A 57671-nucleotide genomic window follows, 5' to 3' on the forward strand; every position below is an offset into this window, starting at 1 on the left:
CAGGTCGTCGCCGATCTTCATGGTCTTGGTGACGATGTCGATGGCCGGCTCGCTGACACCAATGTAGTTGCCCAGCGACTTGGACATTTTGTGGACGCCATCCAGGCCCTCCAGCAGCGGCATGGTCAGCACTATCTGGGGCTTCTGGCCATGCGCTTCCTGCAGGCCACGGCCCATCAGCAGGTTGAACTTCTGGTCGGTGCCACCGCATTCGACGTCGGCCTGCAGCGCGACGGAGTCATAGCCCTGCACCAGCGGGTAGAGGAACTCGTGGATGGCGATCGACTGCTGGGCGGCATAGCGCTTGGCGAAGTCGTCGCGCTCAAGCATGCGCGCCACGGTCAGCTGGCTGGCCAGGCGGATCATATCGGCGGCATCCATCTTGCCGAACCATTCGGAGTTGAAGCGGACCTCGGTCTTCTCCGGGTCCAGCACCTTGAACACCTGCTCCTTGTAGGTCTCGGCGTTGGCCAGCACGTCTTCGCGGGTCAGCGGCTTGCGGGTGGCGCTCTTGCCGGTGGGATCACCGATCATTCCGGTGAAGTCACCAATGAGGAAGATCACCTGGTGGCCCAGTTGCTGGAACTGGCGCAGCTTGTTGAGCAGCACGGTATGGCCCAGGTGCAGGTCAGGCGCAGTGGGGTCGAAACCCGCCTTGACCCGCAGCGGGACGCCGCTTTCCAGGCGCTGGCGCAGCTCCTCGATCTTGAGGATCTCGTCGGCGCCGCGGCCGATCAGGGCAAGGGTTTCTTCAATGGAGGACACGCTAGAACTCCCGGCAAAGCCGTCAGGATATGTGAACAAGTTAAGAGCAAGTTAACCGCACCGGCTTCACAAAAGCCAATGGGCTCAAGGGTTTGACGCGCTCTTCATAGCTCTCTATGTTACCGGCGTTTGGGCCCGAGCTCAGGGCCGACAGAGACCAGCTGATGCCGAATAACGATTTTGGTCGTGTGCGCAAGCAGCGTTTCCACGAACGCCTCAATGTCCTCCACGATAGCGTCCTGCATCGCAAGCTCAAGCAACACCTCCCGGCTGCGTTCAATGAACGCTGGGACCGCCGCCACTGGATACATGCCAGTCTGTTCCTGACGATCGGCGCACTGGCCGCCACCATCGTCCCTGGTTTCTCCAACTCAATCGACGCGCCGACGGGCCTGGCGCACTCGACGCTGCCGCTGCCGCTGCCGCCCCTGTCCCCCTCGCGCCAGCAGGAAGTTCCGGGTAGCAGCTGGCAGATCCTGCAGGTAAAGCCGGGGCAGACCCTGGGTGCACTGTTCGAACAGGTCAACGTGCCGGCCACGGTGATGCACCGCATCCTTGAACATCCCGGCGTGCGCGAGTCGCTGACCCGCCTGCGCCCGGGGGCAGAGATCGCATTCGACCTGCCGGTCAACGGCCAACTGCGGACCCTGCGTTTCGACCGCAGCCCCAGCCAGCGCGTCGAGCTGGCGCTGCGGGGCGACAGGATCGAGGAGAAGGTACTGGAGCGCGTCACCACCAAGCGCACGGTGGTGGCCAGCGGCGAGATCACAAGCTCGCTCTATGCCTCGGCCAGTCGCGCCGGCCTGTCGCCATCGGCGATCGCCACGCTGACCGACGAGATCTTCAAGTACGACATCGACTTCTCCAAGGACGTGCAGCCAGGCGACCGCTTCAACGTGGTGCTGGATGAAACCTGGCGCGAAGGCGAGCGCATCGATGCCAGCAAGATCCTGGCAGCCACCTTCACCACCGGCGGCAAGACCTATACCGGCTTCCGCTTCGAGCGCGATGGCAAGTTCGAGTACTTCGACATCGACGGCCGGCCGCTGAAGAAGAGCTTCATCCGCAGCCCGATCCAGTTCGCGCGCCTGTCCTCGAACTTCGGTTCGCGCCGCCACCCGATCCTGGGCACGATGCGCATGCACAAGGGCGTGGACTACGCCGCCCGCACCGGTACGCCGATCATGGCCGCCGGTGACGCCAGGGTGCAGTTCGCCGGCACCCAGCGCGGCTACGGCAACGTGGTGATCCTGGACCACGGCCGCGGCCACACCACGCTGTACGGCCACATGTCGCGCTTTGGCAATGTCAAGACCGGCCAGCGCGTGGCCCAGGGCACGGTGATCGGCTACGTCGGCTCGACCGGCATGTCCACCGGTCCGCACCTGCACTACGAATTCCGCGTCAACGGCCAGCATCGCAATCCGCTGTCGGTCACCATGCCGCCGCCGGAGCCGCTCAAGGGCGCCCAGCTGGCCGCCTTCCGCGCACAGACCGCGCCAGCCATGGCCCGCATCCGTGGCATGGAAGAGCTGATTTACGCCGAGGCGGGCAAGCCGGCCAGCGCGGCCAGGGCCGAACGCGGCTGAGGCCGGCCCTGCGGCATTGACGCCCGGATCGGGAAGCACCGAAGCTTCCCGGTCCTTCTGCAGACCCTGCCGCCATGTCCCCTTCGTTCGATCCTGCCGCCCCGCTCTTCCTGGGGCTGATGTCCGGCACCAGTGCCGACGGCATCGATGCGGCGCTCGTGCAGTTCGGCGAAGGCGGCAATCGCTGCCGGCTGGTCGCCGGCCTGACCCATCCATGGGATGCAGCGCTGCGCCAGGAGCTGATCGCGCTGGGCCAGGGCGGCGACATCACCTCGCTTGACGCCCTCGGCCGCCTCGATGCGGAGGTCGCGATCGCCTTCGCCGCGGCCGCCAACCAATTGCTGGAGGAAACTGGCATCGCAGCCCGTCAGGTACGGGCGATCGGCTCGCATGGACAGACCGTGCGCCATCGCCCCCTTTCCTACCCGGCTTTCACCTGGCAACTGGGCGATGGCAACCGCATCGCCGAGCTCACCGGGATCACCACCGTGGCCGACTTCCGCCGCCGCGACGTGGCCGCCGGTGGCCACGGCGCACCGCTGATGCCGGCCTTCCACCTGGCGATGCTGGGGACGGCTGACGAGGATCGCGCCGTGCTCAACCTCGGCGGCATCGCCAACCTGACCCTGATTCCACGGCAGGGAACGGTGCGCGGTTTCGATACCGGTCCGGCCAATGCACTGCTCGATGGCTGGTGCCAGCTGCATCTGGGCCGGCCCTTTGATCGCGGCGGTGCCTTCGCCGCCAGTGGCCAGGTGGATACCGGGTTGCTGCAGCGGCTGCGCGCCGAGCCGTGGTTCGCTTCACCGCCACCCAAGAGCACTGGCCGCGAACAGTTCCACCTGGACTGGCTGCGCGGCCATCTTGGGGGACAGGCCCGGGCCGCTGCCGACGTGCAGGCCACGCTGCTGGAACTGACCGCGCTCACCGTGGCCGATGCCCTGCTCGCCCAGCAGCCGGATACCCGCCGCCTGCTGGTGTGCGGCGGCGGGGTGCACAACCCGGTGCTGCTGCAGCGCCTGGCTGCGCACCTGCCACAGGTCGCAATTGGATCCTTGGCCGGGCTTGGGCTGGATCCGGATTACCTGGAGGCGATGGGCTTTGCCTGGCTGGCGCGCCAGACCCTGGAAGGGCGGCCGGGGAACCTGGAAGCCGTCACCGGTGCTCGCGGTCCGCGCATCCTGGGCGCGATCCACCCGGCCTGAGCCTGCGAACGCCTAGATATCCGAGCCGGCCGGCAGCGCCTTCAGGGCCGCGATCGCCTCGGACAGCGCGTCCACTTCCGGCGTTGCAAAGCCGCTGCTGACTTCATGCTCGCTGACGAACAGCCCCTGTTCGATCAGTACCGTCACGGTGTGCTGCTGGGTCCAGCCCCGGGCCACGGAAACCCGGCGGATACGCTCGAGCAGTAACGGGTCGGCGTCGCGCACTATCAGGTCGGGCATCAGGACATCCCTTGGCTCTTCAAAGGCCGGCCATGATCGGAGCTGGCTCGCCGGCTTTCAAATGGACGCAGTTCACGCTTCTACCCTTGCCAGGGTGGTTGCATCCACCTCGCGGCGCAGCCACCAAGCCATCACCAGGCCTGGGATGCCCACCACCACCGACACCAGGAAGAATGTCTGCCAGCCATAGGCATCGGCCAGCACGCCGGCGAACGGGCCCACGAACACCCGACCCAGGGTGGCGAAGGCGGACAGCAGGGCGTAGTGGGTGGCCGAGAACCGGGCCCCGCACAGGCCACTGAGCAGGGCAACGAAGGCTGCCGTACCCATGCCGCCAGCGAAGTTGTCCAAGCTCAGCGCGAACAGCAGCAGGCCGTCCATCTGCGTGGGCTCGTCCAGATGCACGATCAGCAGGTTGAACGCCGGCAGGGTCAGGTGGCCCCACGCCCCAGCACCCTCGCGCGCGAGCGCGTAGAAACCCAGGTTGGAGAGCAGCTGCAGCACGCCAAAACCCAGCACCGCGTTCGACAGCCGTACCCGCAGCAGGAAGAACCCACCCACGATGGCGCCAACGATGGTCATCAGCAGGCCGATGGTCTTGTTGGCCAGGCCCACCTCGGACTGGGAGAAACCAATGCCCTTGAGCAGGAACGGCGTGGATAGGCTCAGCGCGAACGCGTCGCCAACCTTGTACAGCACCACCAGCGCCAGGAACGCCCCCGCACCACGCATGCCGAAGTAGCTGCGCAGCGATGCATTGAGCGTTTCGAACGGCACCCAGCGGGTGGCGCCCAGGCCCACGGTCATGCCTGCCACGATCTGGGTGACCACGAAACCCAACCGCACCCAGCGGTCGCTGCTGTCCGGGTCCAGCCCGATCAGCACCAGCGCCCAGTGCGCCAGCCAGGCACCCAGCGCGACGCCGGCGATCAGGGCCAGGAAGCCACGCAGCTCGTGGCCGGCCCGGGACACGGGCGCCTTGAACCGCGCCGGAAGCGGCGGCATCAGGGCTAAGGCGAGCACGCCCACGGCCACCGACAGCCCGGCCATCACCCGGTACACCTGCGGCCAGCTCTGCCACTGCTCGGCCCAGATCAGGGTGATGCCGCCGGACAGCACCATCGCCAACCGGTAGCCGAGCACGGTCAGCGAGCCGCCGAGGCCGCGCTCGGCCGGTTCCAGCAGGTCGGTGCGGTAAGCATCGATGACCACGTCCAGGGTGGCCGACAGGCAAGCCACCAGCACCGCCACGGCGGCGAACACACCCAGGCTGCGCGAGGGCGAAAGCGTGCTCATCAGCAGCAACATCGCGCCCAGGGCGAGCAGCAACAGGACGATCCAGCCACGACGCCTGCCCAGCACCGGCAGGTCGAAGCGGTCGATCAGCGGTGCCCACAGGAACTTGAAGGTGTAAGGAATGCCGATCAGCGCCAGGAAGCCCAGCGTCACCAGATCCACGCTATCCACGGTCAGCCAGGCCTGCATCGCCCCGCCGGTCAGCGCCAACGGCAGGCCGGAGGCAAATCCCAGCAGCAGGATCACGAACAGCCGCCGCAGGCGCTGCGGCAGGCCATGCGGCGCCGCCACCATCTTGTCACTCATTCGGCGTAGTCCACGGTGAACGGCGCATGGTCGGAGAAGCGCTCGTCACGGTAGATCGAGCAGGCGCGCAGGCGCTCGCGCAGCGCCGGGGTGACGAACTGGTAATCGATGCGCCAACCAACATTGTTGGCGCGGGCCGCGCCGCGGTTGCTCCACCACGTGTAGTCCTGCCCGGTGGGATGCAGCACGCGGTAGGCATCGCTCCAGCCACGGCCGCTGGCCGGGTCCGGCGCGTCGCCGGCGTCGGCGCACAGCTGGTTGAGCCACTCGCGTTCTTCCGGCAGGCAGCCGGAATTCTTCTGGTTGGACTTCCAGTTGCGGATGTCCAGCGCGGTGCGGACGATGTTCCAGTCACCGCACAGCACGTAGTCGCGGCCGCTGCGCAGCCACTGGTCCAGAACCGGACGCAGCCATTCCATGACCTCGAACTTGAACCCCTGGCGCAGCTCGCCCGAGCTGCCCGACGGAATGTAGAACGAGACCACGCTCAGGTTGCCGTAGCGCGCCTCGATGTAGCGGCCCTCGTCGTCGAACGGCGCCCAGCCCAGCGAGGTCAGCACCTCGTCCGGCTCGCGTTTGCTGTAGATCGCCACGCCGCTGTAGCCCTTCTTGGTGATGGCATCGCGGTAGAAGCAGTGGTGGCCGTCGGGACGGAACATCGGGTCGGACAGCTGCGATTCCTGGGCCTTGGTTTCCTGCAGGCACAGCACGTCGGCATCCTGCTGCCGGAACCAGTCGAGGAAACCCTTGGTGGCGGCCGAGCGGATGCCGTTGGCGTTGAAGCTGATGATGCGCATGGAAAACCGTAAACCCGGGCAAAGACCGGCAAAGCATACCGCTCGGGCCAGCATTCCCGGGGGCCATGCTTTACGCTTTACGCCTTTCCGCACGAGCGACGGCATCCATGAGCGATCACCGCACCCGTTTCCTGCAGCTTGCGCTGGGCGCCGACGCGCTGCGCTTTGGCCAGTTCACCCTCAAGTCCGGCCGCCTGAGCCCGTACTTCTTCAATGCCGGCCGCTTTGACTCGGGCCTGCGCATGGCTGGCCTGGCCGCCTGCTATGCCGATGCCATCGACGAGGCCGGGCTGGAGTTCGAACTGCTGTTCGGGCCGGCCTACAAGGGCATCCCGCTGGCGACCGCTGTAGCCTGTGAATACGCGCGCCGCGGCCGCGACCTGCCGCTGTCCTTCAACCGAAAGGAGGCCAAGGACCATGGCGAGGGTGGCACCCTGATCGGCGCGGACATGGCCGGCAAGCGTGTGCTGATCCTGGATGACGTGATCACCGCCGGCACCGCGATCCGCGAGGCGCTGGCGATCATCCGCGCCGCCGGTGGCCGTCCGGCCGGCATCGTGGTCGCGCTGGACCGCCAGGAAGTGGCTTCCGAGCAGGATCCGCGCTCGGCCGCGCAAGCCGTGGCCGAGGAAACCGGCATCCCGGTGGTGGCCGTGGCCAACCTCGGCGACCTGCTTGCATTCGCTTCCGGAAACCCGGAACTTGTTGGCTTCCGCGAACCGCTGCTGGCCTACCGGGCCCGCTACGGAATCCAGTCTGGCTGACAGCAGGGGGCTGCCATGATGCCGATCCGCAACACTCCACGCGTTCTGGGGCTGGCCGTGCTGGCCGCGATGGCGCTGCCTGCCAACGCCTCCGCCCAGACGGTGAACAAGAAGCTGTATTGCTGGGACCAGGCCGGGCAGCGCATCTGCTCGGACACGCTGCCGCCGGAAGCGGTCAATGCAGCGCGCGACGAGTTCAACGCGCGCAGCGGCCTGCGCAGTGCCGAGGTCGAGCGCGCGCTCACCGCCGAGGAACGCGCGGCCGCGGCGGTGGCCGAGGCCCAGGAGCGTGCCGACCGCGCCGCCGAGGAAACCCGGCGCCGCACCGAACAGGCGATGCTGGTCACCTACCAGAACGAGGACGCCCTGCGCCGCGTGTTCAACGAGCGCATCGGCATCATCGACAACAACATCCAGACCGCACGCTACAACGTGGCCAGCCTGCGCGAGGCGCTGGTGGCGCAGCTGCGCAATGCCGGCGACCGCGAGCTGGCCGGGCAGAAGGTGGCCGACAAGCAGGCCGAGGACATCACCCTGCGGCACCGCGAACTGCTGGCACAGCAGCGCCAGCAGCGCTCGTTCGAGCAGCAGCGCGTGGCGTTGGATGCGGAGATCGAGGAAACCCTGCAGCGCTACCGCCTGCTCAAGGGCATTGCCGCCGCCGATACCCCCTGATTCGGGATCGACGCGCGTGAAACAGGAAGGGCGGCCAGTGGCCGCCCTTCCTCATTCCATCAGAACCCGGCTTCGATGCCGGGCAACAACGACTGCAGCTGGCTGCGGAACAGGTCCTTGATCCGTTCCAGCGCGGCGTTGTCAACGGCCTCGAAGCGCAACACCAGCACCGGAGTGGTGTTGGAAGCACGCAGCAGGCCCCAGCCATCGCTGAAGTCGGCACGCAGGCCGTCGATGGTGGACAGGCGCGCGCCGGCGAACGGCGATTCCTCGGCCTGCGCGGCGGCCATGAACAGGCCCACCAGCGCGTGCGGGGTGTCGGCCTCGACCGGCACCTTGATCTCCGGCGTGGAAACGCTGTCGGGCAGCTCGCCCAGCACTTCGGACGGTTCCTCCTCGCGCTGGGCCAACACCTCGAGCAGGCGCGCGGCCGCATACAGGCCGTCGTCGAAGCCGTACCAGCGCTCCTTGAAGAAGAAGTGGCCGCTCATCTCGCCGGCCAGTTCGGCATCGGTCTCGCGCATCTTGGCCTTGATCAGCGAATGCCCGGTCTTCCACATCAGCGGGCTGCCGCCATGGCGCAGCACGTAGTCGGACAGCTTGCCGCTGCACTTGACGTCGTAGATCACCAGCGCGCCCGGGTTACGCTGCAGCACGTCGGCGGCGAACAGCATCAGCAGGCGGTCGGCGTAGATGACCCGGCCCTCGCGGGTGACCACGCCCAGGCGGTCGCCGTCGCCATCGAAGGCCAGGCCGAGGTCGGCGTCGAAGCGCCGGACCGTCTGCACCAGGTCCTCGAGGTTGCGCGGATCACTCGGGTCCGGATGGTGGTTGGGGAAGGTCCCGTCAACATCGCAGTACAGCGGGATGACCTCGGCGCCGATCGCCTCGAGCAGGCGCGGGCCGATCTCGCCGGCCACGCCGTTGCCGGCATCAACCACCACCTTGAGTGGCCGGTCCAGCTGTACGTCATCGGCGATGCGCTGGATGTAGTCGGCATCGACCTCGCGCTGCTGCACGCTGCCCGGGTGAGCGGCCACGTGCAGGCGGCCCTCGCTGATGCGCTGGTAGATCTCGGTGATCGTCGCCCCGGACAGGGTCTCGCCGCCGATGACGACCTTGAAGCCGTTGTATTCGGGCGGATTGTGGCTGCCGGTGACGGCCACGCAGCTGCCCGCGCGCAGGTGGTAGCTGGCGAAGTACACCACCGGCGTCGGCGCCAGGCCGATGTCGATGACGTCGCAGCCGGCCAGGCGCAGGCCTTCGATCAGCGCCTCGCTCAGTTCCGGGCCGGACAGCCGGCCGTCGCGGCCGACGACGATGTCGCGCAGTCCCTGGCCCTGCATCATGCTGCCGATGGCCTGGCCGATCAGCGTGGCGACCGCCGGAGTCAGCTCGCTGCCGACCACGCCACGGATGTCGTAGGCACGGAAGATGCCCGGCGCCACCTCGATGCCGACGCCGCTGTCGCTGCCCTCGACCCGGGTGCTGGCCGCCACCGGCAGCGGTTCCTGCTCCAGGCTCTCGCGCAGGGTCGGGCCTGTCTCGGTCTCGACCTCGACCTTCTTGCGCCGCACGAACCTGTCCGGCCCGAGCAGCAAAAGCACCGCGACCAGGGCCAGCAGCGCAGCCACGATCGCGCACGGAATCACACCCATGCCCAGCGGCCCCGGCTCGACGTCGGGCATGGCCGCGGCCACGCGCAGGCCGGTGTCGCCGACCGGTCGCGCCAGTGCCTCGGCACCACCGGCACCGATGGCAGAATTGCCCTGTTCGACGACGTTGTGGTTGCCCTGGCGCAGCGCCAGATAGGCACTGCCCGGGGAGTGGATGCCGTCAAACACGCTGGTCAGCCGCTGCAGCGGCAGGCGTACGTAAACCACCGCCGGGGTCTTGCCCAGCTCGGCCGGGGCGGCCACGCCCAGGCGCTGGCTGCCCGCGTCACGGACCACGCGCACGACCGGCTTCTGGTCGCGCAGGGCGGTTTCCAGCAGCGCCAGGCGCGAATAACCAAAGTTGGCGGCATCGGCATAGGCGACATCCAGCGCGCTGGCCATCACCTGCACGTCCTCGGCGCCAGGCCAGTTGCCTCGCACGGTCACGGCCGCGGCATCGGCGTCGCCGCCGGCCAGCGCGGCTTTCACTTCCGCGAGGGCCAGCACCTTGGTCATCTGCGCCGCCTGTTCGGTCATGGCCTGGTGCAGGCCGACGACCGCGGCGTCACGCGCCTCTTCCAGTGCCACCCCGATGGCGTCATTGCGCCACTGGCTGTAGGCGCTCCAGCCAAACCATCCAGCCAGCAACAACAGCATGACGGCCAGCAGCCTGGACGTACGTCCCAGGTCCGCGCCGGCGCGCTTGCCTTGATTCGCATCGCTCATGTTGACATCCCCTGTCAGCGCACCCCGGTATGGCCGAATCCACCCGTTCCCCGTGCGCTGTCGATGAAAGTATCCACTACCTGCAGGCTCACGCGGGCGATCGGCAGCACCACCAGCTGTGCAATGCGGTCGCCGGGCTCGATGGTGAAGCTTTCCCGGCCGCGGTTCCAGATGCTGATCAGCAGCGGGCCTTGGTAATCGGCGTCGATCAGGCCGGTGCCGTTGCCGAGCACGATGCCGTGGCGATGGCCAAGCCCGGAGCGCGGCAGGATCACCGCGCACAGGCCCGGATCGGCGATGTGGATGGCGATGCCCGAAGGCACCAGGGCGGCATCGCCCGGGGCCAGCGTCATCGGCACATCGATCGCCGCGCGCAGGTCCATGCCGGCGCTGGCCTCGGTGGCATAGGCCGGTAGCGGCCAGGCATCACCAAAGCGCGGATCCAGCAGCTTGACCTGCAAGGGCTGCGGTGCGGGATTCGTGCTCATGCGTGCAGCCTCTCTGCGATCAGTTCCAGCAGTTGCGTGGCCAGTTCGGTCTTGGCGGTGGCCGGAAAGGCACGCTCGCCGTCGGCCCAGTAGGCCACGGCCGCGTTCTGGTCGCTCTCGAAGCCGCTGCCGCTGATGCCGACCTGGTTGGCGATGATCAGGTCCAGGCGCTTGTCGGCGAGCTTGCCGCGCGCATAGCGCTCCACATCATGGGTTTCGGCGGCAAACCCGACCACCAGCTTCAGCGCCTGGGTCTGGGTGGCGACTTCGGCCAGGATGTCGGCGGTGCGCACCAGCTCCAGGGTCAGGGTGGTGTTGTCGCTGGTCTTCTTCATCTTCTGCGACAGCACCTTGCGCGGGGTGTAATCGGCCACCGCAGCGGCGCCGATATAGATGTCGGCCGGCAGCGCGGCCAGCACCGCCTCGCGCATCTGCGCGGCCGAGCGCACGTCCACTCGGCGCACGCCGGCCGGGGTGGCCAGCTGCACCGGTCCGCTGACCAGCACCACCTCGGCGCCCTGGCGGGCAGCGGCGGCGGCCAGGGCATAGCCCATCTTGCCGCTGCTGCGGTTGCCCACGTAACGCACCGGATCGATGTCCTCGTAGGTGGGACCGGCACTGATCACGACCTTCAGTCCGGCCAGCGCAGCCGGGGTCGCCGGCGCCGCGCCCTGCCCGCGGATCCCGGCCAGGGCCTGGACGATCGCCACCGGTTCGCTGAGCCGGCCCGGGCCGGACTCGCCTTCGGCCAGCGGGCCGTCTTCCGGGCCGATCACCTGGGCGCCGCGCTCGCGCAACAGGGCGATGTTGGCCTGGGTGGCCGGATGCAGCCACATGCGGTGGTTCATCGCCGGGCACACCGTCAGTGGCGCGGTCGTGGCCAGGCACAGGGTGGTGACCAGGTCATCGGCATGGCCGTGGGCCAGCCGCGCCAGCAGGTCGGCCGTGGCCGGGGCGACCACGATGCGGTCGGCCCAGCGGGCCAGCTCGATGTGGCCCATGGCCTGCTCGGCAGCGCTGTCCCACAGCGTGGTGCGGCTCGGGTGGCCCGACAGGGCCTGGAAGCTCAACGGGGTGACGAACTGCTGGGCCCCTTCGGTCATGGCCACCTGTACCTGCGCGCCGGCATCACGCAGGCGGCGTACCAGGTCCAGGGATTTGTAGGCCGCAATGCCGCCGCCAACGCACAACAGGAGCTTCTGTCCTTCCAGCGGCCGCACGCCGGCCGGGGTACCAGGGGAAGAGGCAGTCACGTGGGGTTATTCCTACCCATACAAGGGCCGTTAGCTTAACTGATGGGTCTGGCGCGGCTGATGCCGATTCCGCGGGCGCAGCGGCACATTCGCCATATGCACATCCGCGACTGGCCCAGCACCGAACGTCCCCGCGAAAAGCTGCTCGCCCAAGGGCCGCGCTCGCTGTCCGACGCCGAGCTGCTGGCGATCTTCCTCGGCTCCGGGCTGCGCGGACGCGACGCGGTGCAGACCTCGCGCGAGCTGCTGCGCGAACACGGTCCGCTGCGGCGCCTGCTGGACCGCGAGCCCGGCGACCTGGCCCGCCTGCCAGGCCTCGGTCCGGCCCGGGCCTGCAAGCTGGCCGCGGCGCTGGAGCTGGGCCAGCGCCACCTCGCCGCCGACCTCGAGCGCGGCGCCACCCTGACCGACCCGATGGCCGCCGGCCGCTACTTCGCCCAGCGCCTGCGGCCCCGCCCGAACGAGGTCTTCGCCGCGCTGTTCCTGGACACCCGGCACCGGGCGCTGGCCTTCGAGGAACTGTTCACCGGCACCATCGACGGCGCCGAGGTGCATCCACGCGAGGTGGTGCGGCGGGCACTGGCGCACAACGCGGCGGCGGTGATCGTTGGCCACAACCACCCTTCCGGTAACCCCGAGCCCTCAGCGGCCGACCGCGCGGTCACCGAGCGCCTGCGCCATGCCCTGGGGCTGCTGGAAGTCCGGCTGCTGGACCATTTCGTGATCGGCGACGGCGCACCAGTATCGCTGGCCGCCCGCGGCTGGCTCTGAAGCCCTTGCGCGGCGGGCCCCGCGGCGGTGGACAGGCAACTGAACCGTTCCCCGGTCCGTACGCGGCCGGGTCGGGTAAAATGCCCAGTTCCGCGCTTCAAGCAGACCTGACGTGAAACCCCTACTCCGAGCCCTGATCGGCCAAGGCATCGAAGCCTTGCGCGCCAACGGCACCCTGCCTGCCGACACCCTGCCGCCGGACTTCGTGGTCGAGCGGCCCAAGACCCGCGAACACGGCGACTTCGCCACCAACGCCGCGATGCTGCTGGCCAAGGCCGCGCGCACCAATCCGCGTGCCGTGGCCCAGGCGCTGGTCGAGGCGCTGCCGCACAGCGACGACGTCAGCCGCGTGGAGATCGCCGGACCGGGTTTCATCAATTTCCACCTGGCCCCGAGCGCCTTCCAGCGCGAAGTGGCCAGCGTGATCCGCGAAGGCACCGACTACGGCCGCAACCTGTCTGGCAACGGCCGCACGGTGGGCGTCGAGTACGTGTCGGCCAACCCGACCGGCCCGCTGCACGTCGGCCACGGCCGCGCCGGCGCGATCGGCGACTGCATCGCCCGCGTGCTGGAAGCCAACGGCTGGAACGCCAGGCGCGAGTTCTACTACAACGACGCCGGCGTGCAGATCGAGAACCTGGCCGTGTCCGTGCAGGCCCGCGCCCGTGGCATCAAGCCCGATGAGGCCGGCTGGCCGGAAGCCGGCTACCGCGGCCATTACATCCAGGACGTGGCCGACGCCTACCTGGCCCGCGCCACCGTGGACCTGGAAGGCCACAAGGTGGTGGGCGAGGGCGACGTCGAGAACCTCGAGGCGATCCGCCGTTTCGCCGTGGCCTACCTGCGCAACGAGCAGAACCTGGACCTGGCCGCGTTCGGCGTGGACTTCGACATCTACTTCCTGGAGAGCTCGCTGTATTCGGACGGCAAGGTCGCCGAGACCGTCGAGCGCCTGGTGCAGTCGGGCCACACCTACGAGGAAGGCGGCGCGCTGTGGCTGCGCTCCACCGACTTCGGTGACGACAAGGACCGCGTGATGCGCAAGTCCGACGGCACCTACACCTACTTCCTGCCGGACGTGGCCTACCACCTGTCCAAGTGGCAGCGCGGCTACGAGCGCGCGATCACCGAGCTGGGTGCCGACCACCACGGCTCGCTGGCGCGTGTGCGCGCCGGCCTGCAGGCGCTGGACGTCGGCATTCCGAAGGGCTGGCCGGAATACGTGCTGCACCAGATGGTCACCGTCATGCGTGGCGGCGAGGAAGTGAAGCTGTCCAAGCGTGCCGGCAGCTACTTCACCCTGCGCGACCTGATCGAGGAAGCCGGACGCGACGCGACCCGGTGGTTCCTGATCGCGCGCAAGCCTGATTCGCAGCTGACCTTCGACATCGACCTGGCCCGCCAGCAGAGCAACGACAACCCGGTGTTCTACGTGCAGTACGCGCATGCGCGCGTCTGCTCGCTGCTGCGCCAGGCGCAGGAGAAGGGCCTGGTGTACTCCCAGCCCGAGGGCCTGGCCGCGCTTTCGCTGCTCGACGACACCGCCTCGCTGGAGTTGATGAACGAGATTTCGCGTTATCCGGAAGTGGTCGAGGCCGCCGGCCTGGCCCTGGAACCGCACCTGGTTGCGCAGTACCTGCGTGAATTGGCCAATGCTTTCCACACGTGGTATCACGGGACGCCGGTGCTGGTGGACGACGCTGCCGCGCGCAACGCCAAGCTCGCCCTTGCCTGTGCCGCGCGACAGGCCCTGGCCAACGGCTTGAATGTCCTGGGCGTCAGCGCCCCGGAAAAGATGTAAGCGAGGAGATGCAGTAAATGGCAGCACGACGTGGCAAGAGCCAGGCGCGACGCAACAGTGGCAGCGACACGCCGGGCTGGGTGTGGCTGGTAGCCGGTGCAGCGATCGCGGCCGTGGTATTCCTCGCTGCGCCCAACGTGTTCAAGAAGGATGGCGACGGCTTCCTTCGGGTCGGCCCGCAGCCGAACCCGGATGCGCAGCCTGCCCCGGTGGCCGACGCCGACATCGATGCCGCGGTGGAAGCACCGCGTTCGGCCAAGGCCAGCGAGCCGGCCAAGCCGGCCACGCAGTACGACTTCTACACGCTGCTGCCCGGCGAGGAAGTGCAGATGTCCGACGCCGAACTGGCCGCCAGCGCCAAGGCCGAGGAGCAGCGCCGCGTCAGTGACGAGGCCCAGCGTGCCCGCGCTGCACTGGAAGGACGTCCGGTACCGGCCCCGCTGCCGCCGGCCGTGCCCGAATCGCCGGCCACGGTGCCGGCACCGCTGCGCGAGCCGGCCCCTGCCACTGTGGCCGCCAGCACCACGCCTGCGACCACCACCACCGCCGCACCGGTACCGGCACCGGCCACTGCCGCACCGGCCGCTGCGGCAGGCAACGATGCCCCAGCCGTGGCAGCGGCATCGGCCCCGGCTGCCGAAGCCAATGTGCGCTACATCCTGCAGGCCGGTGCGTTCGGTGCCTCCGGCGATGCCGAAGCCACCAAGGCCAAGCTGGCGATGATGGGCATCACCGCCCGGGTGGAATCGGCGCAGATCAGCGGCAAGACGGTGTACCGCGTGCGCATGGGGCCGTACGGCACCGCCGGCGAACTGGCCGAAGCCAAGCAGAAGCTGGCCAGCAACGGCATGCAGGCGATGGCGATCAAGGCGCAGTAACGCGCTTCGGCTGTCGGTTCCGTCTCGAGACGCCCATTGCCCGCAACGGGCGTTTTTCGTTCGGCCGCGTATGGACACCGGTGGTTGGCTCCCGCAGCCCTGGAGCATTGGTGAACTGGCAGCGATGGCCAAACGGGAGGAAAATCGATCGATCACCTTCCTGGAGCCTTGCTGATGACCCGTACCGCCCTGATCACCGGTGCCACCTCCGGCTTCGGCGCTGCCGCTGCGCGCCGTCTCGCCAGCGCGGGCTGGCGCGTGATCGCCACCGGTCGCCGCGCCGAGCGCCTGCAGCCGCTGGTGGCCGAGTTCGGCAGCGACGTGATCCATGCCGCCGCGTTCGACGTGCGCGACGAGGCGGCCATGGATGCGGCCATGGCGGCACTGCCCGAGGCCTTCCGCGGCATCGACCTGCTGGTCAACAACGCCGGCCTGGCGCAGGGCACCGCACCGGCACAGTACGCCGACCTGCAGGACTGGCGCACCATGATCGACACCAACGTCACCGCGCTGGTCACCCTGACCCACCGCCTGCTGCCGCAGCTGGTCGAACGCCGCGGCGCGATCATCAACATCAGCTCGGTGGCCGGCGTCTACCCCTACCCCGGCGGCAACACCTACGGCGGTACCAAGGCCTTCGTCAGCCAGTTCTCCTTGGGCCTGCGCAGTGACCTGCATGGCACGGGCGTGCGTGTGACCACGATCGAGCCGGGCATGGCCGAAACCGAATTCACCCTGGTACGCACCCACGGCGACCAGGCCGCCTCGGACCGTCTCTACACCGGCGCAGAGCCGATGACTGCCGAGGACATCGCCGAGCAGATCTTCTGGGTGGCAACGCTGCCGCCACACCTGAACATCAATCGCCTGGAAATCATGCCCACCACGCAGTCGTTCGCCGGCTTCCAGGTCGCCCGCCAGGGCTGAGTTCCCTTTGCCCTCCCCCATCTCGGGGGAGGGTTGCCGGGCACGCGATGTGCCACGCTGCGCGGCTGACGACGACACGGAGCCAGCCGCATGCGTGCCCGACTTTCCCTGCTGATCCTGCTCGCCCTCGGCGCCGCCAAGGCGCAGGCCCAGGCCACCTGCCCGGCCGGGCAGGACACGCTGTTTGCGTGCACGACCGGCAACGGCAAGCAGGTCCAGGTCTGCGATGCCGGCAAGACGATCAACTACCGTTTCGGCCGCCCGGACAAGCCGCCCGAAATGTCACTGGACGTCCCGCGCCAGCGCGCTTCGACCTGGCAATGGCCCGGCGTCGGCCGCACCACCACCTATTCGGTCACCCTCCCCAACGGAGATACGAGCTACACCGTGTATTCCAGCTTCGACCGCCTGGCCGACGAGCTGGAGTTCGAGTACGGCATCCACGTCGAGGTGCGTGGTCGCCAGGTCGCCAACCTGCGTTGCCGCGAGGGCGATGTGATCGACACCTGGAAGGCGTGGACTGCCCTCCGCCGACTGAAATCCGCCCCCCCGGCGCTGCGGCCACGGGCATCGCGCAAAGTAGAAGAGAAAAAGGCCGCGACGATGTTGTGGCCTTTTTCATTCGTGCCTACGAAAAACTCCATCAGCCCTCCATTTGCTCTCCGGCTCGACCAAGCGACACGCCTTGTCGCATGCCTGGCGAAAAATCCTCCCACCGCGAAGTGCGAGACCAAGGAGACCGGCATGTTCAAGATCGTAGGTGGGGTAGTCGTGTATGGATTGGCGCTGCTGGGATTGGCGACTTACGTTGAAAAGCTCCACAAGGGAGCGTCCCGATGAGCAGCGTGGACCAGAAAGACATGCTCACGCCCCGGACGCTCGTATGTGGATTCTGCGGGTGGAAAACCACTTACCGACTCAAGCCCCCGCACATGGGTCGCCATGCCCATGACTTGCAGGCACTCCACCGTTGCGTTTGCGACGGAGCCGTGTTCAAAGAGCGCCCGGCGACCCGTCTGGAAGCACTCAAACTCTGGCTGACGGGCGATATCACGCCTTGATGCACGCCGGCGCTAAAGAAAGGGCGAACCTAGCCGTTATCCACGATACCCGGCAGTATCTGATCCCCGCCGCAACGGGGATCCCCCCATCAAGGACAACTGGATTTGACCATGGATGTGTTGAATGCACCCCAGCCAGAGCGAAACTGCAAGACGGCGCGGCAGCCGGTTGGAAGCCGCTGCGCACTTCCTCAACTGCCCTGCGGCCATACCCCGGGGCTCCAACATTGAGCCCGGTCGCTGAAAACAAGAGGTCTGACAAGAGCGATGCATTACTGCGGACGCTCGTCCTGCTGCGTCTGATTCCACGATATCCAAGCAGCATTTCCACGGTGCAGCTGCACTCTGCACTGGGCGGCGAGGGCTTTAAAATCAGCCTACGTTCCCTGCAGCGAGATCTGGACGGGAAGCTCAGCCAGCAATTCGACCTGATGTGCAGCAAGGACGATCCGGATCCAGAGATAGCCAGGCAGCGGCCTTTCCGCTGGAGCTACCAACCCCATGCACGCCCTGGCCTGCCGGTGATGAGTTCAGCCGAGGCCATGGCCTTCCAGTTGTGCGAAGGCCACCTGCGCCACCTGCTGCCGCCCGGCGTACTGAGCCAACTGGAGCCGCATTTTGCCGAAGCCCGGCAGACCCTGAGCCGACGCGAGGGCAGCAAGCATGCGCGCTGGCTGGACCGCGTACGCAGCCTGCCTAACGGCAAGGCCCTGCTGCCGGCCGTGGTCGCCCCGGAAGTCTGGGAAAACGTCGCCACCGCCGTGCTCGAACAGCGCCAACTGCAGGTGGATTACTTCAGCCGGGTCAAGGGTGAAGTCAAAACCATGACCCTGCACCCCAAGGGCCTGGTGTCACGCGGCCCCGCCACCTACCTGATTGCCAGCGTCGGTGATTACACAGACATCCGGCATTTCGCATTGCATCGCATCCAGCGGGTGCTGGTGCTGCAAAAAAGTGCTCACGATGGCGACTTCGACATGGGGGCTTATCTGCCAACCGCGGCCTTTACCCCGAGGCAGGGAAAAGGAATGGTGGAGCTGATAGCCGACGTACATCCGGATACTGCGAAAATTTTGCAGGAAACCCCACTCAGTGAAGACCAGACTTTGGATTCACTACCTAGAAATGATTGGCTGCGACTAACCGCCCATGTGCCAAATGACCAAGAAACACTTTTGTGGCTATTTGGCCTCGGAGAACACTTAATCATCCATGAGCCAATGTATTTAAAATCTACAGTTATCGGAAAAGCCAAAAGGATTCAATCCGCCTACACCAAAGAAAGAATCTTAAATATTAACAATTGAATTAATAAACTCAGCTGCACAACCCACCAAAAAGCCAAAAAAGACCGATTAAAATGGACTACAACATCCTTAAAGATTTACCAGCCGAACAGCTCAATGATATTTTGAGCAAAATCCGCAGGACAAAAGTCAATGTACTTCTTGTTGGCGGCACCGGTGTCGGCAAAAGCTCAACCATCAAGGCCATTTTCGAAAGCGATGGGAAAAACAATGGAAATCCAGAGGTGGGTGACGGAGCACGTCCAGAAACCATGGAAATCAACAAGTACGAACTCAACGAAAACCTCATCATCTGGGATTCCCCGGGCCTGGGCGATAGTCCAGAAAAAGACGACGAACACAGCAAGAAAATCATTGAGGCCCTTCGCAAGCTGGATGACAAGGGTAAGCCACTGATCGACCTTGTATTCCTGATATTGGATGCAGGCAGTCGCGACTTCGGCTCGGCTTACAAACTCATAAAGGACGTCATCAAACCGAACTTGAATTCATTTGATCATGACCGCCTCTTGATTGGCCTGAACCAAGCCGATCAGGCAATGAAAGGACACTATTGGAACAAGTTTGAAAACCGACCAGAAGAGAAACTTCTGGAACATCTTGACAACGTGGTCGAAGTAGTCCGTTCACGCGTCAAAGAGGGAGCCGATCTGGATGTAGAACCCATTTACTACTCGGCCGGATGCGTTATTAATGGCGAGCGTCTTTCCGAGCCCTACAACCTGACAAAACTACTCAGCTTCATACTTGAGCATCTGCCAAAAAAGAAACGCGCCGTCATTGCCGATCACATCAACCAAGACGAAGCAAACTTTCGGCACAATGACAACAAGGAAAACTATCAGCAAAAGGTAGAAAAATCGATCCTCTCTTCCTTCATGGATTGGGCAGGCGAAGTCGCCAAAGATATTGGCGACTGGGCCAAAAAAGAGGCAACAAAGCCTGAGAACCTGACAATGGCCGCCCGCTTTATCTGGTCACTATTCAAGAAAAAATAAAGGACAGTAGACCATCATGGCATACCGCTACGACCCCGATCTCGAATTCCTTGCCGAAATGACAAGCGAGGATCTCCATGACCTTGTCGAAACATTAACCAAAGACAAGGATGGAGAAAATCTCTGGACCGAAGAGCTTACAGGCAACCCTTCCTACAAAGCATATTATCCAAACCACGCCAAGTACTGGCAGCTGATTGCTGCCGAACTTCAGTGTTTTGGCGCAAACAGCCTGATGACAGTCCTGCGCGGTGGAAAAGGCGTCCTCTACCATGAAATTCTTTGTGACGTGGCAGAAAAAGCGAGCATTAAGGATGTAAAAAAGAGCGACAGCGCACTGGAAGTCGAAGACAAAATCCTGCAAAGGCTTCTTGGGGACGCCATTGAAAAGATGACTGAATCCGAGCGTTCTGAATTCGCAAAAATCATTGGCGTCACAAACCTTAAAAACCTCACCCCTGTCGCATTGACAGGGGCAGCACAACTTATTTTCAAAGCCGGCGGATTCAAGTCATTCCAACTGACCCTTATTATCGCCAACGCAGTAAGCAAAGCTATTTTAGGAAAAGGCCTTGCACTGGCAGGGAATGCTGCGTTAATGAGGACAGCTGCAGTTCTAACCGGACCTGTAGGCTGGGCACTGACAAGCGCTTGGACAGCAATTGACATTGCAGGACCGGCATTCCGGGTCACATTGCCCGCTGCAATCCAGGTTGCTCTTCTCCGGAAGAAATATGAGACCGAACGCAACGGCCTTATGGAAGAAATAAATTCCCAACTCTGAGATCAATGCCAAGCAGGGGCTGTCCAATACAGCCCCTGATTTTTATCACACCAACGGCTCATCACTCAGGTAGGTATAGCCGGTCAACCCCGCTTCCAGTGCCGCATCCAGCTCGGTGGCCCGCTCGGACGACAGATCCGCTGCCGCCACCCGCGCCTTGTAGGCGGCACGCAGGTCATCGAGCTTGTAGCCGACGTAATCAAGCATCACGTCGGTGGTGTCGCCGCGGCGCTGCTGGGTGATCACGCAGCCATCGGCGTCGGCGATGACTTCCACCGCGTCGGTGTCGCCGAACAGGTTGTGGATGTCGCCAAGGATCTCCTGGTAGGCACCGACCAGGAAGAAGCCGAACAGGTAGCTCTCGCCGTGGCCGAGGCTGTGCACCGGCAACGAGGTGTCCAGCGACTCGTTCTCGACGTAGGTCTTGACCACGCCATCGGAGTCGCAGGTCATGTCGGCGATGATGCCGCGGCGGTCCGGGCGCTCGTCCAGGCGCTGGATCGGCAGGATCGGGAACACCTGGTCGATCGCCCAGACGTCGGGGATCGATTCGAACACGGAGAAGTTGACGAAATACTTGTCGACCAGGCGGTCGTTGAGCTCGTCCAGGATCGGACGGTGGCTCTTTTCCTCGTGGCTCAGGCGCGCGCGCACGCCGTGGGCAATCGCATAGAACAGGTCGTCGATGCGGGCACGGGCGACCAGGTCGATCTGGCCCAGCGCGTAGGCGCTCAGGCCTTCGGCGTGGAAGTGCTGCGCTTCCTGGAACAGCTCCACCGCCGGGCGCACGTCAAGCTCGGAATGGATCTCGCGCAGGTGGCGGATCGGTGCCGGCTCGTCGTCGAAGGCCTCCGGCACGCGGCCTTCCGGCGCCTGCTCGACCTCGGCCACGTTGGCGATCAGCACCGCGTGGTGCGCGGTCATGGCGCGGCCGCATTCGGTGACCACGCGCGGCTGCGGCAGGCCGTGCTGCTCGCAGGCCTCGGCCAGCGGCTGCACGATGTTGCTGGCATAGGCGTGCAGGCCGTAGTTGATCGAGCAGTAGCTGCGCGAACGGGTGCCTTCGTAGTCGATGCCCAGGCCGCCGCCGACATCGACGTGGCTGATCTTCGCGCCCAGGCGCGAGAGCTCGACGAAGTAGCGGGTCGCCTCGCGCATGCCGTTGGCGATGTCGCGCACGTTGGAGATCTGGCTGCCCATGTGGAAGTGCAGCAGGTTCAGGCAGTCGGCGTACTCGCTGTCACGCAGCGTCTTCCACAGGTCCAGCACCTGGCGCGGGGACAGGCCGAACTTGGCCTTGTCGCCGCCGCTGTTCTGCCACTTGCCGGCGCCGAGGCTGGCCAGGCGCATGCGCACGCCCAGGCCGGGCTTCACGTCCAGCGCGCGCGATTCCTCCAGCACCAGTTTCAGCTCGGAGGGCTTTTCGATGACGATGAAGGTCTGCAGCCCCAGCTTGCGGCCGATCAGCGCCAGGCGGATGTACTCGCGGTCCTTGTAGCCGTTGCAGACAATCAGCCCGCCCGGGCGCGACAGCGCCAGCACCGCCATCAGTTCCGGCTTGGAACCGGCTTCCAGGCCGAAGCCTTCGCCGGCGTGCGAGGCCAGCGTGCCGGCCACGCCCTGGTGCTGATTCACCTTGATCGGATAGACCGCGGTGTAGCCGCCGGCGTAGTCCCAGTCAGCCTGGGCCTGGGCGAAGGCGGACTGCAGCTTGCCCAGGCGCTGGCCGAGGATTTCCGGGAACCGCACCAGCAGCGGCAGCTTGGCGCCACCGGCGCGTGCGGCCTCGACCACCTGCGGCAGCGACACCACCGGGCCGTCGGCACCGGTCGGCCTGACCACGACATGACCGGCCTGGTCGACGTCGAAATACCCGTCCGCCCAGTGCGGGATCGAGTAGGTCTTGCGGGCCTGGTCGAGGGACCAATCGGTCATTACGGTGCTCGGCTGAACGAAAAGGACGCGCATTCTAACGTCTGGCCGGGCAAGGGTCCGTTACAATCCGCGCCGCGCCGCAGGCTGCATCCCATCGCCGTGGCGCCGGGAGCGTCCCCGCCGGAAGTCCAACCGGCCGGCGCGATCCATCGCCCAGGGCGCGCAACGCCGTCCCACCGTCCACGTCGAACGCGCCCCGAGCGGCCGTCGCCGGTAATCCAAGGAATCCCATGAGCAGCAACGACAACTGGTACATCGAACATTTCCAGCCGACCGGTTCGGCCATTGGTTTCCGCATCACCGGCAAGCTGGACGAGGTGCAGTCGCCGTTCCAGAAGATCGAGATCTATGACTCGACCGACTGGGGCAAGCTGATGGTCATCGACGGCGCGATGATGCTGACCACCAAGGACAACTTCTTCTACCACGAGATGATCAGCCACCCGGTGCTGTTCACCCACCCGAACCCGAAGCGCGTGGTGATCATCGGCGGTGGCGACTGCGGCACGCTGCGCGAGGTGCTCAAGCACCCGGGCGTGGAGTCGGCCACCCAGTGCGACATCGACGAGCAGGTCACCCGCATGGCCGAGAAGTACTTCCCGGAGCTGTGCGAATCCAACAACGATGCGCGCGCCGAGCTGCTGTTCGACGACGGCGTGGCCTACATGGCCAACTGCGAGCCGGGCAGTGTGGACGTGGTGATCGTCGATTCGACCGACCCGGTCGGCCCGGCCGAAGGCCTGTTCAACAAGGCGTTCTTCGAAAGCTGCTTCCGTGCGCTGAAGGATGACGGCCTGCTGGTGCAGCAGAGCGAATCGCCATTGGCGCTGCTGGACCTGATCCGCGACATGCGCGCGGAAATGGGCAAGGCCGGCTTCCAGTCGTTCAAGACCCTGCCGTTCCCGCAGCCGTGCTACCCGACCGGCTGGTGGTCGGTGACTGTGGCCAGCAAGCAGGCCGGCTTTGGTTTCGGCTTCCGCCAGGAAGACTCGGCCAACAAGCCGTTCGAGACCCTGTACTACACCGCGCCGCTGCACACTGGCGTGTTGGTCAGCCCGCCGTTCGTGGCCAAGGCCCTGGGCGAGTGACTCACCCAATCAGCTGTTTGCGAAGCCCCGCCTGGCCCCTGCCAGGCGGGGCTTTCGTTTTTCCGGAGCCGTGGTAGCCAGGACCGCTGGGACGAAGCGTTCCTTTTGACATTTTTTTTACATTCAGAATTGTTGTACTGGCCGGTACTAGAATTTCCCGCCCGGAATCGTGATCCGCAGCGCACCTGCGGCTCGTTCCGTCGCGCATCGACGACCCGCAATGAACTGCACAGCTGCTTCCTTCCCCTTCCCCGCTTCCTCGCGCGAGGTCCATATCCTCAAGCGCGGCGAACGGCTGCTCGAGCCGGACGTGTATCGCACCGTCGTGGACGGCACGCCCGCGGTGGTCAAGGACTACCGTCGCTACCGTGGCACGCCGCTGTCGCTGGTCGCGCGCCTGCTGGTGCGCCGCGAAGCCCGGGTGCTGGAGCAACTGAAAGGGTGGAAGCATGCACCGGCGCTGCTGGACACCATGGGCGGGCTGGCCCTGGGCATGGAGTTCATCCCCGGTAGCACGCTCAGCGCGGGGGTGCAGGTCGGCCAGGAGGTCTTCGACCAGCTGCAGGGCGCGCTGCTGCGCCTGCATGCAGCTGGCATCACCCACAACGACCTGAATGGCACCAACGTGGTGGTCAGTGCCGGCGTGCCGGTGCTGCTGGACTTCACCTCGGCCTGGCGTTCGCCGCGCTGGCTGCGCAATGGGCCGATCGCCCGGCAGCTGCGCCGCAGCGACATGAAGAACCTGGTGAAGATGCGCGCGCGCCTGACCGGCCAGCCGCCGAGCCCGGAACTGGCGCAGATGCTGGCTGAACCCGGCTGGGTGCGGACCATCCGCAGCGCATGGAAACAGCTCTACCGCCGGATCAAGCGCGACGCCTGATCCGGCCCGCGATCAGAGCGCGTCGGCGTCCAGTTCGCCGGTGCGGATGCGCACCACGCTGCCCAGGTCGTACACGAACACCTTGCCGTCGCCGATCTTGCCGGTGGCTGCCGCCTTGACGATGGCTTCGACCACGTCCTCGGCCTGGTCATCGGTAACGGCGACCTCGATCTTCACCTTCGGCAGGAAATCGACCACGTATTCGGCGCCGCGATAGAGCTCGGTGTGGCCCTTCTGCCGCCCGAAGCCCTTGACCTCGGTCACCGTGATCCCGGTGACGCTGCGCTCGGCCAGCGCCTCGCGTACGTCGTCGAGTTTGAACGGCTTGACGATGGCCATGATCATCTTCATCTGCGGCTTCCCTGGACGTGTCTGCGCAAAAGGATAGCGCGCCGCCGGCGATGTGGCCGCGGGCGTATCGGATTATCCTTACCTCCCCACGTTCCACTCCCCGATGGCCGCAGGTGCGCAGCCGCCATAGGCTCCATTCCTCCTGCGGAGACCGCCCATGATCGACCTCAACCACATCGACGACCTCGCCCGCCGCCTCAGCGACCTGGTGCCGCCGGGCCTGCGCGATTCGCGCGAGGAGCTCCAGGCCACCTTCAAGAGTGCGTTGCAGGCCGGCCTGGCCAAGCTGGACCTGGTCACCCGCGAGGAGTTCGAGGTGCAGCGCGCGGTGCTGCTGCGTACGCGCGAGAAGCTCGAGGCGCTGGAACACGTGGTGACGACGCTGGAACTGCGTCAGTCCCAGACCAAGCCGAACGACTGACCCACCATGAGCCTGGCGCTGGTGCACAGCCGTGCCCGCGCAGGCGTCCACGCGCCGCCGGTGCGCGTCGAGGTCCACCTTTCCGGCGGGCTTCCTTCCACCCAGATCGTTGGCCTGCCCGAAGCGGCAGTGCGTGAATCGCGTGACCGCGTGCGTGCGGCCATCCTCTGCGCGCAGTTCGAATTCCCGGCCCGGCGCATCACCATCAACCTCGCCCCGGCCGACCTGCCCAAGGACGGTGCCCGCTTCGACCTGCCGATCGCCCTGGGCATCCTCGCCGCCAGCGGCCAGATCGATCGCGAGGCCCTGGCTGGCCATGAGTTCATCGGCGAACTGGCGCTGACCGGCGAACTGCGTGGCGTTGACGGCGCCCTGCCCGCCGCGCTGGCGGCCGCAGCCGAAGGCCGCACGCTGGTCGTACCGCACTGCAGTGGCGGTGAGGCCGCCTTGGCGCAACAGGCCACGGTGCTGGGCGCGCGCACGCTGCTGGAAGTCTGTGGCGCGCTCAACGGCACCCGGCCACTGCCGGCCGCCGAGGCGCCGCCCACGACCATCGCCCGGCTGCCGGACCTGGCCGACGTACGTGGCCAGGCGCAGGCGCGGCGCGCTCTGGAGATCGCCGCCGCGGGCAGCCATCACCTCCTGCTGCTCGGCTCGCCTGGCTGCGGCAAGACCCTGCTGGCCTCGCGCCTGCCCGGCATCCTGCCCGAGGCCAGCGAGGCCGAAGCACTGGAGACCGCCGCCATTGCCTCGGTCAGCGGGCGTGGTGTGGATCCGACGCGCTGGCGGCAGCGGCCCTATCGCGCGCCGCACCACACCGCCAGCGCCGTGGCCCTGGTGGGCGGCGGCTCGCATCCGCGGCCGGGCGAGATCTCGCTGGCGCACAACGGCGTGCTGTTCCTCGACGAACTCCCGGAATGGAACCGACATGCGCTGGAAGTGCTGCGCGAACCGCTGGAATCGGGCGTGGTCACCGTCTCGCGGGCGGCCCGCAGTTCCGAGTTTCCCGCGCGCTTCCAGCTCGTGGCCGCGATGAACCCGTGCCCGTGTGGATGGGCCGGGGATGCGAGCGGGCGCTGCCGCTGTTCGAGCGACAGCATCCGCCGCTACCGGGCGCGCATTTCCGGACCATTGCTGGACCGCATCGACCTGCACGTGGCAGTACCGCGCCTGGCCCCCTCCGAGTTGCGTGAAAGCGGGCCGGGGGGCGAGGACAGCGCGACGGTGCGGGCACGGGTGCAGGCGGCACGCGAGCGCCAGCAGCATCGCGCCGGCCGCGCCAACGCGCACCTGGACGCCGCCCAGACCCTGCAGCACTGCCGGCTGTCGCTGAACGACCAGCGCCTGCTGGAACAGGCGATCGAACGCCTGCAGCTGTCGGCACGCTCGATGCACCGCATCCTGCGCGTGGCCCGCAGCATCGCCGACCTCGCCGACGCTGCGGACATCCAGACCTCGCACCTGGCCGAGGCGATCGGCTACCGGCAACTGGATCGCGCAGCGGGTGCCGAGCGGGCCGAAGCGTCGGCCGCCTTCGGCTAGCTGCAGGCCAGCGACTGGGGCAGGCCCACTGTCACGGTCGATCGCGGGATGGAAGGCTCAGCGTTGATGCACGCCCGTGGATGAGTTCGCCTGTCGGTGCGGGAACGTGCTCGCGAAGGGATTCCCCCAAGCGCGCACGCCCGGTACCCACGCGGCTGGGCGAGGCACTCGAAACGGCTGGGGAAAAGATGGCGCGCCCGGAGGGATTCGAACCCCCGACCAATGGCTTCGGAAGCCACTACTCTATCCGGCTGAGCTACGGGCGCGTTTTGGAACAACCCACCGCAGGCCGTCGCGGCGGTTGCGGGGAACACCTGCCGTTGCGGCGGGTGGAGGCGCATTCTAGCGGCAAAAGCGTCGCAGGTCTGCATCCGTCTCCGGCACGCGCATTCCTGCCCGCACAGGCATGCCTTGAAGCAACGTCAGCCTTCGGCACCTGGCTCGCTGGAAGCAGGCTCGCTGGCAGCCGTGTCCGAGGGCGCGTCCGACGGCAACGGCTTTGGTTTGGCGGCACGGCGGACGCGTGGCTTGGCCGGCTTCTTTGGCGCAGCGCCCGGGGCCGGCACTGGCGACAGGCGGACCTGCTGCAGTTGCTCCACCCATGACAGTGCTTCGGCGTAGGCAACGAAGTGCTGCAGGTATTCGGGCGAGGTGGCCTGCATCAGGGTCAGCGCGCGGTGCACCAAGACGCTGGAGTTCAGCGGGCCGGCATCTTCCTGGGCCGGGACCAGTGATTGCCGTAGCTGGCTGGCGGTACGCACGCCATCCCAGATCTCACGCACTTCCTGCAGCAGCGGCATTTCCTCGGACGGGATGGCCGTCACCGGCGCAGGTTGCGGTGCCGGTGCCGGTTCCGCCTCTGCCGCGGGGCCCGCCAATGCGCCTTGCTCCCTGGTGCGTGTGCTGGCGAACTCATCGAGCAGACGGCCGAGCGCGCCACGTCCTTGCGCGGTCTCCCGCGCCCGCGCAGAAGCGCTGCCATCTTTTGGCCTGCCTTCCACCTCGCGGGCGTACTCCTCCAGCAACCCGGCCAGCCGCTGTTCCAGCAGCTCGCGTGCCGCATCCTGCAGCCGCGGCAGGCGCGCGGCCAATGCCTCCAGATAGGCAAAGCGCAGCGGCTGGCAGGCATCCACGCCCTGCTCTCGCCAGCGCTGCAGCTGTGCTGCGATGGTGGACGCGTCAGCGTGCACTGGCCGCCTGCTGCTTCGGCCGCGGGATCGGCGCGATCTCGACGCGGCGGTTGCGCGAACGCCCTTCCTCGTCGCTGTTGCTGGCAACCGGCTGCTCGGAACCGAAGGCGGCGGCAAACACCGATGAGGCCGGCACGCCCTCGGCGACCAGGGTGCGGGTGACGGTGAGTGCGCGCTGCGCCGACAGTTCCCAGTTGTCGGCGAACTGGCGGTTGCTGCCGCGCACCTGGCGGTCGTCGGTGAAGCCGCTGACCATCAGGATCTCGTCGCGCGCGGACAGGTAGGCGGTCAGCGGCGCGGCCAGGCTTTCCAGCACCTTGCGGCCCTCGGGCTGCAGCTGGTCGGAGTTGAGTGCGAACAGCACGTTGCCGCGGATGCCGATGCGGCCATCGACCAGGGTCACCCGGCCGGCGGCCAGCGGCCCGGCCAGCGCCTGTTCCAGCGCCTGGCGCTGCTGCGCTTCCTGTTCGCGGCGGCGCACTTCCTCGTCCAGTTTCTGTGACAGCTGCGCCTGCACCGCGATCACGCCGACCAGCACCAGCACGAAGGCGCCCAGAAGCACCGCCATCAGGTCACCGAAGCTGGCCCAGATCGGGGCCGAGGCCTCGCCGTCGTCGAACTCCACGCTCATGCCGCGTTACCGCCCGCGCCGCGCCCGCCGATCTGCTGCAGGTCGGCGATGATCTGGCGCTGGGTCAGCAGGCTCAGGTCGATGACCTCGCGCGCCTGCGCCACGTAGTACTCCAGTTGCTCGTCGCTGCGCGCCAGCGACTTCTCCAGCGCGCCCTCGACCACGGCCAGGCGGGCGGCCAGTTCCTCGCTGCTGCGGCCGAAACCTTCCACCGCGCTGGCGAAGGCCTCGCCCAGGCTGGCGACTTCGCTGGCGCCGACCGCGACCTGCGCGGCGGCGGTTTCCAGACGCGAGGCCTCGGCCTGCATCTGTTCGCCGAAGCGGTTGCCGACGCGCTCGAGCAGGTCGGCCGAGGTCGCCACCAGGGCATCGATCGCACTGCGCTGCTCGGTGGAGGCGTGGTTGACCGCCTCCAGCAACGTGCCAAGGGTGCCGATCAGCTGGGTGCGTTCCTCCAGCATCGTGGTATCGCGCGCCATGCTGTCGGACAGCTTCTGGCGCAGTTCGGCGATGACCTCGGCGGCGGCCTTGGGCGCCTCGGCCGCGGCATCGACCAGGCGCGAGATCTCGGCGATGGTGCGCTCGGCATGCGCCTGCGCCAGCGCGGTGACGTCGTTGGCGCTGCGTGCCAGCGCATCGCAGATCGCCTGCTGGCGTTCGGCCACGCCGGCGCCGGCCTGCTGCCAGTCCTCGCGCAGGTTGGCACTGGTCTCGGCCAGGGTCTGCGCCCAGGCCTGCAGGCGCGCCTCGTCCTGCTCGCGCAGGGCCTGCTGCAGCCGGGCATGACCTTGGTCCATGGTGGCCAGCAGCGCGCTGGCCCGCTGTTCGAACACGCTGCCGGCGTTGCCCAGCGCCTGTTCGTTGCGGGCGGCCATCGCCTCGTTGGCGGCCTGCTGGTTTTCCAGGGCTCGCGCCCATGCCTCGCCCAGGCCAGCAGCCTGTGCCTCCAGGCGCTGCGACAGGCTATCGGCCAGGTTGCCGGCACGCTGCTCGAACCGTTCGGCGTGCTGCTCCAGGCTGCCCTGCAGCGCGCCGACCAGTTCCTCGTTGCCACGGCGCTGTTCGGCCACGGCATCGGTCCAGCTCTTCGCAGCGGCGTCGCTGACGCTGGCGAATCGTTCGGCCTGCAGCTCCAGGTTGCCCTGCAGCGCGCTGACCAGTGCCTCGTTGCCACGGCGCTGTTGGGCCACGGCATCGGTCCAGCTCTGTGCGGCTGCCCGGCTGGCGGCATCGAAGCCGCTGGACAGGCCGTCGAGCTGGCGCTGTACCGCCTGCTCAACGCGTTCGTGCAGGGCACCGGCCTGGCTGGCCAGACCCGCCAGCGTGGTCTCCACCACCGGCTGCATCGCATCGCCGACCGCGCGTGCGCTGGCGCTGACACTTTCCTGCAGCGCCTGCTGCAGCGACTGGCCCAGCTCGCGGTAGGCCGCCTCGCTACGCTCGTGGAAGGCATGCTGGCTGGCGACCAACTGCTCGCCGTGGCTGGCGGTGCTCTGCTCGATGCCGCCGACCAGTGCCTGCAGGCGCTCGACCAGCACCGGCATCAGCGCGGTCTGCTGCTGCAGCAGGGCAAAGGCCTGCTCGCGCTGGTAGGCCTGCGAATGCGGGTGCAGCGAGGTCGCGATCTCGGCGTCGAGCTGCTGGACCACCTGCAGGCGTTCGCGCCGGCACAGCGCCGACAGCAGGCCGAGCATGGCCGAGGTCGCCACGCCGGCGATCGAGGTGCCGAAGGCAAAACCCAGGCCCTTGACCGGCGCGGCCAGCGAGCCGCGGATGGCCTGCAGGTCGGCCGCGTTTTCCAGCGCCAGGCCGGTGCCACGCAGCGTGGCCATCATGCCCAACAGCGTGCCGAGCATGCCCAGCAGCACCAGCAGGCCCACCAGGTACGGGGTCAGCGCCGGGGCCGGCAGCGGTACGCGCGCGCCCTCGATGCGCAGCCGCACCGGATTGCGCAGGCTCGGATGCAGCCGGCCCAGCCAGTTGCCCAGGCCCGACTGCGCCGACGCCACCTCGGCCAGTGCCGCGGACAGGCTGGCGGTGGCCTGGCGGTAGCGGTGCAGCTCCAGCGCACCGGCCAGGTAGCCGGCGGCGATCAGCAGGCACACCAGCAGGGCCAGCGGGTTGGACAGCACGTAGCCGGCGCCGATCCAGCACACCGCGCACAGGCCAAGGAGGAAGACAGCAGCAAGGAAGAGGTTTCTGGACAACATGGTTTCCCAGTTAGCGGGGGCGCAGCGCCGCAAGCAGCGCGTCGATGGGTTTGAAACGGACATCCAGCTCGGCCATCAGGGCCGCCTGCATGTCCTTCCTGAAGAGCGACAGCCAGCTGCCATCGGCCGCCGGCAGCAACCCGGGCGCCGCGGCATCGGTGGCCGGCTGCAGTTGCTCGAAATGGCGGCCCAGCAGCGCCGGCACGCCGGCCAGCAGTTTCTGCTCGCGCGGGCTCAGGGTCATTTCCATGACCGCATCCACCTCGGCCAGCCGCGCCAGTTCCGGGCCGCGATGGCCCAGCAGGTCGCGCAGCTGCCCGCGCAGCTTGCCGGCGGCCGTGGCCATGGCCCGCTGCAGCGACAGGTAGTGCTGGCCGAACGGGGCGAAGTCGAACCGGCCATCGGCACCGGGCCGCGGGCTCGGAAAGCGCGCCTCGTCGGCAATCGCCGCCACCAGCGTGGCCCGCACCCGCGCGCATTCCTGCGCCTGTCCGTCGACAAGGGCCGGAGCGTCGGCCGGCTCGGGCAGGCGCCCGTCCAGCGCGCGCGCCAGGGTCACCGCGCGGTTCCAGTCGACCCACTGGCCCAGCCGTTCGGGCAGCGCCGCGGACGGCGCCGGCACCTGGACCGCGGCCAGCCGCGCGAGCAGGCGAATGAACGCCGGGCCCTGTATCGCGACCCGTGGAGGTGCTTTCGCCATGGTGCTGATCAAAAGATCGCCATTTTACACGGGGCAGGCACCGCGGCGGCGGGGATCAGGCCGGGCGCGGAAGCTGAATCGGCCTCAGCGCCCTGGCAGCTGGGCGAAGGCGCGCTGCATGCAGTCCTCGCGCGGACAGACCCGGCAGCCCGGACCGATAGACACCGAATTGCCCGGGCGGTGGATATCCAGACCGCGCGAGTACACCAGCCGCTCGGCGTGCTGCAGGTCGCAGCCCAGCGCCACGGCAAAGGTCTTGCGCGGCTGGCCATGGCCGACCGGGCCGCTGCTGACCTGCCGGGCGATCCAGAAATGGCGGCGGCCGTCGGGCATGCGCGCGGTCTGGGTGAGGATCCGCCCGGGCTGATTGAAGGCCTCGTAGACGATCCACAGCGGGCACGAGCCGCCGACCTGGGAGAAGTGGAAGTCCGTGGCCGAATGGCGCTTGGAAATGTTGCCGGCGCGGTCCACGCGGATGAAAAAAAACGGCAGGCCGGGGGCGCTGCGCCGGGCCAGGGTGCTGAGCCGGTGGCAGACCGCCTCGAAACCGACGCCGAACTGGTGGGCCAGCAGTTCGATGTCGTAGCCGCTGCTTTCCGCGGCCTGCAGGAAGTGCCCGTACGGCATCACCAGCGCGCCGGCGAAGTAGTTGGACAGGCCGATCCGGGCCTGGGCGATACGCGCCTCGTCCTGGAAACCGGTGCGGGCGATCACCGCATCGATCTGCGCCGCGTAGCCGTGCAGGGCCAGTTCCACGGCCATCTGGAAGGCCTGCTGCCCCGGCTCCAGGTAGTCCGGAAGCCACAGCGTGCGGCTGGCTGCATCGAACAGGCGCTTCTCGCGCCCGGCCTGCAGCGGTGCCACTTCCACCAGCACGCCGTGGCGGTCGGCCAGCAACTGGCGCAGCCGCGGCGCGACGTGGCCTGGCGCCAGCCCCCATTCGGCGAACAGTGCCTCGGCCAGGTCGTCCAGCTCGGGGATGTGGTTGTGCATGCGGTTGAAGAAGTCGCGCACCGAATCGCCGGCCGGCAGGCTCTGCCCGGCGCTGGGTTCGCCCAGCTGGAACTCCAGCGCCGCGGCGTGCTCGCGCAGGGCCAGATGGCGGCGGTGCAGGTCCAGCAGCGCCTGGCTGACCTGCGGCAGGTTGCCGGCCATGGTCCGCAGCTCGGCGGTGCTGACCTCCGGCAGGCCGAGGTCGCGCAGGGTCTCGCCCAGGGCCTCCTGCAGCGCGGCCGGCTCGTCGGCGTCGAACAGTCCGGACACATCGCCCAGCACCTGGCGCAGGCGCTGCTGCACCGCCGGGGTCAGGGGCCGGCGGTTGCGCTCGATCTGGTTCAGGTAGCTGGGCGAAACCCCCAGCTCGCGGGCCAGCGCGGCCTGGCTGTAGCCGTGCTGCTGGCGCAGGCGCAGCACGCGCAGGCCGATGTGGCGCAGGGCAGGATCGTTCACAGGATTAACAAAAATCTGCGGCCGGGTTCGCCAGATTAAGCGTGTTCGGCCGGGAAATCGAGATTTTCGCTGTGAATAATGCCAATCACCTTTCCCGAACCGCCGGAAACGCCATGACTGTTGAAGCCCCCCGTGTCTGCCTGCTGATTGACGGCCAGTTCGTCGAGTCCACCACCAGCCACTGGCAGGACGTGGTCAACCCGGCCACCCAGGACGTGCTGGCGAGGGTGCCGTTCGCCACCACCGGCGAGGTCGATGCCGCCGTTGCCGCCGCCAGGGAAGCGTTCAAGACCTGGCGCAAGACCCCGATCGGCACCCGCGCGCGCATCTTCCTGAAGTACCAGCAGCTGATCCGCCAGAACATGAGCGAGCTGGCGCACATCCTCACCGCCGAACAGGGCAAGACCCTGCCCGACGCCGAAGGCGATGTGTTCCGCGGCCTGGAAGTGGTCGAGCACGCGGCCGCGATCGGCAACCTGCAGCTGGGCGAACTGGCCAACAACGTGGCCAACGGCGTGGATACCTACACCCTGATGCAGCCGCTGGGCGTGTGCGCCGGCATCACCCCGTTCAACTTCCCGGCGATGATCCCGCTGTGGATGTTCCCGATGGCCATCGCCACCGGCAACACCTTCGTGCTCAAGCCCTCCGAGCAGGATCCGATGGTGACCATGCGCCTGGTCGAACTGGCGCTGGAAGCGGGCATCCCGCCGGGCGTACTCAACGTCGTCCACGGCGGCGAGGAAGTGGTCAACGCGATCTGCGACCACCCGGACATCAAGGCCGTGTCCTTCGTTGGTTCCACCCGCGTCGGCACCCACGTCTACAACCGCGCCTCGCTGGCCGGCAAGCGCGCGCAGTGCATGATGGGCGCCAAGAACCACGCCGTGGTGCTACCGGACGCCAACAAGGAACAGACCATCAACGCCATGGTCGGCGCCGCGTTCGGTGCGGCCGGCCAGCGCTGCATGGCCGCCTCGACCCTGGTGCTGGTCGGCGAGGCGCGCAGCTGGATCCCGGACCTGGTCGCCAAGGCCAGGGCGCTGAAGGTCAGCGCCGGCAGCATCGCCGGCACCGATGTCGGCCCGGTGATCTCCTGCGCCGCGCGCAGCCGCATCGAAGGCCTGATCGCCTCGGGCGTGGAACAGGGCGCAAAACTCGAGCTGGACGGGCGCAACCCGAAGGTCGACGGCTTCGAGAAGGGCAACTTCGTCGGCCCGACCATCTTCTCCGGCGTCACCACCGACATGCGCATCTACCAGGAGGAAATCTTCGGGCCGGTGCTGGTGATCCTGGAAGCCGAGACCCTCGAAGACGCGATCGAGCTGGTCAACGCCAACCCCAACGGCAACGGCACCGCCGTGTTCACCCAGTCCGGCGCGGCCGCACGCAGGTTCCAGGAAGACATCGACGTCGGCCAGGTCGGCATCAACGTGCCGATCCCGGTGCCGGTGCCGCTGTTCTCCTTCAGCGGCTCGCGTGCCTCCAAGCTTGGCGACCTCGGCCCGTACGGCAAGCAGGTGGTGCTGTTCTACACCCAGACCAAGACCGTCACCGCACGCTGGTTCGATGACTCGACCCTGGGCCACGGCGTCAACACCACCATCAGCCTGAAGTGACCGCCATGGACGCCATCAACATGCACGCCGCGTCCGGCTTCACCGAGGAGCAGGAAGCATTCCGCCAGGCCGCGCGCGATTTCGCCCGTGCCGAGCTGGCCCCGCACGCCGCGCACTGGGATGCCGAAGGCATCTTCCCGCGCGAGGTGATCGGCAAGGCCGGCGAACTGGGCTTCTGCGGCATCTATACCGCCGAGGACGCCGGCGGTATCGGCCTGACCCGGCTGGACGCGGCGCTGATCTTCGAGGAACTGGCCGCGGCCGATCCCTCCACCGCCGCCTACATCACCATCCACAACATGGCCACGTGGATGCTGTCGCGCTGGGGCGGCGAGCGCCTGCGCGGCGAGTGGGCCGCGGCAATGGCCAGCGGCGACAAGCTGGGCTCGTACTGCCTGACCGAGCCGGGCTCCGGCTCGGATGCGGCCTCGCTGAAGACCCGCGCGGTGCGCGATAGCGATCATTACGTCATCGATGGCAGCAAGGCCTTCATCTCCGGCGCCGGGGCCACCGACATGCTGATCGTGATGGCGCGCACCGGTGGCGAAGGCGCGCGCGGCATCAGCGCCATCGCGGTGCCGGCCAACCTGCCCGGCATCGAGTACGGCAAGAAGGAAGAGAAGATGGGCTGGAACAGCCAGCCCACCCGCACCATCAGCTTCAGCGGCGTGCGCGTGCCGGTGGACCACCTGCTCGGCAACGAGGGTGAGGGCTTCAAGATCGCGATGAAGGGCCTGGATGGCGGCCGCATCAACATTGCCGCCTGCTCGCTGGGCGCGGCCCAGGGCGCACTGGACGCGGCGCGCGGCTACATGCGCGAGCGCAAGCAGTTCGACAAGGCGCTGAGCGAGTTCCAGGCACTGCAGTTCAAGCTCGCCGACATGGCCACCCAGCTGGTGGCCGCGCGGCAGATGGTGCACACCGCCGCGCGCAAGCTCGATGCCGGCGCCGCCGATGCCACCGTGTGGTGCGCGATGGCCAAGCGCTTTGCCACCGACGCCGGCTTTGCCGTATGCAACGACGCACTGCAGCTGCACGGCGGTTACGGCTACATCCGCGAATACCCGGTCGAGCGCCTGCTGCGCGACAGCCGCGTGCACCAGATCCTGGAGGGCACCAACGAGATCATGCGGGTGATCGTGGCCCGCCACCTGCTCAACACCGAAGAGGAACTTCGATGAACGACTACCGCTCGCGCGACTGGACCGGCCTCAGGCTCGAGGTCGATGGCCACACCGCCGTGGTCACCCTCGACAACCCGCCGGCCCACACCTGGACCGTGCACAGCCTGGCCGCGCTGCGCGACCTGGTGCGTGCGCTGGACGCCGACCGCAACATCTACGCGCTGGTGATCACCGGGGATGGCGAGAAGTTCTTCTCCGCCGGGGCCGACCTCAACCAGTTCGCGTCCGGCGACAAGGCCGCCGCCCGTGAGGCCGCGCGCCGCTTCGGCGAGGCGTTCGAGGCGCTGAGCGTATTCCGCGGCGTGTCCATCGCCGCGATCAACGGCTATGCGATGGGCGGCGGCCTGGAATGCGCGCTGGCCTGTGACCTGCGCATCATCGAGGAACACGCCCAGGTCGCCCTGCCCGAGGCCACCGTCGGCCTGCTGCCGTGCGCCGGCGGCACCCAGAACCTGCCGCGACTGGTCGGTGAGGGCTGGGCCAAGCGCATGATCCTGCTCGGCGAGCGCATTGATGCCGACACCGCGCTGCGCATCGGCCTGGCCGAGGAAAAGACCGGCAAGGGACAGGCCCGTGCGCTGGCGATGGAATGGGCGGCCAGGGCGGCCAGGCAGAGCCCGACGAGCGTGGCCGCGTGCAAGACCCTGGTGCAGGCCACCCGCACGGGCAGCCACGCCTCGGCGCTGGTGGCCGAGCGCGAGGCCTTCGTCGACCTGTTCGACAGCGCCGACCAGGTCGAGGGCGTGGCCGCCTTCCTGGAAAAGCGCGCACCTCAATGGAAGAACGCATGAGCGCCGGACTGACTGCCGACGAGGCACCGGTGCTGTTCGAGGAGCGCAGCGCCGGCAACGGCATGCGCGTCGGCATCGCTACGCTCAACGCGGCGCGCACGCTCAACGGTTTCTCGCTGCCGATGGCGCACCTGCTGCACGAGCGCCTGCTGGCCTGGGCAGCGGATGCCGGCATTGCCCTGGTGGTGCTGCAGGGCGCCGGTGAAAAGGCTTTCTGCGCCGGTGGCGACCTGCACAGCCTGTACCAGAGCATGCGCCGCTTCTGCGAGGACGGGCGCAGCGACATCCGTGACAACACCTATGCCGCCGAGTTCTTCGACGTCGAATACCGCGTGGACTACCTGATCCACAGCTTCCCCAAGCCGGTGCTGTGCTGGGCCCACGGCATCGTCATGGGCGGCGGCATCGGCCTGATGTCCGGGGCCAGCCACCGCGTGGTCAGCGAGCGCTCCAAGCTGGCGTTCCCGGAAATCACCGTCGGCCTGTTCCCGGACGTGGGCGGCAGCTGGCTGCTGCAGCGCGTGCCCGGCCGTGCCGGCCTGTTCCTGGCGCTGACCGGTGCACTGCTCAATCCAGGCGATGCGATCTACGCCGGGCTGGCCGACCTGCACGTGGCCGAAGCGCGCCGCGGCGAGGTGTTCGATGCGCTGCTCGACGTGGCCTGGAGCAGAGAACCCGACGACAACCACACGCGCCTCACCGCCCTGCTGCAGTCCTTCGCCAGCGATGCGCCGACCGGCCCGCTGCTGGCCAACGCCGCGCTGATCGATGAGCTGTGCGATGGCGATGCACTGGAGCCCATCGTCGAGCGCATCGGCGCCCTGCAGACCGACGATGCGTGGCTGCAGGCCGCGCAGAAGACCCTGGCCGCCGGGGCACCCGGTTCGGCCCGGCTCGGCTTCGAACTGCAGCGCCGTTGCGCCGGCATGGACCTGGCCGCGGTGTTCCGCACCGAGTACACCGTCGCCCTGCACTGCGCCGCGCACGGCGATTTCGCCGAGGGCATCCGCGCCCTGCTGATCGACAAGGACCGCAACCCGGCCTGGCAGCCGGCGACGCTGGCCCAGGCCAGCAGCGACTGGGCCGAAGCGTTCTTCATTTCCCCCTGGCCGGCCGACCAGCATCCGCTGGCCGACCTGGGCCTTCCCGCACTTGAAAGGAGCCTGGCATGAGCCGTGTAGCATTCATTGGGTTGGGCAACATGGGCGGTCCGATGGCCGCCAACCTGGCCAAGGCCGGCCACGCCGTGCGCGTGTTCGACCTGGTGCCGGCCGCGATCCAGGCCGCCGCCGATGCCGGCGCCACCCCGGCCGGTTCGGCGCGTGACACGCTGGCCGACGCCGAGGTGGTGATCTCGATGCTGCCGGCCAGCCGCCACGTCGAAGGCCTGTACCTGGGCGAAGGTGGCATCCTCGACGCCATCCCCGCCGGTGCGCTGGTCATCGACTGCAGCACGATCGCCCCGGCCAGCGCGCGCAAGGTCGCCGAAGCGGCGGCCAAGCGCGGCCTGCAGATGATCGACGCGCCGGTCTCCGGTGGCACCGCCGGTGCCCAGGCCGGCACCCTGACCTTCATCGTCGGCGGCGACGAGCAGGCACTGGAACGCGCGCGCCCGGTGCTGCAGGACATGGGCCGGAACATCTTCCACGTCGGCGGCAACGGTGCCGGCCAGGTCGCCAAGCTGTGCAACAACATGGCGCTGGGCGTGATCATGGCCGCCACCGGCGAGGCCATCGCGCTCGGCGTGGCCCACGGGCTGGACCCGAAGGTGCTGTCGCAGATGATGGCCGTCAGCACCGGCCGCAGCTGGGCCACCGAGGTCTGCAATCCGTGGCCAGGCGTGCTGGAAAATGCGCCGGCCTCGCGCGGCTACACCGGCGGCTTCGGCAACGACCTGATGCTCAAGGACCTGGGCCTGGCCGCCGAAGCGGCGATGGGCGTGGGCGCCTCGATCCCGCTGGGCGAGCTGGCCCGCAACCTGTACGCGATGAACAGCCAGGCCGGCAACGGCGCGCTGGACTTCTCCAGCGTGGTCAAGCTGGTGCAGCGCGGCTGATGCAGCACGAGGTGGCGCGGACAGACCGCGCCACCTTGCTCAGGCCAGCCGCGTCTCCGTCCCGTAGGGCGGCGAATCCGGATAGTCGCCACGGCGGAATCGCTCCTGCAGGTCCCGCCACCACGCCGGATCGAACAGATGGCCATGGGCTTCGGTCACCGCCGCCAGCTGCGCGGCTGGCAGCCCCATGAACAGCGGGAAGCGCTCGGGGAACACGTCATTGGGCGCGACATGGAACCACGGCTCCGAGGCCATCGCCTCTTCCTCGCTGCGCGGTTTGGGCCACTGACGGAAATTGCAGTCGGTGACCAGGCACAGCTCGTCGTAGTCGTAGAACACCGCGCGGCCATGGCGTGACACGCCGAAGTTCTTCAGCAGCATGTCGCCGGGGAAGATGTTGTTGCGGGCCATGTCGCTGATCGCCTGCGCGTAGTCCAGCGCGGCGGCACGCGCGGCCTGCGGTTCCTGCTCGCGCAGGTACAGGTTGAGCGGGCGGAAGCGGCGTTGGGTGTAGCACAGGGTGATCACCACGTCGTCGCCATCGAGCATCACGCTGCGGCTGCAGCTTTCCAGCAGGTCCTTGAGCAGTGCCGGCGCGAAGCGTGAGGCGGGGAAACGCAGGTGCCGGTACGGCTGCGCGTCGAGCAGGCGGCCGATGCGGTCCAGGTTGAACACCAGCGCGTACTTGTCCTCCACGTCCTGCCGGCTCATGGTCTTGGGCCAGCCGAAACGGTCGCGGATCAGCTTGAACACCAGCGGGTAGCTGGGCAGGGTGAACACCACCATGACCATGCCCGGCGTGCCTTCGGCATGCACCAGCAGCTCGTTCTCGTGCTGCTGGAAGTGGCGGAAGAAGGTGCGGAAGCGCTCGGTCTTGCCCTGCTTGGCGCGGCCAAGCACGGTGTAGATCTCGTCGATCGGCTTGCGCGGCAGCAGGCTGCGCAGGAACACCACCGCATCGCCGACCGTGGCCAGGTCGGCCTGGAAGTAGCTGCGCGAGACGCCGAACAGGTGGGCGACGTCGCGGCGCCGGCTCAGCACCGCATCGACCTTGAGCTGGCCGCCATCGTTGACCAGCGCGATCACGCACGGCGAGAAGCGGTGTTCGCCGAACACGCGGCCGACCAGGTAGGCGCGGCGCTCGCGGTAGAACACCGTGTCCAGCAGCTCGATGCCGCGCACCGGATGCTCGCCCCAGTGGGCCAGGTCGTCCTGCAGGCGCACGGCAATCGCCGCCGCGCAGCGCAGCTGGTGCGCGTACGGCACGTCGAAGCGGTAGTCGCCGAGCACCCGCATGAAGGCCTCGGCCGGGCGCGTTTCGGACACCGCGTAGCTGTGCCGCGCCACCGGATGGGTGATCGCGTCCGAGGGCTCCACGTCCATCGCCACGAACTCGATGTCCGGGTCCACCCCGCGCGCGGCGAACAGACGCCGGGCCAGCGTGTTGTAGAAGGTCTTGTACAGCTCGCCGTCGATCTGGCCTTCGATCTGCGCGGCGAACAGCCGGCGCACGTCGCGCCACAGCGCACGGTCATGCAGCTGCACGCCGGCCTCGGCCGACAGCCGCGCCATGCACTCGGCGATGCATTCGTCGTACAGCTCGATGCGCTCGACCGCGTCGGCGCGGGCGCCAGCCCAGTCGCGCTGCTCGAAGCGCACGCGGGCGCGGCGGGTGATCTGCGCAAAACGCGCGTGGTAATCCTCGAAACCCTGGCGGATCACGGTCGCCAGCCGTTCGGCCGGGGCGCTCATGGCGACCGCACGCAGGCAGCGGGGGCAGGCAGGTAGCTCAAGTCGGGCTCGATCGCTTGGGGGAGCCCAGACGATACGACACGCCCCGCGCTGCCCGCACCTCTGCTGGCCATCGCCCGGACCCGCCAACGAAAAAGCCCGCGCTGGGCGCGGGCTTTTCCTTGCAGCGTTGCGGGACGATCAGCGCAGCGTGGCCAGCGCGTTGTTGAAGGTCGCACTCGGACGCATCGCCGCACTGGCCTTGGCCAGGTCCGGACGGTAGTAGCCGCCAATGTCCACGGCCTTGCCCTGCACCGCGATCAGTTCCTCGACGATCTTCTGCTCGTTGTCGGCCAGTGCCTGCGCCAGCGGGGAGAAGCGTGCCTTCAGGTCGGCGTCCTGGTCCTGCGCGGCCAGCGCCTGCGCCCAGTACAGGGCGATATAGAAGTGGCTGCCGCGGTTGTCGATCGTGCCCAGCTTTCGGCCCGGCGAACGGTCGTTGTCCAGGAACTTGCCGTTGGCCTCGTCCAGCGCCTTGGCCAGTACCGCCGCCTTGGCGTTGTCGTAGCGCTGGCCCAGGTGTTCCAGCGACGCGGCCAGGGCCAGGAATTCGCCCAGCGAATCCCAGCGCAGGTAGTCCTCTTCCACGAACTGCTGCACGTGCTTGGGCGCCGAACCACCGGCACCGGTCTCGAACAGGCCGCCACCGGCCATCAGCGGCACGATCGACAGCATCTTGGCGCTGGTGCCCAGCTCCATGATCGGGAACAGGTCGGTCAGGTAGTCACGCAGCACGTTGCCGGTCACCGAGATCGTGTCCTGGCCCTTGCGGATGCGCTCCAGCGAGAACTTCGTCGCTTCCACCGGCGCCAGGATGCGGATGTCCAGGCCGTTGGTGTCGTGATCGCCCAGGTACTTCTCGACCTTGGCGATGACCTGGGCATCGTGGGCGCGGCCCGCGTCCAGCCAGAACACCGCCGGGGTATCGCTCAGGCGGGCGCGGCTGACGGCCAGCTTGACCCAGTCCTGGATCGGCGCGTCCTTGGTCTGGCACATGCGCCAGATGTCGCCGGCCTGCACCGCGTGCTCGAACACCACGTTGCCGCCGTCGTCGGTCACGCGCACGGTGCCGTCAGCCGGGATCTGGAAGGTCTTGTCGTGGCTGCCGTATTCCTCGGCCTTCTGCGCCATCAGGCCGACATTGGGCACCGAGCCCATGGTCGCCGGGTCGAAGGCGCCATTGGCCTTGCAGTCCTCGATCACCGCCTGGTACACGCCGGCATAGCAGCGGTCCGGAATCACCGCCTTGGCGTCCTGCAGCTTGCCTTCGGCATTCCACATGCCGCCGCTGTCGCGGATCATCGCCGGCATCGAGGCATCAACAATCACATCGCTCGGCACGTGAAGGTTGGTGATGCCCTTGTCCGAGTTGACCATCGCCAGCGCCGGACGCTGCGCGTACAGCGCCTCGATGTCGGCCTTGATCGCGGCCTGGGTGGCTTCGGGCAGCTGCGGCAGGCGCGCGTACAGGTCGCCGATGCCGTTGTTGGCATCAAAGCCGGCCTGCCGGAGCACGTCGGCGTGCTTTGCGAGCACGTCCTTGTAGAACTCCTCGACCACCACGCCGAACATGATCGGGTCGGAGACCTTCATCATCGTGGCCTTCAGGTGCAGCGAGAACAGCACGCCCTGGGCCTTGGCATCGGCGATCTGCGCCTGCACGAATGCCGCCAGTGCATTGCGGCTCATCACCGAAGCATCGACGATCTCGCCGACGGTGACCGCGGTCTTTTCCTTCAGCACCTGCACGCTGCCATCGGCCTTGACCAGCTCGATCTTCAGGTGGCCGGCGCTGGACAGGGTGGCCGACTTCTCGCTGCCGTAGAAATCACCGGCCTCCATGTGCGCGACATGCGACTTCGACCCGCTGGACCACTTGCCCATGCGGTGCGGGTGCTTGCGTGCGTAGTTCTTGACCGATAGCGGCGCGCGGCGGTCGGAATTGCCCTCGCGCAGCACCGGGTTCACCGCCGAACCCTTGACCTTGTCATAGCGCGCCTTGATGTCGCGCGACACGTCGTCGGTGGGCACGTCCGGGTAGTTCGGCAAGGCAAAGCCCTGGTCCTGCAGTTCCTTGATCGCGGCCTTCAGCTGCGGAACCGACGCGCTGATGTTGGGCAGCTTGATGATGTTGGCATCCGGCGTGGTCGCCAGCTGACCCAGCTCGGCCAGGTCATCGCTGTGTTTCTGCCCGTCCTCCAGGTAATCCGGGAACACTGCCAGGATGCGGCCGGCCAGCGAGATGTCGCGGGTCTCCACGGCGATGCCGGCGGTCGCGGTATAGGCCTCGACGATCGGCAGCAGCGACTGGGTCGCCAGGAAGGGGGCTTCATCCGTGAGCGTGTAGAGGATCTTCGGCGTATTGGACATAGGGGGCGTTGGCTCTCTTGCGGACTCGGTGCGGAACAGGACGGAACGGCGGGCCGCGCAATGCGCGCCAGCCTTCGGCCGGATGGCGTATCCGCGCTCGCAACCGCATGGCGACGGGAACGGAAACCCCGTCATTGTCGCTGTTCCCGCCACCCTCCGCAAAAGAAAAGCGCCATACGCCGACGTACCGCGACACACGCCCACGTATGGGCAAAAAAAGGCGCAGCCGGTGGCTGCGCCTGGGGCCTCGACTGCCGGGAGAGAGTCGGCAGGCGAAAAGCTGTGAGCAGTTGTTACTTGATCTCGAATTCCTGGGCGGTGCCCTGCGGCTGGCCATTGACCATGACTTCGGCACGGTACTTGCCGGCCGGCCAGCCATTGGCATTGGTGAACTCGATGTTGGTGGTCTCCGGACCAGTGGTGTTGAGGGTGGCGCTTTCCTCGCCAGCCACCTGGCCGTCCTGATAGGTCAGGCGGGCACTGACGTTGGTGTTGACCGCCGAGCCATCGGTGCGGACCGAGACGATGATCTTGTCCCTGGCGCCGATCTGGGCGACCGGCTGCACGCTGCGGTCGGCAGCGGCGTTGTTGCCCACGGTCACCGCGCTGACGGTGACATCACCGGCACCGGCCATCGAGTTCATCGGGTTGGTGGCCGGAGTGGTGGTGTCGGTGGCGGCCGGGGTGGTGGTATCGGTCGCCGCCGGCGTGGTGTCCATGGCCGGGTTGTTGGCCATGGTGTCGTCGGTGTTGTCGCGCTTGCAGCCAGCCAGCGCCACGGTGGTGGTAAGGGCAATCAGGAGTGCACTGCTCAGAGTGGACTTGCTCATGGAGTCTCCTCGCGATTCGTAATGGGATGGGATCGGGATGCGATGACGGCTTACTGCGGAATGCGCAGGGTCTGGCCCGGAAGGATCCTGTCCGGGTCATCGAGCACGTCACGGTTGGCTTCGAAGATGCGCTTCCAGGCGTTGCCATCGCCCAGATGCTGTTGGGCGATCTTTGACAGCGTGTCGCCCTTCTGCACGGTGTACTGCTGCCCGGCAATCTCCGCCGAGCTGTCGACCTTGCTGGTGACGCCCGAGAAGTCGGCCTTCGGCGCGACTTCCGCACTGCTGTCGACCCTGGAGGTCACACCGGAAAAATCAGCTTTCTTGTCGGTACCCATCGTGGCTTTCCGCTCCTGCTGAGTGGTGGCCACGGTTGCACAGCACCTGTTAACGAGCCATCGCGCCAACGTGAAAGCTGGCGCAACGTTTCAGGCGGCTTACTGGCGCTCGTCGCGCATGGCCGGGAACACGCCGGCGACATCGGGTGTTGCCCGCCATGGATTGATGTCCAGCCCACCGCGGCGGGTGTAGCGCGCCTCCACCTGCAGCGAACGCGGGCGGCAGTGCTGCATCAGCTCGCTGAAGATGCGCTCCACACACTGCTCGTGGAACTCGGCGTGGTCGCGGTAGCTGATCAGGTAACGCAGCAGGCCTTCGCGGTCGATGCGCGGGCCTTCGTAGCGGATCCACACGCTGGCCCAGTCCGGCTGGCCGGTGACCGGGCAGTTGGACTTGAGCAGCGAGGACACCAGGGTTTCGCTGGTCTGCACCGCATCATCGGCCAGCAGGTAGCGCGCCTGCGGCGGGCCATAGCAGTCGATGTCCACGTCCAGCAGGTCGATGTTCTCGCCCTCGCCCACCGGATCCACCGGCGGCAGGCCGAACTCCACCAGCACGTCGGCACCGGCGCGCGCCGACAGGTCCAGCGCGATCCGCTCGCGCACCGCTTCGGGGCTGTTGAAACGCTCGGCGTTGAGCGAGTTGAGGTAGAGCTTGAGCGACTTGGACTCGATCAGGTTCGGCGAGTCGCACGGCACGCGGAAGGTGGCCGTGGCGACGTAGGGCTTGCCGCGCGCATCGAGCCAGCTCAGTTCGTAGGCATGCCAGCGGTCATGGCCGATGAAGGGCAGATGCGTCTCATCGATGCCGATCTCGGCACGGGCGGCAGTGCGGGGAATCGGGAAGAGCAGGCCCGGGTCGTAGTGCGAGGGATAGGTGACCTCGCGGCCGAGGCTGGAATCTTGTGGGGTAGTCATGCGCGGAATTGTAGGAGCTGGTGGATGAGCGGTGGCTATCGGACGAACCGGTGCCACGGCCCGTCCACCCGGTACCGGCGCGCTGCGCCCGCCCGGATCCCGGTCGTGCCTTCCACCCGGGTGCCGCGGTGGCGGCACCCCTGTTCCCCCTGTCGTCGTGTCTGCATAGCGCCGGCTGCGTTAAACCGGCGTCCGCAGGGCTCCGGCTACTTCAGTCGGCCCCGCCGTGGAGGTAATCCAGGCTGACCTGCAGCAGCGCGCGCAGGCCCACGTCCAGTGCGCTCTCGTCGAGCAGGAACTTCGGCGAATGGTTGCTCGGCGCAGTGGCCGGGTCGATGCCTTCGGCGGTGGCGCCGACGAAGAAGAACATCGACGGCACCTGCTGGGCATACAGCGAGAAGTCCTCGGCGCCCATCTGCAGCGGCGGCTCGTAGACGTTGTCGGCGCCGACCACCGCCTGCAGGCTGGGCAGCATGCGTTCCGTCAGCGCCGGGTCGTTGACCGTGGCCGGGTTGCCGTCGGCCTCGTCGATCTCGGTGGTGGCACGGGCGCCGTGCGCGGCGGCCACGTGATCGGCGACGTTGCGCAGGTCGGCGAAAATCTGCGTGCGCATGGCCGGGTCGAAGGTGCGGATGGTGCCGACCATCTCCACCGAGTCGGGGATGATGTTGTAGCGGATGCCACCCTTGATCGCGCCGAAGGTCACCACTGCCGGCTGTTTCGACAGGTTGGCGCGGCGGCTGACGATGGTCTGCGCGCTGCCGATCAGGTCGGCGGCGGCAACGATCGGGTCCACTCCGTTCCATGGCGCCGAGCCGTGGGTCTGGCGACCGGTGACGGTGATGCCGAAGCGGTCGGAGGCGGCCATCAGCGGGCCACCGCGCACCGCGATCTGCCCGGCCTGGACGCTGGAGAACACGTGCAGGCCGAACATCGCGTCCGGCTTGAAGTCGGCAAACAGGCCTTCCTTGAGCATCAACGGTGCTCCGCCCTCCTCCGGCGGCGGTGCGCCTTCCTCGGCCGGCTGGAATACCAGCATCACCTCGCCGGGCAGGTCCTCGCGCATGCCCACCAGCGCCTCGGCCACGCCCATCAGCGTGGCGGTGTGGGCGTCATGGCCGCAGGCGTGCATCACCCTGACGGTCTCGCCGCGGTACTCGGCCGTGGCTTTGGACGCAAACGGCAGGCCGGTCTGCTCGGTCACCGGCAGCGCGTCCATGTCCGCGCGCAGGGCGATCTTCGGCCCCGGCTTGCCGCCCTTGATCACCGCGACCACGCCATGGTGGGCGAGGCCGGTGCGCGGCTTCAGGCCCAGCGAACGCAGGTGCTCGGCGACCCTGGCGGCGGTGCGCTGCTCGCGGTTGGACAGCTCAGGATGCTGGTGGAAGTCGCGTCGCCACTGCACCACCTTGGGATTGAGGCGTTGCGCGGCAGCGGCCACCTCGGGTCGCTGCTCGGCCGACCAGGCCAGCGGCGGCATCAGGCACAGCAGGGCGGACAGCATCGCGGCATTGCGGACCATCGTCAGCTCCAGGGCCTGGGAATGGACCGACTTTAGGCCATCGCCGCCAGCGGCGGGAGGCCGGCTCCGGCGCCTCCTGGGTATGGCCCCGGACGGCCCCACCCCTCCCATCGGTCATGGAGGAATGCAGCCGGCGGCCGGGTATCCTTTGCAGCTACGCCGTGATGGCGGGCGTCCCAGCATCCAGGAGTGGTTTGAATGTCGCGTTTCGGGAAGATTGCACTGCTCACCGTTGCGGTGATCGTGGTGGTGGCGGTAGGGGCACGGATGCTGGGCGGCAACAAACCGCAGGCGCCGGGACAGGAACAGGCCGCCGGCGCAGGTCCGGGCAAGGGCAACGGCAAGGGCAAGCCCGATGCCGGGCCGGTGCCGGTGACCGTGGTCGAGGCCAGGCAGCAGGAAGTGGCCGTGCACCGCACTGCGCTGGGTACGGTGTCGGCGATGAACACCGTCACGGTCAGCCCGCAGGTGGGCGGCCAGCTGCTGAGCCTGCACTTCAAGGAAGGCCAGCTGGTGCGCAAGGGCGACCTGCTGGCGCAGATCGATCCGCGCACCGCCCAGGCCGCCTATGACCAGGCCGTGGCCGCCAAGCGCCAGAACGAGGCGCTGCTGGCCACCGCCCGCGCCAACTTCCAGCGTTCCAGCTCGCCGGAGTACCGCCAGTACGTCTCGCAGACCGACCTGGACACCCAGCGCAACCAGGTCGCCCAGTACGAGAGCGCGGTGGCGGCCAACGCCGCCAGCATGCGCGCCGCCCAGGTCGAACTGCAGTACACCCGCGTGACCGCGCCGATCACCGGCGTGGCCGGCATCCGCAACGTCGATGCCGGCAACATCGTGTCCGCCGGCACCCCCCTGGTCACCCTGACCCAGGTACAGCCGATCCACGTGCTGTTCAACCTGCCCGAGCGCGAGCTCGGCGCGGTGCGCCAGGCCCGCAACGCCGGCAAGGTTCCGGTGCAGCTGAGCGCGCGGGGCGGCAACAACGTGCTGGCCAGCGACGGCGAGCTGGACGTGGTCGACAACCAGATCAGCACCGACAGCGGCACCTTCCGCGCCCGTGCGGTGTTCCCCAATGCTGACGGCACGCTGTGGCCGGGCCAGTTCGCCAACGTGCGCCTGCAGCTGGGCACCATCGACAGCGCCGTGGTGATCCCGGCCGAGGCGGTGCAGCGCGGCCCGAATGGCGATTTCGTCTACGTGGTCGACGGCGACGTGGTGCGCCAGCAGGCCGTGACCGTGGGCATCGAGGTGGATGACCGCAACGTCCAGGTCAGCGAAGGCCTCAAGGGCGGCGAGAAGGTCGTCACTGAAGGCCAGTTCCGGCTCAAGCCGGGCACCAAGGTGATCGCGCTGGCCCCGGGCCAGGCCCCGCCCCCGCCGCCGGAAGAAAAGGCCGGCGACAAGGACAAGAAGGGCGGCAAGGCCGGCTGATCCGGCCCCGCTCCCTGCGCCGGCCACCGTGCCGGCGCCGTACTGCATCCCTCTTCGGGCCCGCGCGCCCGGCCCCACCCGCAGGAGTCACCCGTGGGCTTTTCGACGATTTTCATCCGCCGTCCCGTCGCCACTTCGCTGCTGATGGCCGGCCTGCTGCTGCTTGGCCTGATGGGCTACCGCAAGCTGCCGGTCGCCGCCCTGCCGGAGATCGATGCGCCCTCGCTGGTGGTCTCCACCCAGTACCCGGGCGCCAGCGCCGAGACCATGGCCACCCTGGTCACCACGCCGCTGGAGCGGCGCCTGGGCCAGATCGCCGGCCTGGAGTTGATGACCTCCGACTCCTCGGCCGGCCTGTCCACGATCGTGCTGCAGTTCGCGATGAACCGCGACATCGACCTGGCCGCGCAGGACGTGCAGCAGGCGATCCGCCAGGCCACGCTCCCCGGCTCGCTGCCGTACCAGCCGACCTACAACCGGGTGAACCCGGCCGACGCGCCGATCATGACCCTCAAGCTGTCCTCGGCCACCGTGCCGCTGCGCGAGATCAACGGCATCGCCGATTCGATCCTCGCCCAGCGCCTGGCCCAGGTGCAGGGCGTGGGCCTGGTCACCATCGCCGGCAACGTGCGCCCGGCCGTGCGCATCCAGGTCAACCCGGACCAGCTGTCCAACATGGGCATGACCCTGGAGGACCTGCGCGGCGCGCTGACCCGCGCCAACGTCGCCGCCCCCAAGGGCACGCTCAACGGCACCACCCAGAGCTACACCATCGGCACCAACGACCAGCTCACCAGCGCGGCCGCCTACGCCGAGACCGTGATCCGCTACAGCAACGGCCGTCCGGTGCGCCTGCGTGACGTGGCCACCGTGGTCGATGGCGCCGAAAACGACCAGGTCGCTGCCTGGGCCGATGGCCTGCCGGCGGTGCTGCTGGAAGTCCGCCGCCAGCCCGGCGCCAACATCGTCGCCACCGTCGAGCAGGTGACCAAGCTGGTGCCGCAGCTGCAGGGCCTGCTGCCGGCCGACGTGCAGATGGAGGTGTTCTCCGACCGCACCCAGACCATCCGCGCCTCGGTGCACGAGGTCCAGCTCACCCTGTGGCTGACCATCGGCCTGGTGATCGCGGTGATCTTCGTGTTCCTGCGCCGCTTCTGGGCGACGCTGATCCCGGCCCTGGCGATCCCGCTGTCGCTGGCCGGCACCTTCGCGGTGATGGCCGCCACCGGCATGTCGCTGGACAACCTGTCGCTGATGGCGCTGGTCGTGGCCACCGGCTTCGTGGTCGACGACGCGATCGTGATGATCGAGAACATCGTCCGCTACCTGGAGCAGGGCAAGGACGGCAAGGAAGCGGCCGAGACCGGTGCGCGCCAGATCGGTTTCACCGTGCTGTCGCTGACCATCTCGCTGGTGGCGGTGTTCCTGCCGTTGCTGCTGATGCCGGGCATCACCGGCCGGTTGTTCCACCAGTTCGCCTGGGTGCTGAGCATCGCGGTCGTGTTCTCGATGCTGATCTCGCTGACCCTGACCCCGATGATGTGCGCCTACCTGCTCAAGGCCGACGAGCTGCCCGAGGGCGAGGACGCACACGAGCGCGCGCACGCCGCCGGCAAGGTCACCTGGTGGTCGAAGCTGGTCGGCCTGTACGAGCGCAGCCTGGACGTGGTGCTGTCGCACCCGCGCATCACCCTGGGCGTGGCCGGCGGCGCGGTGGCGCTGACCGTGCTGCTGTATGTCGCCATTCCCAAGGGCCTGCTGCCCGACCAGGACACCGGCCTGGTCACCGCGGTGGTGCAGGCCGACCACACCGTGGCCTTCGAGCAGATGCAGCAGCGCACGATTGCCGTGGCCGAAGCCCTGCGCAAGGACCCAGCGGTGACCGGCGTGGCCGCCTTCATCGGCGCCGGCACGCTCAACCCCACGCTCAACCAGGCCCAGCTGTCCATCGTGCTGGCCGACCGTTCCGAGCGCGAGAACGTGGCGAAGATCCTGCCGCGCCTGCAGCAGGCCGTCGCCGATATCCCCGGCGTCACCCTGGCCCTGAAGCCGGTGCAGGACGTGACCCTGGATACCCGCGTGGCCTCCACCGAGTACCAGTTCGTGCTGTCAGACGTCGACGCCAGCCGCGCCGAGGCCGAGGCCGTGCGCCTGATCGCCGCGCTGCAGGCCCGCAAGGAACTGCGTGACGTGGACAGCAACCTCGGCCAGCTCGGCCGGGCGCTGGCGGTCAACGTCGACCGTGACAAGGCGGCGATGCTCGGCGTGCCGATGCAGACCATCGACGACACGCTGTACGACGCCTACGGCCAGCGCCAGATCTCGACCATCTTCACCAACCTCAACCAGTACCGCGTGGTGCTGGAAGTGGCGCCGGAATTCCGCACCCGCACCGCGCTGATGGAACAGCTGGCCGTGGCCTCCAACGGCGCCGGCGCGCTCACCGGCTCCAATGCCACCACCTTCGGCATGGTCACCAGCGCCAATTCCTCCACCGCCACCGGTGTGGGCGAGCGCAACACCGGCCTGGTCGTCGGTGGCGGTGGCGCGATCCCGCTGTCGGCCATCGCCAGCGCCGAGGTCACCACCGCGCCGCTGCTGGTCAGCCACCAGCAGCAGCTGCCGGCGATCTCGATCGGCTTCAACCTGGCCGAGGGCTACTCGCTGTCCGAGGGCGTGGCCGCGATCGAGCAGGAGGTCGAACGCCTGCAACTGGGCGACACCGTGCATGCCACCTTCACCGGCAAGGCCGCCGAGTACGCCTCCAGCCGCTCCAACGTGGTGTGGCTGCTGCTGGCCTCGCTGGTGGTGATCTACATCGTGCTGGGCGTGCTGTACGAAAGCTGGATCCACCCGATCACCATCATCTCCACCCTGCCCCCGGCCGGCGTGGGCGCGCTGCTGGCGTTGATGGTGTTCGGCAAGAGCCTGTCGGTGGACGGCATCGTCGGCATCATCCTGCTGCTGGGCATCGTCAAGAAGAACGGCATCATGATGGTGGACTTCGCCATCGAGGCACGCCGCGCCGGTGCCAGCGCGCATGACGCGATCCGCCGCGCCTGCCTGCTGCGCTTCCGCCCGATCATGATGACCACCGCCTGCGCCCTGCTCGGCGCGCTGCCGCTGGCACTGGGCACCGGCATCGGTTCGGAGCTGCGCCAGCCGCTGGGCATCTCCATCGTCGGCGGCCTGCTGCTGAGCCAGCTGGTGACGCTGTACACCACGCCGGTGATCTACCTGTACATGGAGCGGATGGCGGCGTGGTGGCAGTCGCGCCGCGCCCCGGCCCACGCGCCGCAGGTCGCCTGATGAGCATCTCCGGCCTGTTCATCCGCCGTCCCATCGGCGTGGCCCTGCTGGCGATGGGGCTGTTCGTGCTGGGCGTGATCAGCTACCTGCGGCTGGGCGTCTCGGCGCTGCCTCAACTGCCGATCCCGGTGATCTACGTCATCGCCCCGCAGACCGGTGCCGACGCCACCACCATGGCCTCGACCGTGACCGCGCCGCTGGAACGCCGCCTGGGCCAGGTGCCCGGCATCTCGACCATGCGTTCGGGCAGCAGCGAGGGCAACTCGATCATCTTCATGATCTTCCAGGCCGGGCGCGACATCGACTCGGCCTACCTGGACGTGCAGACCGCGCTCAGTGCATCACAGTCCGACCTGCCGGCCGGGATGATGACGCCGATGGCGTTCAAGGCGAACCCGAACGACGACCCGGTGTTCGCCCTCGCACTGACCTCGACCACGCAGTCCACCGACGAGCTCTACAACCTGGCCGATTCGCTGCTGGCCCAGCGCCTGCGCCGCATCCCCGGCGTGGCCACGGTTGACATCGCCGGCGCCTCCACGCCCGCCGTGCGCGTGGACGTGGACCTGAAGAAGCTCTACGCGCTGGGCCTGACCACCGACCAGCTCGGCAACGCAGTGCGTGCGGCCAACGTCTCGGTGCCCACCGGCTTCCTGTCCGATGGCACCACGCAGATGGCCATCGCCGTCAACGACCAGCTCAAGCGCACCCAGGACTTCGCCCAGCTGGTGATCGCCACCCGCCCCGATGGCCGCGTGGTGCGGCTGCAGGACGTGGCCACCGTCTACGACGGCCAGCAGGACATCTACCAGGCCGCGTGGATCAACGGCCAGCAGTCGGTGCTGATGTTCATCAACACCCGCAGCGACGCGAACATGGTCGCCACCGTCGACCAGATCAAGGCCGACCTGCCCAACCTCAAGACCTACCTGGAACCGGGCACCGAGCTGAAGCCGTTCTTCGACCGCACGCCCACCGTGCGCTCGTCGCTGCACGAGGTACAGATCACCCTGCTGATCGCGCTGGCCCTGGTGATCATGACCATGGCGCTGTTCCTGCGCCGGCTCGCCCCGACCCTGATCGCCGCGGTCACCGTGCCGCTGTCACTGGCCGGCGCGGCGGTGGTGATGTACGTGCTCGGCTACACGCTCAACAACCTGAGCCTGCTGGCGCTGGTGATCGCCATTGGCTTTGTTGTCGATGACGCCATCGTGGTGATCGAGAACATCATGCGGCACCTGGATGCCGGCATGGGCCGGATGCAGGCCGCGCTGCTGGGCGGCAAGGAAATCGCCTTCACCATCGTCTCCATCACGCTGTCGCTGATCGCGGTGTTCATCCCGATCCTGTTCGCGCCGGGAATGATGGGTGCATTCTTCATGGAGTTCACCGTCACCCTGGTCGCCGCCATCGCGGTGTCGATGGTGGTGTCGCTGACCCTGACCCCGGCGCTGTGCAGCCGCTTCCTCTCGGCCCACGACGACGCCCAGCCGACCACCCGCACCGGCCGCGCCATCGAGGCCTTCCACGCCTGGATGCTGCGCGTCTACACCAGGCTGCTGGACTTCTCGCTGCGCCGCGCGTGGCTGCTGGCCCTCACCCCGCTGCTGCTGATGGTGGCCACCGGCATGCTGATGGGTGCGGTCAAGAAGGGCGCGTTCCCCGCGCAGGACACCGGGCTGATCTGGGGCCGCGCCAGTTCCAGCACCACCGTGTCGTTCGAGCAGATGATCGGCCGCCAGCAGCGCGTCACCGACATGCTCAGCGCCGACCCGGATGTGGAGCTGGTCTCGGTGCGGCTGGGCTCCGGCCGCCAGGGCGGCAGCGCGCAGTTCATCATCCAGCTGCGCCCGCGCAAGGAAGGCCGCACCGCCACCACCGCCGAAGTGCTGTCGCGGCTGAGCAAGCAGGCCGCGATGTACCCGGACCTGGAGCTGCGCCTGCGCGCGATCCAGGACCTGCCCAGCCAGGACGGCGGCGGCAGCAGCCGTGGCGCGCAGTACCGCATCGCCCTGCAGGGCAACGACGTCGGCAGCCTGACCAAGTGGCTGCCTGTGCTGGCCGAGGAGCTGAAGAAGAATCCCAAGCTCACCGACGTCGGCAGCGACATCGACGCCGCCGGCCTGCGCCAGAACATCGTGATCGACCGTGACCGTGCCGCCCGCCTGGGCGTGTCGGTCGGCGACATCGACGGCGCCCTGTTTGGCGCATTCGGCCAGCGCGAGATCTCCACCATCCACTCCGGCATCCACGAGTACAAGGTGGTGATCAACGCCCTGCCCGAGCAGACCGCCACGCCCGCCGCGCTGGATGCCATCCACGTGCCCGCGCGCGACGGCCGCATGATCCCGCTCACCGCCTTCTCCTACCAGGAACCGGGCCTGGCCCCGGCGCAGATCAGCCACGACAAGCAGTTCCCGTCGATGGAGCTGAGCTACAACCTGGCCCCGGGCGTGAGTGCCGGCGAAGGCAAGAAGATCATTGCCGACACCCTGGCCGGCCTGCGCCTGCCCGGCGACATCCGCATCGCCGAAAGCGGCGGCTTCGGTTTCGACGGCGACCCGATGGACATGCTGGTCCTGCTGCTGGCGGCGATCATCACCGTCTACGTGGTGCTGGGCATGCTCTACGAGAGCCTGCTGCACCCGGTGACCATCCTGTCCACCCTGCCGGCCGCCGGCGTCGGCGCCCTGCTCGCGCTGACCCTCACCGGGACGGAGCTGAGCGTGATCTCGATGATCGCGCTGGTGCTGCTGATCGGCATCGTCAAGAAGAACGCGATCATGATGATCGACTTCGCCCTGGTGGCCGAACGCGAGCACGGCATGAGCCCGCACGACGCCGCCCGCGAAGCCTCCATCGTCCGCTTCCGCCCGATCATGATGACCACCATGGTCGCCATCCTCGCCGCGGTGCCGCTGGCCATCGGCCTGGGCGAAGGCTCCGAACTACGCCGCCCGCTGGGCATCGCCCTGATCGGCGGCCTGGTGTTCTCGCAGGGGCTGACCCTGCTGAGTACGCCCGCGCTGTACGTGGTGTTCAACTGCCTGAAGGGGCATCTGCAGCGGTTCAAGCAGTGGCGCAAAGCCAGGCGGCAGGCCCGGCGGGAGAAACGGGCGGCCAAGCGGGCCGGAGCCAGGGAACTCGCTGGCTAGGACCAGCGACACAATGGATGGAAGCGACAGGAGCCCGGCATTGTCCGGGCTTCTTTTTTGGGGGCGGGTGCGGAACTTCGCCGTAAAGGACTGATTAGGCCGGCTTCTTGAGTGTGTAACCAGAACGCGCCGACCAGAGGGGTGTAACAATCCCCGCTAGGGCCAATCGAGAGCCCTTCGAACTTTCGCAAGTAATTGAATGGAAGCCAGAAATGCGGCTTCCAATCTCAAGGGGCATAAGGGCATACTCGATTGCAACGCCGCAGATAGGCGGTCTAATAGTAGTTAGGCGGCTAGGGGGCTTGGTCGCAGCCGTTAGCACCAACCGTACAAACAGGGGACAACTTGGTGGAACCACAACTCGACGCTCTTCGCTTTCTTCCTTTTTTGGCTGAGGCCACAGCAATGCTGGGAACGAGCTGGCTGCTCAAGCGCTGGATGCGCCCGCCTCCGAATTTTGGCGGACGCTACTGGCGTTCGTTCCTCGCCTCTATGGCTTCCTTGCCAGTTGCACTGGTTGCAGTTTTTGCGGCTGGACTGGTCGGCAGCCTCGCTTATCAATCTGCAGGTGGTCAGTACGAGAATTTTTCGGGCCAGCATCTAGCAGCATTTATGTTTGGCACTCTTGGGCGGGCATTTATCGTCTGGCCATTTGTCATAGCATGGCTCGTGGTTAAGCCAAGACAGCTTTCTCCTACGGCGCCGACATCTATGACCACGCCCCCTCCAATGCCGCCCCTTTCTTCTCAGGCGGCTCCCAATCCATCTAGATCGGTCAGCCTTCCGAACAAAGCGCCGTTTTTTCGCAACTGGAAGAACGCTTTTGGCCTGCCGGAGGTTGAAGGAATAGATGCACTCTCGGACCAAAGGATCAACGAGATATACACTGAGGTGCGAGAAGCATTTCGCGCCATTGCAGGAGGGAAGAAGGAGTTCCTTCCCGAGAGCACGATCAATGGATTGGTTCGGGACTTCCTTATGGATGAGGTCAACGGTCAGTACCCTGCACAGTTCTCCCAAGCAACCGCGATGTACAGCGAGCAGCCAATTGAGATGCTCTTTTGGAAGGGTCGCGTGTACTGATCGGCGTGTCGGCCCGCCGCATGACAATTCATTCAAGCCGACTCGGCCTCGCAGCGCGGTTTAATTCTGGTGCTCGACCCAGAGTCATGCTCTGCGTTTACCTTATGACCATCCATACCACAGGGGAGGATTCATGGCAGTAAAACTATTAGCTCTAGAGCCATTTCTAGAGTCAGTCGGTACGGCGATGCGTCCGCGGATGAACATGTCTATATACAACGGAACGTTCGATTGCGCCTGTGGTTCCTCGCATGAGTACGGCCCACATATCCATCTCCTGTGCGAGGGCCGCATGCGAGTGGTGATGGCGTGCCCCCACGACAGCAACTACCTCACCAACGTGGCAATCAAGACCTTTATGGTTGTAAAGTTTAAAGGGTTTGAGTCAATTTCGGGTTTCCATGCGAAGACCCCCGTCGATCAAATTACGATCCGATCTGTTGTCAGTGCATTGCGCTAGGAACGCCAGATGATATTTCTCGGCTTACTGGTTCTTGGGTTCGTCGGAATCTTTGTCTTTGCCTTCGTCAAGGCGAAGTCCCGGATGCACTACGCCAACACGCAACACGCTCGACGGAACCTGATCGCGGCTAGCGAAGATCAGACACCAAAGCTACCAACTTGGATCAATAACAAGGACCGCATGGACGAGTTCTTGTATGCGATCGTCAATTTGGCAAGACGCAAATCCGTCTCTCGCTTCTTCGTCGAGGGAGCTATTCGAGACCCAGGTACACTCAGGTTATTACTAACGCATGCCAGCCTCATGGAACGACAAAGGTCAGGATTTGTCGCTCAGCAGGCTGCTACTGCCGAACTGATGATAGACCTGTGGGATCGGCTCGGTCAGGAAAAGCAGCAAAAGTTCCGTGCAATTGACGAGCAGAGGCGCTAGTTTTTGCTTCTCGTGAGCAGGGCGCGCGCCTAACAATGCGTTCAAGCCGAAGCCGCTTCGTTCCACCAAGCACATGGCAGGTACAGCTTGCCATGTGCTTGGCTCCACTACGCAGCTCGGCTTAACTTAGGTGTTAGGCCCCACATGGAAGATCACGAGATGTTGGAACAAAAAACCGCTACGCGCTTCAGCCTCCTTCGCTTTGCAGTGGTTGCGCTCGTCCCCGGGCTTGCCATCGCTTTTTCCGCTAAAGGGCTCGATGCTCCTCGCGCGCTTTTCCTCATAGGCCTCGTGCTAATCGCTTTCTTCGCTGGCGTCTTCAACCCACTCAGCCCCACCTCGCTCAGGTTTAAGCCTGTCGGCACCCTGCAGTGGTTGGGTCTCTGGGCGGCAGTCGCCGGATCAGTGCTCATCCTGTTTAGCCTCGCCTTGCGGCTTGGGTGAGGCCTAACAATTCGTCCAAGCCGACGCCGCTTCGCGGCGCGGCTTAACTCAGGTGTTAGGGGCTCGTGAAGCATCATTGTCGTCATCCATCGATCAAGGGGAACCATGAAAAATCTGCTTACCATCGTCGCAACGATGCTCTTGGCCGCGTCCGCGGCTGCCGCTTCGCCGCTTCAGCTGTCTGGAGAATTTAGGTACCAGCCGTCCTCGCTAGAAGGGGAGCAGATTTGCTTCTACCCAGATCCGGCCGGGCAGCAGTCCATTCTGCGCGCGATCAAGATGTCGGCTGATCAGTACGGCCACGACGTGTGGTTTTGCTTCAACGACACAGAGGAAGCAGCCAAGCTGCTTGGTGTCTCGCTCAAACTCGCTCCCACGGTTTGCGGATTTGAAGGCCGCGCGAGCGTTTCTGTGTCGGGCTATTTGCCGAATCTCGAAGAAGGCGACGCCGTTGATCTCGCATCCCTTGATGCTGTCGGGTCCGTCACCGGTGTCAAGGCAATCGCGGAATGCGAAGAAGACCCGTTCGCCCCCTAACAATTCGTCCAAGCCGACGCCGCTTCGCGGCGCGGCTTAACTCAGGTGTTAGGCCCCAGGAGATTTCTATGTCGAGCTTTGGGAACTGCTGTGGTGACATGAAGGATGCGATGACATCGCCGCCAGAAAAGCTGCTTCGGGTTGAGGACAACGGTGTCCTGTACTTGACGGTTGGATATGCCAATACAGACCAAGGTGTCGGTTGGTTTGATCAAGCTGTTCTGTATTGCCCCTTTTGCGGCACAGCTCTCCAGTCCCGCGCAGAGATACAGCGCCGTACTGGGGCCTAACAATTCATTCAAGCCGACGCCGCTTCGCGGCGCGGCTTAATTCAGCAACTGTCTTGAAGCGCGCCGCTCAAGCCAGCGCCAAGCCTTCCATCCTGAGCTCGTCACGTCGCTTGGCGTTGACGATGCCAAGCAGCTTGCGCATGCACGCCACCAACGCAACCTTGCCCAACTTCCCGCGTGCCCTGAGCTGCTGGTAGTGCGCCTTCATCAGCGGATCCCAACGCACCGCCGAGAGCGTGGCCATGTACAGCGCGACGCGGACCGGAGCGCGCCCACCCCGGATCCGGCGTTTGCCTTGTCCTTGGCCGCTGTCCCGGTTCATCGGCGCCACGCCGGTGAGTTTGGCGATCTGACGACGGTCGAGGTGGCCAAGCTCCGGCAGGAGCGCAAGGACGGTGGCCTGGAACGCCGGCCCGAGTCCT

At 67.0% G+C, this 57671-nt stretch carries 49 protein-coding genes and 1 tRNA gene (2 of these 50 running past the window's edge); 28 read left to right on the top strand and 22 right to left on the bottom strand.

Annotation, left to right across the window (positions count from 1 at the left end; genetic code table 11):
* Window positions 1–765, bottom strand: the 5' portion of a protein-coding gene (tyrS, locus tag LG380_RS10515) for a tyrosine--tRNA ligase (protein WP_225765015.1). It extends 459 nt beyond the left edge of the window; only the first 765 of its 1224 coding nucleotides appear in the window; its start codon is at window positions 763–765; its stop codon lies beyond the left edge, outside the window.
* Window positions 766–929: 164 nt separating this feature from the next.
* Here tyrS and LG380_RS10520 point away from each other — a divergent pair, with 164 nt between their 5' ends.
* Together LG380_RS10520 and LG380_RS10525 are read left to right on the top strand one after the other, a co-directional pair.
* A complete protein-coding gene (locus LG380_RS10520) occupies window positions 930–2354 on the top strand; it encodes a peptidoglycan DD-metalloendopeptidase family protein (RefSeq protein WP_225765016.1) in 1425 nt (474 codons plus the stop codon).
* Between the two features lie 74 nt (window positions 2355–2428).
* On the top strand, window positions 2429–3559 hold the full coding sequence (locus LG380_RS10525; protein ID WP_225765018.1) for an anhydro-N-acetylmuramic acid kinase: 1131 nt from the start codon (window positions 2429–2431) through the stop codon (window positions 3557–3559).
* A gap of 12 nt (window positions 3560–3571) precedes the next feature.
* Here the strand turns inward: LG380_RS10525 and LG380_RS10530 are convergent, their stop codons facing one another.
* From LG380_RS10530 to LG380_RS10540, 3 genes are all read right to left on the bottom strand, one after another.
* The gene (locus LG380_RS10530; RefSeq protein ID WP_225765020.1) at window positions 3572–3799 is read right to left on the bottom strand and encodes a hypothetical protein; all 228 of its coding nucleotides are present in this window, start codon (window positions 3797–3799) and stop codon (window positions 3572–3574) included.
* 72 nt (window positions 3800–3871) lie between these two features.
* A complete protein-coding gene (locus LG380_RS10535; protein WP_225765022.1) occupies window positions 3872–5401 on the bottom strand; it encodes an MFS transporter in 1530 nt (509 codons plus the stop codon).
* On the bottom strand, window positions 5398–6198 hold the full coding sequence (locus LG380_RS10540) for an exodeoxyribonuclease III (RefSeq protein ID WP_225765024.1): 801 nt from the start codon (window positions 6196–6198) through the stop codon (window positions 5398–5400). The genes LG380_RS10535 and LG380_RS10540 overlap by 4 nt, the downstream gene beginning before the upstream one ends.
* A gap of 107 nt (window positions 6199–6305) precedes the next feature.
* Here LG380_RS10540 and pyrE point away from each other — a divergent pair, with 107 nt between their 5' ends.
* Window positions 6306–6962 carry an orotate phosphoribosyltransferase gene (gene pyrE / locus LG380_RS10545; protein ID WP_225765026.1) on the top strand — a complete coding sequence of 219 codons (657 nt, stop codon included), beginning with the start codon at window positions 6306–6308 and terminating at the stop codon, window positions 6960–6962.
* A 69-nt stretch (window positions 6963–7031) separates the two neighbouring features.
* Complete coding sequence (locus LG380_RS10550; RefSeq protein ID WP_225766573.1) at window positions 7032–7637, top strand: hypothetical protein; 606 nt, start codon at window positions 7032–7034, stop codon at window positions 7635–7637.
* Window positions 7638–7696: 59 nt separating this feature from the next.
* On the opposite strand, the gene LG380_RS10555 is transcribed toward LG380_RS10550, so the two are convergent.
* Genes LG380_RS10555 through coaBC form a run of 3 tightly spaced genes read right to left on the bottom strand, consistent with a single transcriptional unit; the run spans window position 7697 to window position 11759 of the window.
* Window positions 7697–10018 carry a phosphomannomutase/phosphoglucomutase gene (locus LG380_RS10555; protein WP_225765028.1) on the bottom strand — a complete coding sequence of 774 codons (2322 nt, stop codon included), beginning with the start codon at window positions 10016–10018 and terminating at the stop codon, window positions 7697–7699.
* A gap of 14 nt (window positions 10019–10032) precedes the next feature.
* The gene (gene dut / locus LG380_RS10560) at window positions 10033–10506 is read right to left on the bottom strand and encodes a dUTP diphosphatase (protein WP_225765030.1); all 474 of its coding nucleotides are present in this window, start codon (window positions 10504–10506) and stop codon (window positions 10033–10035) included.
* On the bottom strand, window positions 10503–11759 hold the full coding sequence (gene coaBC, locus LG380_RS10565; protein WP_225765031.1) for a bifunctional phosphopantothenoylcysteine decarboxylase/phosphopantothenate--cysteine ligase CoaBC: 1257 nt from the start codon (window positions 11757–11759) through the stop codon (window positions 10503–10505). Before coaBC ends, dut begins: the two co-directional genes overlap by 4 nt.
* Before the next feature lie 96 nt (window positions 11760–11855).
* Between coaBC and radC the strand changes: the two genes are divergently transcribed.
* The 8 genes from radC to LG380_RS10605 all read left to right on the top strand — a co-directional run bounded on the left by radC (window position 11856) and on the right by LG380_RS10605 (window position 20286).
* The gene (gene radC, locus LG380_RS10570; protein ID WP_225765032.1) at window positions 11856–12530 is read left to right on the top strand and encodes a DNA repair protein RadC; all 675 of its coding nucleotides are present in this window, start codon (window positions 11856–11858) and stop codon (window positions 12528–12530) included.
* A gap of 112 nt (window positions 12531–12642) precedes the next feature.
* The gene (argS, locus tag LG380_RS10575; protein ID WP_225765033.1) at window positions 12643–14331 is read left to right on the top strand and encodes an arginine--tRNA ligase; all 1689 of its coding nucleotides are present in this window, start codon (window positions 12643–12645) and stop codon (window positions 14329–14331) included.
* A gap of 17 nt (window positions 14332–14348) precedes the next feature.
* Entirely contained in the window at window positions 14349–15209 is an 861-nt protein-coding gene (locus tag LG380_RS10580; RefSeq protein ID WP_225765034.1) for an SPOR domain-containing protein, read from the top strand.
* Between the two features lie 174 nt (window positions 15210–15383).
* Window positions 15384–16136 carry an SDR family NAD(P)-dependent oxidoreductase gene (locus tag LG380_RS10585; RefSeq protein ID WP_225765035.1) on the top strand — a complete coding sequence of 251 codons (753 nt, stop codon included), beginning with the start codon at window positions 15384–15386 and terminating at the stop codon, window positions 16134–16136.
* Window positions 16137–16226: 90 nt separating this feature from the next.
* Window positions 16227–16976, top strand: a complete 750-nt coding sequence (locus LG380_RS10590; protein ID WP_225765036.1) for a hypothetical protein — start codon at window positions 16227–16229, stop codon at window positions 16974–16976.
* Between the two features lie 448 nt (window positions 16977–17424).
* A complete protein-coding gene (locus LG380_RS10595) occupies window positions 17425–18504 on the top strand; it encodes a WYL domain-containing protein (protein WP_225765037.1) in 1080 nt (359 codons plus the stop codon).
* 53 nt (window positions 18505–18557) lie between these two features.
* Window positions 18558–19502 (top strand): GTPase, encoded by a 945-nt coding sequence (locus tag LG380_RS10600; protein WP_225765038.1) that lies wholly within the window; start codon window positions 18558–18560, stop codon window positions 19500–19502.
* 16 nt (window positions 19503–19518) lie between these two features.
* Entirely contained in the window at window positions 19519–20286 is a 768-nt protein-coding gene (locus LG380_RS10605; protein ID WP_225765039.1) for a DUF3944 domain-containing protein, read from the top strand.
* Between the two features lie 45 nt (window positions 20287–20331).
* Here LG380_RS10605 and speA read toward each other — a convergent pair whose 3' ends face one another.
* A complete protein-coding gene (gene speA / locus LG380_RS10610) occupies window positions 20332–22221 on the bottom strand; it encodes an arginine decarboxylase (RefSeq protein ID WP_225765040.1) in 1890 nt (629 codons plus the stop codon).
* A 230-nt stretch (window positions 22222–22451) separates the two neighbouring features.
* On the opposite strand from speA, the gene speE reads away from it, so the two are divergent.
* Together speE and LG380_RS10620 are read left to right on the top strand one after the other, a co-directional pair.
* Window positions 22452–23309, top strand: a complete 858-nt coding sequence (speE, locus tag LG380_RS10615) for a polyamine aminopropyltransferase (RefSeq protein WP_225765041.1) — start codon at window positions 22452–22454, stop codon at window positions 23307–23309.
* Between the two features lie 220 nt (window positions 23310–23529).
* Window positions 23530–24189: an RIO1 family regulatory kinase/ATPase gene (locus LG380_RS10620; protein ID WP_225765042.1), complete on the top strand. Its 660-nt coding sequence runs from the start codon at window positions 23530–23532 to the stop codon at window positions 24187–24189.
* Between the two features lie 12 nt (window positions 24190–24201).
* Here the strand turns inward: LG380_RS10620 and LG380_RS10625 are convergent, their stop codons facing one another.
* A complete protein-coding gene (locus LG380_RS10625; protein ID WP_225765043.1) occupies window positions 24202–24540 on the bottom strand; it encodes a P-II family nitrogen regulator in 339 nt (112 codons plus the stop codon).
* Between the two features lie 157 nt (window positions 24541–24697).
* Here LG380_RS10625 and LG380_RS10630 point away from each other — a divergent pair, with 157 nt between their 5' ends.
* Window positions 24698–24961 (top strand): accessory factor UbiK family protein, encoded by a 264-nt coding sequence (locus LG380_RS10630; RefSeq protein WP_225765044.1) that lies wholly within the window; start codon window positions 24698–24700, stop codon window positions 24959–24961.
* A 6-nt stretch (window positions 24962–24967) separates the two neighbouring features.
* On the top strand, window positions 24968–26503 hold the full coding sequence (locus tag LG380_RS10635) for a YifB family Mg chelatase-like AAA ATPase (protein WP_225765045.1): 1536 nt from the start codon (window positions 24968–24970) through the stop codon (window positions 26501–26503).
* Window positions 26504–26692: 189 nt separating this feature from the next.
* On the opposite strand, the gene LG380_RS10640 is transcribed toward LG380_RS10635, so the two are convergent.
* From LG380_RS10640 to LG380_RS10665, 6 genes are all read right to left on the bottom strand, one after another.
* Window positions 26693–26769, bottom strand: a tRNA-Arg gene (locus LG380_RS10640).
* A gap of 156 nt (window positions 26770–26925) precedes the next feature.
* A complete protein-coding gene (locus LG380_RS10645; protein ID WP_225765046.1) occupies window positions 26926–27693 on the bottom strand; it encodes a DUF2894 domain-containing protein in 768 nt (255 codons plus the stop codon).
* Window positions 27683–28324: an OmpA family protein gene (locus tag LG380_RS10650; RefSeq protein WP_225765047.1), complete on the bottom strand. Its 642-nt coding sequence runs from the start codon at window positions 28322–28324 to the stop codon at window positions 27683–27685. Before LG380_RS10650 ends, LG380_RS10645 begins: the two co-directional genes overlap by 11 nt.
* Window positions 28321–30534, bottom strand: a complete 2214-nt coding sequence (locus LG380_RS10655; RefSeq protein ID WP_225765048.1) for a DUF802 domain-containing protein — start codon at window positions 30532–30534, stop codon at window positions 28321–28323. Before LG380_RS10655 ends, LG380_RS10650 begins: the two co-directional genes overlap by 4 nt.
* A gap of 10 nt (window positions 30535–30544) precedes the next feature.
* Entirely contained in the window at window positions 30545–31234 is a 690-nt protein-coding gene (locus LG380_RS10660) for a DUF3348 domain-containing protein (RefSeq protein ID WP_225765050.1), read from the bottom strand.
* Window positions 31235–31318: 84 nt separating this feature from the next.
* Complete coding sequence (locus tag LG380_RS10665) at window positions 31319–32683, bottom strand: short-chain fatty acyl-CoA regulator family protein (RefSeq protein WP_225765051.1); 1365 nt, start codon at window positions 32681–32683, stop codon at window positions 31319–31321.
* Between the two features lie 113 nt (window positions 32684–32796).
* Here LG380_RS10665 and LG380_RS10670 point away from each other — a divergent pair, with 113 nt between their 5' ends.
* From LG380_RS10670 to mmsB, 5 genes are read left to right on the top strand one after another with little or no spacing between them, the layout of a single operon-like run.
* Window positions 32797–34302: a CoA-acylating methylmalonate-semialdehyde dehydrogenase gene (locus LG380_RS10670; protein WP_225765052.1), complete on the top strand. Its 1506-nt coding sequence runs from the start codon at window positions 32797–32799 to the stop codon at window positions 34300–34302.
* Between the two features lie 5 nt (window positions 34303–34307).
* Window positions 34308–35483: an acyl-CoA dehydrogenase family protein gene (locus LG380_RS10675; RefSeq protein ID WP_225765053.1), complete on the top strand. Its 1176-nt coding sequence runs from the start codon at window positions 34308–34310 to the stop codon at window positions 35481–35483.
* Window positions 35480–36277, top strand: coding sequence for an enoyl-CoA hydratase (locus LG380_RS10680; RefSeq protein ID WP_225765054.1), 798 nt, complete (start codon window positions 35480–35482; stop codon window positions 36275–36277). The genes LG380_RS10675 and LG380_RS10680 overlap by 4 nt, the downstream gene beginning before the upstream one ends.
* On the top strand, window positions 36274–37449 hold the full coding sequence (locus LG380_RS10685) for an enoyl-CoA hydratase/isomerase family protein (protein ID WP_225765055.1): 1176 nt from the start codon (window positions 36274–36276) through the stop codon (window positions 37447–37449). Before LG380_RS10680 ends, LG380_RS10685 begins: the two co-directional genes overlap by 4 nt.
* The gene (mmsB, locus tag LG380_RS10690; protein WP_225765056.1) at window positions 37446–38333 is read left to right on the top strand and encodes a 3-hydroxyisobutyrate dehydrogenase; all 888 of its coding nucleotides are present in this window, start codon (window positions 37446–37448) and stop codon (window positions 38331–38333) included. The genes LG380_RS10685 and mmsB overlap by 4 nt, the downstream gene beginning before the upstream one ends.
* 39 nt (window positions 38334–38372) lie before the next feature.
* Here mmsB and aceK read toward each other — a convergent pair whose 3' ends face one another.
* From aceK to LG380_RS10720, 6 genes are all read right to left on the bottom strand, one after another.
* Window positions 38373–40085, bottom strand: coding sequence for a bifunctional isocitrate dehydrogenase kinase/phosphatase (gene aceK / locus LG380_RS10695; RefSeq protein ID WP_225765057.1), 1713 nt, complete (start codon window positions 40083–40085; stop codon window positions 38373–38375).
* Window positions 40086–40265: 180 nt separating this feature from the next.
* Complete coding sequence (locus LG380_RS10700) at window positions 40266–42494, bottom strand: NADP-dependent isocitrate dehydrogenase (protein ID WP_225765058.1); 2229 nt, start codon at window positions 42492–42494, stop codon at window positions 40266–40268.
* A 293-nt stretch (window positions 42495–42787) separates the two neighbouring features.
* Window positions 42788–43324 carry a hypothetical protein gene (locus LG380_RS10705; protein WP_225765059.1) on the bottom strand — a complete coding sequence of 179 codons (537 nt, stop codon included), beginning with the start codon at window positions 43322–43324 and terminating at the stop codon, window positions 42788–42790.
* 50 nt (window positions 43325–43374) lie between these two features.
* The gene (locus tag LG380_RS10710; protein WP_225765060.1) at window positions 43375–43662 is read right to left on the bottom strand and encodes a LysM peptidoglycan-binding domain-containing protein; all 288 of its coding nucleotides are present in this window, start codon (window positions 43660–43662) and stop codon (window positions 43375–43377) included.
* Window positions 43663–43761: 99 nt separating this feature from the next.
* A complete protein-coding gene (queF, locus tag LG380_RS10715; RefSeq protein WP_225765062.1) occupies window positions 43762–44580 on the bottom strand; it encodes an NADPH-dependent 7-cyano-7-deazaguanine reductase QueF in 819 nt (272 codons plus the stop codon).
* A 211-nt stretch (window positions 44581–44791) separates the two neighbouring features.
* Window positions 44792–46102, bottom strand: coding sequence for a M20 family metallopeptidase (locus LG380_RS10720; RefSeq protein WP_225765064.1), 1311 nt, complete (start codon window positions 46100–46102; stop codon window positions 44792–44794).
* Between the two features lie 198 nt (window positions 46103–46300).
* On the opposite strand from LG380_RS10720, the gene LG380_RS10725 reads away from it, so the two are divergent.
* The 7 genes from LG380_RS10725 to LG380_RS10755 all read left to right on the top strand — a co-directional run bounded on the left by LG380_RS10725 (window position 46301) and on the right by LG380_RS10755 (window position 56959).
* Complete coding sequence (locus tag LG380_RS10725; protein WP_225765068.1) at window positions 46301–47536, top strand: efflux RND transporter periplasmic adaptor subunit; 1236 nt, start codon at window positions 46301–46303, stop codon at window positions 47534–47536.
* Between the two features lie 93 nt (window positions 47537–47629).
* Entirely contained in the window at window positions 47630–50845 is a 3216-nt protein-coding gene (locus tag LG380_RS10730; RefSeq protein WP_225765070.1) for an efflux RND transporter permease subunit, read from the top strand.
* Window positions 50845–54000 (top strand): efflux RND transporter permease subunit, encoded by a 3156-nt coding sequence (locus LG380_RS10735; RefSeq protein ID WP_225765071.1) that lies wholly within the window; start codon window positions 50845–50847, stop codon window positions 53998–54000. The genes LG380_RS10730 and LG380_RS10735 overlap by 1 nt, the downstream gene beginning before the upstream one ends.
* Before the next feature lie 348 nt (window positions 54001–54348).
* Window positions 54349–55083: a hypothetical protein gene (locus tag LG380_RS10740; protein ID WP_225765072.1), complete on the top strand. Its 735-nt coding sequence runs from the start codon at window positions 54349–54351 to the stop codon at window positions 55081–55083.
* A gap of 469 nt (window positions 55084–55552) precedes the next feature.
* Window positions 55553–55978: a hypothetical protein gene (locus tag LG380_RS10745; RefSeq protein ID WP_225765073.1), complete on the top strand. Its 426-nt coding sequence runs from the start codon at window positions 55553–55555 to the stop codon at window positions 55976–55978.
* Window positions 55979–56122: 144 nt separating this feature from the next.
* Window positions 56123–56422 carry a hypothetical protein gene (locus tag LG380_RS10750; RefSeq protein WP_225765074.1) on the top strand — a complete coding sequence of 100 codons (300 nt, stop codon included), beginning with the start codon at window positions 56123–56125 and terminating at the stop codon, window positions 56420–56422.
* Window positions 56423–56527: 105 nt separating this feature from the next.
* Window positions 56528–56959, top strand: coding sequence for a hypothetical protein (locus tag LG380_RS10755; RefSeq protein ID WP_225765075.1), 432 nt, complete (start codon window positions 56528–56530; stop codon window positions 56957–56959).
* 357 nt (window positions 56960–57316) lie between these two features.
* Here LG380_RS10755 and LG380_RS10760 read toward each other — a convergent pair whose 3' ends face one another.
* Window positions 57317–57671, bottom strand: partial view of an IS110 family transposase gene (locus LG380_RS10760; protein WP_225765076.1) — the end only. Its footprint extends 569 nt past the window's final position; only the last 355 of its 924 coding nucleotides appear in the window; its start codon lies beyond the right edge, outside the window; its stop codon occupies window positions 57317–57319.

It is taken from the genome of Stenotrophomonas sp. Marseille-Q4652, from assembly GCF_916618915.1.
GTDB lineage: Bacteria > Pseudomonadota > Gammaproteobacteria > Xanthomonadales > Xanthomonadaceae > Stenotrophomonas.

Coding starts and splice junctions, on each gene's coding strand:
- LG380_RS10585 (WP_225765035.1), top strand. CDS start 15,384: ATGACCCGTACCGCCCTGATCACCGGTGCCACCTCCGGCTTCGGCGCT.
- LG380_RS10670 (WP_225765052.1), top strand. CDS start 32,797: ATGACTGTTGAAGCCCCCCGTGTCTGCCTGCTGATTGACGGCCAGTTC.
- LG380_RS10650 (WP_225765047.1), bottom strand. CDS start 28,324: ATGAGCGTGGAGTTCGACGACGGCGAGGCCTCGGCCCCGATCTGGGCC.
- LG380_RS10680 (WP_225765054.1), top strand. CDS start 35,480: ATGAACGACTACCGCTCGCGCGACTGGACCGGCCTCAGGCTCGAGGTC.
- LG380_RS10625 (WP_225765043.1), bottom strand. CDS start 24,540: ATGAAGATGATCATGGCCATCGTCAAGCCGTTCAAACTCGACGACGTA.
- LG380_RS10555 (WP_225765028.1), bottom strand. CDS start 10,018: ATGAGCGATGCGAATCAAGGCAAGCGCGCCGGCGCGGACCTGGGACGT.
- LG380_RS10525 (WP_225765018.1), top strand. CDS start 2,429: ATGTCCCCTTCGTTCGATCCTGCCGCCCCGCTCTTCCTGGGGCTGATG.
- LG380_RS10735 (WP_225765071.1), top strand. CDS start 50,845: ATGAGCATCTCCGGCCTGTTCATCCGCCGTCCCATCGGCGTGGCCCTG.
- LG380_RS10600 (WP_225765038.1), top strand. CDS start 18,558: ATGGACTACAACATCCTTAAAGATTTACCAGCCGAACAGCTCAATGAT.
- LG380_RS10635 (WP_225765045.1), top strand. CDS start 24,968: ATGAGCCTGGCGCTGGTGCACAGCCGTGCCCGCGCAGGCGTCCACGCG.
- LG380_RS10725 (WP_225765068.1), top strand. CDS start 46,301: ATGTCGCGTTTCGGGAAGATTGCACTGCTCACCGTTGCGGTGATCGTG.
- LG380_RS10590 (WP_225765036.1), top strand. CDS start 16,227: ATGCGTGCCCGACTTTCCCTGCTGATCCTGCTCGCCCTCGGCGCCGCC.
- queF (WP_225765062.1), bottom strand. CDS start 44,580: ATGACTACCCCACAAGATTCCAGCCTCGGCCGCGAGGTCACCTATCCC.
- LG380_RS10530 (WP_225765020.1), bottom strand. CDS start 3,799: ATGCCCGACCTGATAGTGCGCGACGCCGACCCGTTACTGCTCGAGCGT.
- LG380_RS10535 (WP_225765022.1), bottom strand. CDS start 5,401: ATGAGTGACAAGATGGTGGCGGCGCCGCATGGCCTGCCGCAGCGCCTG.
- LG380_RS10710 (WP_225765060.1), bottom strand. CDS start 43,662: ATGGGTACCGACAAGAAAGCTGATTTTTCCGGTGTGACCTCCAGGGTC.
- LG380_RS10620 (WP_225765042.1), top strand. CDS start 23,530: ATGAACTGCACAGCTGCTTCCTTCCCCTTCCCCGCTTCCTCGCGCGAG.
- aceK (WP_225765057.1), bottom strand. CDS start 40,085: ATGAGCGCCCCGGCCGAACGGCTGGCGACCGTGATCCGCCAGGGTTTC.
- LG380_RS10705 (WP_225765059.1), bottom strand. CDS start 43,324: ATGAGCAAGTCCACTCTGAGCAGTGCACTCCTGATTGCCCTTACCACC.
- LG380_RS10750 (WP_225765074.1), top strand. CDS start 56,123: ATGGAAGATCACGAGATGTTGGAACAAAAAACCGCTACGCGCTTCAGC.
- LG380_RS10700 (WP_225765058.1), bottom strand. CDS start 42,494: ATGTCCAATACGCCGAAGATCCTCTACACGCTCACGGATGAAGCCCCC.
- speA (WP_225765040.1), bottom strand. CDS start 22,221: ATGACCGATTGGTCCCTCGACCAGGCCCGCAAGACCTACTCGATCCCG.
- LG380_RS10550 (WP_225766573.1), top strand. CDS start 7,032: ATGGCGCTGCCTGCCAACGCCTCCGCCCAGACGGTGAACAAGAAGCTG.
- LG380_RS10655 (WP_225765048.1), bottom strand. CDS start 30,534: ATGTTGTCCAGAAACCTCTTCCTTGCTGCTGTCTTCCTCCTTGGCCTG.
- LG380_RS10540 (WP_225765024.1), bottom strand. CDS start 6,198: ATGCGCATCATCAGCTTCAACGCCAACGGCATCCGCTCGGCCGCCACC.
- LG380_RS10660 (WP_225765050.1), bottom strand. CDS start 31,234: ATGGCGAAAGCACCTCCACGGGTCGCGATACAGGGCCCGGCGTTCATT.
- LG380_RS10720 (WP_225765064.1), bottom strand. CDS start 46,102: ATGGTCCGCAATGCCGCGATGCTGTCCGCCCTGCTGTGCCTGATGCCG.
- LG380_RS10685 (WP_225765055.1), top strand. CDS start 36,274: ATGAGCGCCGGACTGACTGCCGACGAGGCACCGGTGCTGTTCGAGGAG.
- LG380_RS10675 (WP_225765053.1), top strand. CDS start 34,308: ATGGACGCCATCAACATGCACGCCGCGTCCGGCTTCACCGAGGAGCAG.
- mmsB (WP_225765056.1), top strand. CDS start 37,446: ATGAGCCGTGTAGCATTCATTGGGTTGGGCAACATGGGCGGTCCGATG.
- dut (WP_225765030.1), bottom strand. CDS start 10,506: ATGAGCACGAATCCCGCACCGCAGCCCTTGCAGGTCAAGCTGCTGGAT.
- pyrE (WP_225765026.1), top strand. CDS start 6,306: ATGAGCGATCACCGCACCCGTTTCCTGCAGCTTGCGCTGGGCGCCGAC.
- radC (WP_225765032.1), top strand. CDS start 11,856: ATGCACATCCGCGACTGGCCCAGCACCGAACGTCCCCGCGAAAAGCTG.
- speE (WP_225765041.1), top strand. CDS start 22,452: ATGAGCAGCAACGACAACTGGTACATCGAACATTTCCAGCCGACCGGT.
- LG380_RS10580 (WP_225765034.1), top strand. CDS start 14,349: ATGGCAGCACGACGTGGCAAGAGCCAGGCGCGACGCAACAGTGGCAGC.
- LG380_RS10755 (WP_225765075.1), top strand. CDS start 56,528: ATGAAAAATCTGCTTACCATCGTCGCAACGATGCTCTTGGCCGCGTCC.
- LG380_RS10630 (WP_225765044.1), top strand. CDS start 24,698: ATGATCGACCTCAACCACATCGACGACCTCGCCCGCCGCCTCAGCGAC.
- LG380_RS10520 (WP_225765016.1), top strand. CDS start 930: ATGCCGAATAACGATTTTGGTCGTGTGCGCAAGCAGCGTTTCCACGAA.
- LG380_RS10605 (WP_225765039.1), top strand. CDS start 19,519: ATGGCATACCGCTACGACCCCGATCTCGAATTCCTTGCCGAAATGACA.
- LG380_RS10745 (WP_225765073.1), top strand. CDS start 55,553: ATGATATTTCTCGGCTTACTGGTTCTTGGGTTCGTCGGAATCTTTGTC.